Source organism: Pseudomonas quasicaspiana (genome assembly GCF_021147825.1).
GTDB lineage: Bacteria > Pseudomonadota > Gammaproteobacteria > Pseudomonadales > Pseudomonadaceae > Aquipseudomonas > Aquipseudomonas quasicaspiana.
This window is the reverse complement of the sequence record NZ_JAGTPI010000007.1, coordinates 114,497-167,728: the sequence shown is the minus strand read 5'-3', so window position 1 is coordinate 167,728 and position 53,232 is coordinate 114,497. Positions and strand designations below refer to the sequence as shown.

49 protein-coding genes, 2 rRNA genes, 1 other RNA gene and 1 pseudogene (1 of these 53 running past the window's edge) are annotated in these 53,232 nt (G+C 57.2%); 27 read left to right on the top strand and 26 right to left on the bottom strand.

Annotation, left to right across the window (positions count from 1 at the left end; all coding sequences use genetic code 11):
• Positions 1 to 194: 194 nt before the first annotated feature.
• Together rrf (KDX30_RS07490) and rrf (KDX30_RS07485) are read left to right on the top strand one after the other, a co-directional pair.
• Positions 195 to 310: ribosomal RNA gene (gene rrf / locus KDX30_RS07490) — 5S ribosomal RNA — on the top strand.
• A 108-nt stretch (positions 311 to 418) separates the two neighbouring features.
• A 5S ribosomal RNA gene (gene rrf / locus KDX30_RS07485) occupies positions 419 to 534 on the top strand.
• Between the two features lie 140 nt (positions 535 to 674).
• Here the strand turns inward: rrf (KDX30_RS07485) and KDX30_RS07480 are convergent.
• The 3 genes from KDX30_RS07480 to KDX30_RS07470 form a co-directional block, all read right to left on the bottom strand.
• Positions 675 to 1,412 (bottom strand): GntR family transcriptional regulator, encoded by a 738-nt coding sequence (locus tag KDX30_RS07480; RefSeq protein ID WP_231675397.1) that lies wholly within the window; start codon positions 1,410 to 1,412, stop codon positions 675 to 677.
• 85 nt (positions 1,413 to 1,497) lie between these two features.
• Complete coding sequence (locus KDX30_RS07475; protein ID WP_231675396.1) at positions 1,498 to 2,679, bottom strand: MFS transporter; 1,182 nt, start codon at positions 2,677 to 2,679, stop codon at positions 1,498 to 1,500.
• A gap of 232 nt (positions 2,680 to 2,911) precedes the next feature.
• Complete coding sequence (locus tag KDX30_RS07470; RefSeq protein WP_099268350.1) at positions 2,912 to 3,604, bottom strand: HAD-IA family hydrolase; 693 nt, start codon at positions 3,602 to 3,604, stop codon at positions 2,912 to 2,914.
• Between the two features lie 318 nt (positions 3,605 to 3,922).
• On the opposite strand from KDX30_RS07470, the gene KDX30_RS07465 reads away from it, so the two are divergent.
• Positions 3,923 to 5,422 (top strand): YdgA family protein, encoded by a 1,500-nt coding sequence (locus tag KDX30_RS07465; protein WP_231675395.1) that lies wholly within the window; start codon positions 3,923 to 3,925, stop codon positions 5,420 to 5,422.
• 165 nt (positions 5,423 to 5,587) lie between these two features.
• Here KDX30_RS07465 and KDX30_RS29680 read toward each other — a convergent pair whose 3' ends face one another.
• From KDX30_RS29680 to KDX30_RS07455, 3 genes and pseudogenes are all read right to left on the bottom strand, one after another.
• A complete protein-coding gene (locus KDX30_RS29680) occupies positions 5,588 to 6,037 on the bottom strand; it encodes a methyl-accepting chemotaxis protein (protein ID WP_406643780.1) in 450 nt (149 codons plus the stop codon).
• A gap of 462 nt (positions 6,038 to 6,499) precedes the next feature.
• Positions 6,500 to 7,606 (bottom strand): annotated as a pseudogene (locus KDX30_RS29675) (FIST signal transduction protein); the annotation flags it as partial.
• 258 nt (positions 7,607 to 7,864) lie between these two features.
• Positions 7,865 to 8,995, bottom strand: coding sequence for a mechanosensitive ion channel family protein (locus KDX30_RS07455; RefSeq protein ID WP_231668155.1), 1,131 nt, complete (start codon positions 8,993 to 8,995; stop codon positions 7,865 to 7,867).
• 558 nt (positions 8,996 to 9,553) lie between these two features.
• Here KDX30_RS07455 and KDX30_RS07450 point away from each other — a divergent pair.
• The 5 genes from KDX30_RS07450 (at position 9,554) to codA (ending at position 16,062) form a co-directional block, all read left to right on the top strand.
• Positions 9,554 to 11,449 (top strand): cytochrome c/FTR1 family iron permease, encoded by a 1,896-nt coding sequence (locus KDX30_RS07450; RefSeq protein ID WP_231675394.1) that lies wholly within the window; start codon positions 9,554 to 9,556, stop codon positions 11,447 to 11,449.
• Positions 11,450 to 11,670: 221 nt separating this feature from the next.
• Positions 11,671 to 12,120: a YaiI/YqxD family protein gene (locus KDX30_RS07445; RefSeq protein WP_027902767.1), complete on the top strand. Its 450-nt coding sequence runs from the start codon at positions 11,671 to 11,673 to the stop codon at positions 12,118 to 12,120.
• Between the two features lie 224 nt (positions 12,121 to 12,344).
• Entirely contained in the window at positions 12,345 to 13,610 is a 1,266-nt protein-coding gene (gene codB / locus KDX30_RS07440; protein WP_231668156.1) for a cytosine permease, read from the top strand.
• Entirely contained in the window at positions 13,607 to 14,824 is a 1,218-nt protein-coding gene (locus KDX30_RS07435) for a PucR family transcriptional regulator (RefSeq protein WP_231675393.1), read from the top strand. The genes codB and KDX30_RS07435 overlap by 4 nt, the downstream gene beginning before the upstream one ends.
• A 2-nt stretch (positions 14,825 to 14,826) precedes the next feature.
• Positions 14,827 to 16,062: a cytosine deaminase gene (codA, locus tag KDX30_RS07430; RefSeq protein WP_122706564.1), complete on the top strand. Its 1,236-nt coding sequence runs from the start codon at positions 14,827 to 14,829 to the stop codon at positions 16,060 to 16,062.
• Between the two features lie 281 nt (positions 16,063 to 16,343).
• Here codA and elbB read toward each other — a convergent pair whose 3' ends face one another.
• A complete protein-coding gene (gene elbB, locus KDX30_RS07425; protein WP_122806469.1) occupies positions 16,344 to 17,006 on the bottom strand; it encodes an isoprenoid biosynthesis glyoxalase ElbB in 663 nt (220 codons plus the stop codon).
• A 270-nt stretch (positions 17,007 to 17,276) separates the two neighbouring features.
• Entirely contained in the window at positions 17,277 to 17,957 is a 681-nt protein-coding gene (locus KDX30_RS07420) for a DedA family protein (protein WP_231675392.1), read from the bottom strand.
• Between the two features lie 220 nt (positions 17,958 to 18,177).
• On the opposite strand from KDX30_RS07420, the gene hemB reads away from it, so the two are divergent.
• The gene (gene hemB, locus KDX30_RS07415; protein WP_099268357.1) at positions 18,178 to 19,188 is read left to right on the top strand and encodes a porphobilinogen synthase; all 1,011 of its coding nucleotides are present in this window, start codon (positions 18,178 to 18,180) and stop codon (positions 19,186 to 19,188) included.
• A 16-nt stretch (positions 19,189 to 19,204) separates the two neighbouring features.
• The gene (gene ppk1, locus KDX30_RS07410; protein ID WP_027902029.1) at positions 19,205 to 21,412 is read left to right on the top strand and encodes a polyphosphate kinase 1; all 2,208 of its coding nucleotides are present in this window, start codon (positions 19,205 to 19,207) and stop codon (positions 21,410 to 21,412) included.
• Here ppk1 and ppx read toward each other — a convergent pair.
• Positions 21,399 to 22,901 carry an exopolyphosphatase gene (gene ppx, locus KDX30_RS07405; RefSeq protein WP_027902030.1) on the bottom strand — a complete coding sequence of 501 codons (1,503 nt, stop codon included), beginning with the start codon at positions 22,899 to 22,901 and terminating at the stop codon, positions 21,399 to 21,401. The two genes, ppk1 and ppx, sit on opposite strands and share 14 nt — an antisense overlap.
• Before the next feature lie 231 nt (positions 22,902 to 23,132).
• Entirely contained in the window at positions 23,133 to 23,597 is a 465-nt protein-coding gene (locus KDX30_RS07400) for an Lrp/AsnC family transcriptional regulator (RefSeq protein ID WP_027902031.1), read from the bottom strand.
• A gap of 139 nt (positions 23,598 to 23,736) precedes the next feature.
• On the opposite strand from KDX30_RS07400, the gene KDX30_RS07395 reads away from it, so the two are divergent.
• The 5 genes from KDX30_RS07395 (at position 23,737) to KDX30_RS07375 (ending at position 28,414) form a co-directional block, all read left to right on the top strand.
• The gene (locus KDX30_RS07395; protein ID WP_099268360.1) at positions 23,737 to 24,084 is read left to right on the top strand and encodes a hypothetical protein; all 348 of its coding nucleotides are present in this window, start codon (positions 23,737 to 23,739) and stop codon (positions 24,082 to 24,084) included.
• A gap of 107 nt (positions 24,085 to 24,191) precedes the next feature.
• A complete protein-coding gene (locus KDX30_RS07390) occupies positions 24,192 to 25,973 on the top strand; it encodes a GspE/PulE family protein (protein WP_027902033.1) in 1,782 nt (593 codons plus the stop codon).
• A gap of 557 nt (positions 25,974 to 26,530) precedes the next feature.
• Entirely contained in the window at positions 26,531 to 27,451 is a 921-nt protein-coding gene (locus KDX30_RS07385) for an SPFH domain-containing protein (protein WP_027901293.1), read from the top strand.
• 10 nt (positions 27,452 to 27,461) lie between these two features.
• Positions 27,462 to 27,905, top strand: coding sequence for an NfeD family protein (locus KDX30_RS07380; RefSeq protein WP_099268361.1), 444 nt, complete (start codon positions 27,462 to 27,464; stop codon positions 27,903 to 27,905).
• A gap of 185 nt (positions 27,906 to 28,090) precedes the next feature.
• Positions 28,091 to 28,414 carry a DUF2388 domain-containing protein gene (locus tag KDX30_RS07375; protein WP_027901291.1) on the top strand — a complete coding sequence of 108 codons (324 nt, stop codon included), beginning with the start codon at positions 28,091 to 28,093 and terminating at the stop codon, positions 28,412 to 28,414.
• A gap of 58 nt (positions 28,415 to 28,472) precedes the next feature.
• Here KDX30_RS07375 and gcvH read toward each other — a convergent pair whose 3' ends face one another.
• The 8 genes from gcvH to KDX30_RS07335 all read right to left on the bottom strand — a co-directional run bounded on the left by gcvH (position 28,473) and on the right by KDX30_RS07335 (position 37,590).
• Entirely contained in the window at positions 28,473 to 28,856 is a 384-nt protein-coding gene (gcvH, locus tag KDX30_RS07370) for a glycine cleavage system protein GcvH (RefSeq protein WP_231675391.1), read from the bottom strand.
• 46 nt (positions 28,857 to 28,902) lie between these two features.
• Positions 28,903 to 29,985 carry a glycine cleavage system aminomethyltransferase GcvT gene (gcvT, locus tag KDX30_RS07365; RefSeq protein WP_231675390.1) on the bottom strand — a complete coding sequence of 361 codons (1,083 nt, stop codon included), beginning with the start codon at positions 29,983 to 29,985 and terminating at the stop codon, positions 28,903 to 28,905.
• Positions 29,986 to 30,141: 156 nt separating this feature from the next.
• Entirely contained in the window at positions 30,142 to 31,758 is a 1,617-nt protein-coding gene (locus KDX30_RS07360) for an ABC transporter permease (RefSeq protein WP_231675389.1), read from the bottom strand.
• A 146-nt stretch (positions 31,759 to 31,904) separates the two neighbouring features.
• Positions 31,905 to 32,906 (bottom strand): extracellular solute-binding protein, encoded by a 1,002-nt coding sequence (locus KDX30_RS07355; RefSeq protein ID WP_099268364.1) that lies wholly within the window; start codon positions 32,904 to 32,906, stop codon positions 31,905 to 31,907.
• A gap of 249 nt (positions 32,907 to 33,155) precedes the next feature.
• A complete protein-coding gene (locus KDX30_RS07350; protein WP_161628618.1) occupies positions 33,156 to 34,370 on the bottom strand; it encodes a 2-octaprenyl-3-methyl-6-methoxy-1,4-benzoquinol hydroxylase in 1,215 nt (404 codons plus the stop codon).
• Positions 34,371 to 34,428: 58 nt separating this feature from the next.
• Positions 34,429 to 35,616, bottom strand: a complete 1,188-nt coding sequence (gene ubiH, locus KDX30_RS07345; protein ID WP_099268366.1) for a 2-octaprenyl-6-methoxyphenyl hydroxylase — start codon at positions 35,614 to 35,616, stop codon at positions 34,429 to 34,431.
• Positions 35,613 to 36,956, bottom strand: coding sequence for a Xaa-Pro aminopeptidase (pepP, locus tag KDX30_RS07340; protein ID WP_027902402.1), 1,344 nt, complete (start codon positions 36,954 to 36,956; stop codon positions 35,613 to 35,615). The genes ubiH and pepP overlap by 4 nt, the downstream gene beginning before the upstream one ends.
• A gap of 76 nt (positions 36,957 to 37,032) precedes the next feature.
• The gene (locus KDX30_RS07335; RefSeq protein WP_027902403.1) at positions 37,033 to 37,590 is read right to left on the bottom strand and encodes a YecA/YgfB family protein; all 558 of its coding nucleotides are present in this window, start codon (positions 37,588 to 37,590) and stop codon (positions 37,033 to 37,035) included.
• 160 nt (positions 37,591 to 37,750) lie between these two features.
• On the opposite strand from KDX30_RS07335, the gene KDX30_RS07330 reads away from it, so the two are divergent.
• From KDX30_RS07330 to KDX30_RS07315, 4 genes are all read left to right on the top strand, one after another.
• Positions 37,751 to 37,960, top strand: a complete 210-nt coding sequence (locus KDX30_RS07330; RefSeq protein WP_027902404.1) for a TIGR02449 family protein — start codon at positions 37,751 to 37,753, stop codon at positions 37,958 to 37,960.
• On the top strand, positions 37,957 to 38,286 hold the full coding sequence (locus tag KDX30_RS07325) for a cell division protein ZapA (protein WP_027902405.1): 330 nt from the start codon (positions 37,957 to 37,959) through the stop codon (positions 38,284 to 38,286). Before KDX30_RS07330 ends, KDX30_RS07325 begins: the two co-directional genes overlap by 4 nt.
• A 30-nt stretch (positions 38,287 to 38,316) precedes the next feature.
• Positions 38,317 to 38,495, top strand: a non-coding RNA gene (ssrS, locus tag KDX30_RS07320) — 6S RNA.
• 111 nt (positions 38,496 to 38,606) lie between these two features.
• Entirely contained in the window at positions 38,607 to 39,209 is a 603-nt protein-coding gene (locus tag KDX30_RS07315; protein ID WP_231675388.1) for a 5-formyltetrahydrofolate cyclo-ligase, read from the top strand.
• 120 nt (positions 39,210 to 39,329) lie between these two features.
• Here KDX30_RS07315 and KDX30_RS07310 read toward each other — a convergent pair whose 3' ends face one another.
• Positions 39,330 to 39,482 carry a hypothetical protein gene (locus KDX30_RS07310; RefSeq protein WP_049826714.1) on the bottom strand — a complete coding sequence of 51 codons (153 nt, stop codon included), beginning with the start codon at positions 39,480 to 39,482 and terminating at the stop codon, positions 39,330 to 39,332.
• Between the two features lie 195 nt (positions 39,483 to 39,677).
• On the opposite strand from KDX30_RS07310, the gene KDX30_RS07305 reads away from it, so the two are divergent.
• A complete protein-coding gene (locus KDX30_RS07305) occupies positions 39,678 to 40,127 on the top strand; it encodes an EVE domain-containing protein (RefSeq protein WP_231675387.1) in 450 nt (149 codons plus the stop codon).
• Between the two features lie 3 nt (positions 40,128 to 40,130).
• Here the strand turns inward: KDX30_RS07305 and KDX30_RS07300 are convergent, their stop codons facing one another.
• On the bottom strand, positions 40,131 to 40,544 hold the full coding sequence (locus tag KDX30_RS07300) for a flagellar basal body-associated protein FliL (RefSeq protein WP_027898174.1): 414 nt from the start codon (positions 40,542 to 40,544) through the stop codon (positions 40,131 to 40,133).
• A 133-nt stretch (positions 40,545 to 40,677) separates the two neighbouring features.
• Between KDX30_RS07300 and KDX30_RS07295 the strand changes: the two genes are divergently transcribed.
• Positions 40,678 to 41,655, top strand: a complete 978-nt coding sequence (locus KDX30_RS07295; RefSeq protein ID WP_231675386.1) for an NADPH:quinone oxidoreductase family protein — start codon at positions 40,678 to 40,680, stop codon at positions 41,653 to 41,655.
• A gap of 154 nt (positions 41,656 to 41,809) precedes the next feature.
• The gene (glpT, locus tag KDX30_RS07290) at positions 41,810 to 43,147 is read left to right on the top strand and encodes a glycerol-3-phosphate transporter (RefSeq protein ID WP_231675385.1); all 1,338 of its coding nucleotides are present in this window, start codon (positions 41,810 to 41,812) and stop codon (positions 43,145 to 43,147) included.
• Positions 43,148 to 43,308: 161 nt separating this feature from the next.
• Here glpT and KDX30_RS07285 read toward each other — a convergent pair whose 3' ends face one another.
• On the bottom strand, positions 43,309 to 43,983 hold the full coding sequence (locus KDX30_RS07285; RefSeq protein WP_231667615.1) for a gamma-glutamylcyclotransferase: 675 nt from the start codon (positions 43,981 to 43,983) through the stop codon (positions 43,309 to 43,311).
• Between the two features lie 355 nt (positions 43,984 to 44,338).
• Between KDX30_RS07285 and KDX30_RS07280 the strand changes: the two genes are divergently transcribed.
• Positions 44,339 to 44,833, top strand: a complete 495-nt coding sequence (locus KDX30_RS07280) for a sn-glycerol-3-phosphate transporter (RefSeq protein WP_406643778.1) — start codon at positions 44,339 to 44,341, stop codon at positions 44,831 to 44,833.
• 11 nt (positions 44,834 to 44,844) lie between these two features.
• Here KDX30_RS07280 and KDX30_RS07275 read toward each other — a convergent pair whose 3' ends face one another.
• From KDX30_RS07275 to KDX30_RS07255, 5 genes are all read right to left on the bottom strand, one after another.
• The gene (locus KDX30_RS07275) at positions 44,845 to 45,813 is read right to left on the bottom strand and encodes a CDP-6-deoxy-delta-3,4-glucoseen reductase (RefSeq protein WP_231675384.1); all 969 of its coding nucleotides are present in this window, start codon (positions 45,811 to 45,813) and stop codon (positions 44,845 to 44,847) included.
• Positions 45,813 to 47,279 carry a 4-hydroxy-3-polyprenylbenzoate decarboxylase gene (ubiD, locus tag KDX30_RS07270; RefSeq protein ID WP_027898623.1) on the bottom strand — a complete coding sequence of 489 codons (1,467 nt, stop codon included), beginning with the start codon at positions 47,277 to 47,279 and terminating at the stop codon, positions 45,813 to 45,815. The genes KDX30_RS07275 and ubiD overlap by 1 nt, the downstream gene beginning before the upstream one ends.
• A gap of 271 nt (positions 47,280 to 47,550) precedes the next feature.
• Positions 47,551 to 48,810, bottom strand: coding sequence for a transcription termination factor Rho (gene rho / locus KDX30_RS07265; protein WP_024689162.1), 1,260 nt, complete (start codon positions 48,808 to 48,810; stop codon positions 47,551 to 47,553).
• Between the two features lie 231 nt (positions 48,811 to 49,041).
• Positions 49,042 to 49,371, bottom strand: a complete 330-nt coding sequence (gene trxA / locus KDX30_RS07260; RefSeq protein WP_005792406.1) for a thioredoxin TrxA — start codon at positions 49,369 to 49,371, stop codon at positions 49,042 to 49,044.
• A gap of 277 nt (positions 49,372 to 49,648) precedes the next feature.
• Positions 49,649 to 50,353, bottom strand: a complete 705-nt coding sequence (locus tag KDX30_RS07255) for a FadR/GntR family transcriptional regulator (protein ID WP_027902692.1) — start codon at positions 50,351 to 50,353, stop codon at positions 49,649 to 49,651.
• Positions 50,354 to 50,604: 251 nt separating this feature from the next.
• Between KDX30_RS07255 and KDX30_RS07250 the strand changes: the two genes are divergently transcribed.
• The 4 genes in view from KDX30_RS07250 to KDX30_RS07235 are tightly spaced (at most 29 nt apart) and all read left to right on the top strand, a layout consistent with a single transcriptional unit that may run on beyond the window.
• A complete protein-coding gene (locus tag KDX30_RS07250; protein ID WP_099268378.1) occupies positions 50,605 to 51,390 on the top strand; it encodes a transporter substrate-binding domain-containing protein in 786 nt (261 codons plus the stop codon).
• A gap of 29 nt (positions 51,391 to 51,419) precedes the next feature.
• Positions 51,420 to 52,085 carry an amino acid ABC transporter permease gene (locus KDX30_RS07245; protein WP_095102035.1) on the top strand — a complete coding sequence of 222 codons (666 nt, stop codon included), beginning with the start codon at positions 51,420 to 51,422 and terminating at the stop codon, positions 52,083 to 52,085.
• Complete coding sequence (locus KDX30_RS07240; RefSeq protein ID WP_176560593.1) at positions 52,082 to 52,732, top strand: amino acid ABC transporter permease; 651 nt, start codon at positions 52,082 to 52,084, stop codon at positions 52,730 to 52,732. The genes KDX30_RS07245 and KDX30_RS07240 overlap by 4 nt, the downstream gene beginning before the upstream one ends.
• Positions 52,719 to 53,232: the 5' portion of an amino acid ABC transporter ATP-binding protein gene (locus tag KDX30_RS07235; RefSeq protein ID WP_027902696.1), read on the top strand. Its footprint extends 224 nt past the window's final position; the window shows 514 of its 738 coding nt (coding positions 1-514); the start codon lies at positions 52,719 to 52,721; its stop codon lies beyond the right edge, outside the window. The genes KDX30_RS07240 and KDX30_RS07235 overlap by 14 nt, the downstream gene beginning before the upstream one ends.

Genomic DNA, 53,232 nt, shown 5'->3' with positions numbered 1-53,232 from the left:
AATTGCCCGTGAGGCTTGACCATATAACACCCAAGCAATTTGCGACATGCCTTGATAAATGAAGGCAGGGCCAGATTGCGGTGACTGTGAAGACGACACGAACCGAAAGTTTGTTCGCACACTGAACCTGAGCTATCACATACCCATTCGCTGGCACGTAACCCGCAAGGGCCAACGCACCGGCAACCGAATTTCTTGACGACCATAGAGCATTGGAACCACCTGATCCCATCCCGAACTCAGTAGTGAAACGATGTATCGCCGATGGTAGTGTGGGGTTTCCCCATGTGAGAGTAGGTCATCGTCAAGATTAAATTCCAGAACCCCTGATCGCTTACGCGTTCAGGGGTTTTGTTTTAGTAGAAGCCATAGAATTTCGCTGGTGCGTTACTTCAGTAACGAACCAGCCACAGAATTTCTTGACGACCATAGAACATTGGAACCACCTGATCCCATCCCGAACTCAGTAGTGAAACGATGTATCGCCGATGGTAGTGTGGGGTTTCCCCATGTGAGAGTAGGTCATCGTCAAGATTAAATTCCGAAACCCCCGATCGCTAACGCGATCGGGGGTTTTGTTTTTAAGGCCTTTTAAAAAGCAGACTTATCAGCTGAATAGCTACGTGCATTATTCATGGCGTCGTCAGCAATCGGGTAAGGGAGGGCGAGTGTCGCTAGCTGATGCGGGTTTTTGCTTTACGTGCTGGCAATGGCTGAGCGTTTGCCTGGTTACGTAAATATTGAGTGACGGCTTTCACGCCTCGGTTGAGGTGCAGCTGCAGGGCTTGCACGGTTTCATCTACATTTCCGTCCCTGGCAAGGTTGAGTAATTCCCAGTGGTCGTCCTGAGCCAGCTTGCCTAGGCCCATGGCTTCCAGATTGAAGCGCAGAAAGCGCTCTTCCTCGTTCAATCCTTGCTCGACCGCTGCCATCAACCGCTTGTTGGAAACCTTTGCGTAGAGTGCCATATGGAACATACGGTTAAGCCTGCCGATCTCGGCGTAGTCGGTTTCGACTTCAAGCGCTTCAATACAACGCTGGGCCAAGGCCAGGTCTTCGGCGTCGAGTAGCGGGACCGAAAGGCGAATCGCTTCGGACTCAAGCAGGATTCGCAGCGCGTAAGCATCAACCGCATCTTCGCCAATCAAAGGGGCCACAACGCCTCCCTTGTGCAGCTCGACGGTTAGCAATGACTGGGCTTCGAGTTGGCGTAGTGCTTCGCGCACAGGCATTCGACTCACACCAAACAGCGTGGCGAGCTCTTGCTGACGCAGTGCGGTTCCGGCCGGTAAACGACCATCCAGAATGGCGCTTCGCAGTTTTTCCTCGATCACTGCCCTGGCTAAATGCGCAGGCGGGTGTTCATCGCCTATGATCGCGCGCAATAGGCTTTCTCTAGCGGTGTTGGGCATCGAGACTTATCTTCATGAGTGCTGTTATTGGATCCAAATGACCCTAGGTCCTGCTCTATAGGTTGTCAAACCGTCAGCATGTAAGTCAGCGATCCGTGGTGATGACTGCCGTTCTTCTGCGTGCGCTCATAAAGCATAGCGTGCCGCCAGCCATCGTCAGTCCGGCCAAGACATAAAACATCGTCGCGGGCGGTGTGTTGATCAGCAGATAGCCGCAAATTACCGGGCTCAGTGCACCGCCGAAGGCAGCCAGGTTCTGCGCGCCGTAATAACTGCCACGCAAAGCCTCGGGCGCTATTGTATCGACGAATAAATATTCGGCGGGATATATGATCATTTCCCCTAGCGTGAAAATAAACATCGCGATGCACCATGTCAGCATGTTGTTCGAGAAACTGAAACCGATCAGGCCAAACACGAACAGTCCGATACCGACACAAATCCACCCGGCGAGCTTCTCACGCTTGAGCCACCGGCCAATCTGATACTGCAGCAGGATTACGGTAACCGCGTTACAGGCCAGCACGGCAGACAGAATGTGCAACGCATCTTTCTGCGCATGAGTCACCAGCAGAAACTGTGACAGGTACAGCGTGAAGCGTCCGTGAACGATGGTGCTGAGCAGGCTGCCGCAGGTGAACAGAATCAGAGTGCGGTCGTTTTTCAGGATACGGAGCGTGTTGATGAAGCTTTGGGGTTTAACAGTGTCGGCAGGTTTTACTGGAGCAATTCCGACCATCAGAAACACGCTGCCCAAGGCAATCGCTCCGGCAATCAGAAACGGCGCAAGCGGTAAGTATCCAGCGATGAGCACTCCCAGCATCGGCCCGGTCGCATAGCCAATGTTGGTCAACGTGTAGCGCAGTGAGAACACCTTGGCGCGCAGGCCGATGGGCAGATTCTCGCTGATGATTGCTTTCGAACCGATGAGAAATAACGCCGACGCGGCTTCGGTGATCACCAATGTCAGCGTGGTCAGGTAAACGTTATGGGCAAAGGTCAGCAAGGTGAAACCGATAGCGCTTGAAAGCATCGCCACGATCAGCAGCCTGCGTTTGTCCAGACGGTCGATGATGTACCCGCCATAGAGCCCGAGCAGCGTGGCGAGAAACACTGCAATCCCCATCAGCAGACCGACATCTTGCTGATTCAGGCCTAATCGATTACTCAGAAACAGCGTCAGCAAGGGGCTGGTGATCGCACGGCTGACAACGATGGTCAGCGAGCAGATCAGCAGGCGACGGATGACAAGGGAATACGTGGCCACGCGGTGTGTAGGTCCTGAAGGAATAATGCCCGGCAAGCTTATAGCCAAACCGGGCTGGCGTCAGTGGCGGCGACTATCATGCTCGTGGGAACGGCTTTAGCCGGGAAAGCGTAGCGTGACCATCCTGAGATTCCTTTATCCGCATGCTGGTGCGACTCGATCTAAATGACCCGCGTCCAGACTCATCGTCCGTAGCGGGCAGGTTCAGCGACACTAGCTGGTAAGGTAAGCCCTAACCTTTCATCCCCGGCAGTCCCCAGTTCTGCAAGGGGAAGTCAGCCAGCGACTTCAGGATCAGGTCCGCATGCTCATACTGCTCCAGCGGCATGTGCGAATCGGGCACCGCAACCGCGTACATCCCGGCCGCTTTGGCAGCGGTCACGCCGAAAGGCGAGTCTTCGAAGACCAGGCAATCAGCAGGTGCGATGCCCAGGCGGCGAGCGGCGACCAGGAAAATATCCGGCGCGGGTTTGGCTGCGCCCACTTCCGGATCATCCGCCGTCACCACCGTCTCGAACAATTCGAACCATGCGCGGTGCATCTGGATTTTAGCTTTGAAGTAGTGGACTGATGAGCTGGTGCCCACGGCGATGGGAATATTGTTTTCCGCCAGATGCCTCACCAAGGCTTCAGCCCCATGCATCGCGGGTGCTTTCGGGAAGCGCTCATCCAGCATCGGCGCGCGAATTTCGAGGAACTCATCAACGGAAAGCGGCAGCTCCAGCGCCTCAATCACGTAACGCGCGAAATCCTGCGCGCCGCGGCCAATCGTATGCTGCTTGACGGCCCAGTCAAATGTGCGGCCATACCGGCTGGCGATCAGATGGGTGACTTCGGTGTAGACCCCTTCGGTGTCCAGCAACAAGCCGTCCATGTCGAAAATCACGGCCTTGATCGGGCCTCGCTCACTTTGCTGTTCAGTCATCGTCTCGGATCCTGTTATTTCAAACCGGGCTCCAGCCTAACGTCTGGAGCAAGACGATTGCTACCCCATAACTGAATGAAGGCAGTTTGCAACCAAACGGCCGAATCGCTGCCCAACAGCGGTAGAAAAGGATCATTCATACACACAAAAGAGCGACAACGCTGGGCCACTGGAAGGGCGCGATGATAATCTCTCGCCACTTTTCGCCCTTGCGTTGTGCTGCTTTGGTTGGCCTGGAATCAGGCTGCCGAAAAACCGGCAGAGGGTTCAGGGAAGAATTTTTCCAATTACCAGAAACGGATCTCTTCGAGTCAAAACATGAATAAATCAGTAGGCATCGCAGCTGGCGTTATCGTTGTCGTGGGAGCGCTGGCCACCGCCGGAGCTTGGTACACGGGTACCCGAATCGAAGGTGTACTGCGTGATTCGATTGAGCAGGGCAACCAGGAACTGGTGAAATCCCTCAAAGGTTCCGGCAGCGCTATCACGCTGGAAATGCTGTCGATTGATCGGCACCTGTTCAGCAGCACCGCACACTACCGTGTACGCATTCACGACGAGAACCTCACCACTGAGGATAAAAACGCCGAGTTCCTGTTCGTCGACAACATCGAACACGGTCCGCTGCCTTTTTCTCGTTTGAAGAGCTTCAAGCTGCTGCCTGTCATGGCGCAGAGCAACTTTGAAATGGAACAAAGCCCAAGTGCTGCCAAGTGGTTTGCCATGAGCAAGGGCGTGAGTCCGGTCACCGGCCACGCCAGCATCGGCTATGACCGCTCTACCAGTGGCGCGCTGCTGTTGACGCCGCTGGAACTGAAGGATACGGACGGTACGTTCACCTTCTCGGGTCTTCGACTGGATACTGAAGCCAGCGCTGACGCCGAAAAAATCAAAGTGCTTGGCAAGATGGATAACTTTCAGCTGAACGTCACCTCGCCAGAAGGTGATGTCGCGCTGGGTGCCAAAGGATTAACCCTGGACATGGGCGGCACCAAGGGCAAATCCGGCTTCTATCTGGGCCATAACACTGTGAAAGTCGATAACCTCGTGGGGCAGATTGCGGGGCTTGCACCCGTTGCGGTCAAGGACTTGACCGGTACCAGTCTGATTCAGGAAGAGGGCGGTACTCTTGCTGGGCAGGCGAGCTACAACCTCGGCATGATCAGCTACGACGGCAAGGACGTGGGCGCTTTGCAGTCGGCGTTTAAATTCAGCAACTTTGATGTTGCCGCCTCAAAAGCGATGTACGACCTGTATCAAACAAAAATCATGCCGCAACAACAGGCTGCTTACGCTGCCGGTGAGCTGTTTGTACCGCAGCTCAGCCCAGCGGATCAGCAGTTGATGGATGCGCAAATCATCAAACTGCTAGCCGCCAAGCCACACGTCGAGCTTGAAAAGCTTGCCCTCAAAACGGCCAATGGTGAAAGTCACCTGCGTGTTGCTGTGGATTTGACCGACACAGGGACCGAACAGCCATCGCCTGAGCGTTACCGTAACGCCATTGCTCAGATGGAAGCGCGACTGGTTCTATCCAAACCAATGATCGGCGACCTGGCGGCCCTGCAAGCAAATCTCGCCGGGCAAACCGATCCAGCTGCAATTGCTGAACAGGCCAAAGCCGCTGGCGATATGGTGGGTGCCATGGCAGTCATGATGCAAATGGCCAAGGTCGATGGCGATAACATCGTCTCAAACATGCAGTACGCCAATAACATCGTTGATTTCAACGGCCAGAAGATGCCCCCGGCTCAATTTATGGCTCTTATCATGAGCAAGGTAATGGGGATGGAGATGGCACAGCCTCCTACAGAGTAAGCATTTTGTAGGCGTTGCTCGCGATAGCGTCAGGCCAGAGGGTAGTTCTCAACAGGTTGACCGTCATCGCGAGCAAGCTCACTCCTTCATGGCTCTATGTTCGCTGCGATACCGCTCGGTGTAAGGCTCACCGAGACGGTTCCTGCAGTCTCCGCTTCAGTACCGCTACTGCGTCAGTCCCACCAATGTGTCCGCCAGCTTGCGGGTACGCTGTGATGTTCCTGCAGTCATCTCGCTCGAGCCCTCCAGCTCAGCCAGTAAGTCGTTCAACGTTCCCACTTCTGAAGACTGCTGTTCGATGTGCTGCGCTAACTTGCGGATCTCGTCGGCGAGGCGATCAATGTCGGTGCCTATCTCGCTGGCATTCTGCGATGTCTTTTGAGCCAGTTGACGAACTTCGTCGGCAACTACAGCAAAGCCTCTTCCCATTTCCCCTGCTCGCGCGGCCTCGATTGCTGCGTTGAGTGCTAGCAGATTGGTTTGCCCTGCGATTTGCTGAATCATCTGCACAATGGACTGAATTTTCAGGCTCGATTTGGCCAGCTCACGGGAGCTGAGTACCACTTCGTCAGCTTGACTCGTAAGGTTTTTGACGGTGTGACTGGCTCTGTCCATGGCCTTTTCCTGAGTGGAAATGGTCTGGCCCAGTTCGTCCATTGATACGTGCAACTCGCCGGAATAGTGCCGCAGCTGGGTTGAGATTTCCTCTTGGTCGTGATGCGCCTTGACCAGCACATCACCCAGGTCGCTCAAGCCATTGAACACTGGCTGTATATGTTCATCCAGGCCATTGGCATCAATTGCACTTTTGAAGTTGCGGACCTTGAACTGGTCGATCTGCTTGACGACCACCTGACTCAAGCCCGCGAGCTTCTTGATCTGTCGACGCAGGAAAAACGCCTTGAACTCACCGTAGTAGGCAATGAAGTTATCAATGTAATCGTCGCGAAAGACCTGATTGTCCGCGACCCGAAAGAAGAACACGGCGGTCAGTGTCTGGTTGAGATTCAAGCCGAGGATTTCCCCAAAGGTTGAGAAACCCACCACGGGAGTATCGCCAAACACACCAGTCATGCGGCTCAATTCGTTGCCGTTGTTCAGGCGTCGCAGGATGCAGTCGCTTAGCAGGCCAACCAATGGCTTGCCTGACTTGCCCTGCAGGAAGCGCGCAAAATCCTTGCGCGTAGCATCCACCATGGAGGTACGCCGAACCATGACCAACTCTTCGCCTGGCGCAACGTCGCAGAACAGATGCACCCGCTCGTTTGCGTAGTCGATTTGCGCGATGGAACGAACGAACAACTCTTCCCCTACACGTATGGCGAATGAGTATTGGGCAAGCTGCGCTTCCAGTTGGCCCGGTTCGCACTTGAGGATTTCGCACAGTGCCGACACCATGCTGGTGATCTGGCCGCTGGAGGTCACCACCTGGCTGATGTAACGCTCTTCCAGAGAGGCTGTCAGTACGCTCATGCTGAATGGAGTTGGCTCAAAGTTCTGGCTTTTGAATACTCCAAAACGCACGTTTTTGGCGCTTTTGAGAAACACCACCTGGGCGTGATTCACATAACTGCGTTTGCCATCATGAATGGCTGTGGTTTTGAAGTCGCCTTTGCCGCCTGCGGAGCCCCCGACGAACAGGCACGGAAAGCGGCCTGACTCATACAACGCTTCCATGAAGAACGATTCAGAAGCCGATAACCCGTCAAAGGTGACGTATGCGAGCGTGTCGCGATGGTCGATAGGCGTATTGATCGTCGTGCGCTTGATCGAGTCCGTCAGCCGCGCAATACGTTCGCGCATGGACATGCGCTTGCCAGGCGTGCGGATGTCTTCGCTGTGCAGGGGGATGTGCACTATCTCAGCTGACTGAATAACGCTCGAGTCAAACAGGGCCAGCACTACGCGATCCCACTGATCTCCGGTTGCGCAATAGAGCGCGTCATTCTTTGAAGACAACTCGCCAGAGGTGGTGCACAAGCTGATGGCCGTGTTGGGAAAGCGCGCGCTGATGCTACGGGCAATTTGATCGATATCGATATGCGGCGAAACGAATCCCGTTAGGTAAACAGGCTCGAAACTCACGGAGGCAAGTTGCTCACTCAGGCTTCTGGCCGAAGTGATCAGGTTCAGAACACCGCCGGATCTGGCAGGTGTGCCCCGGAGTCTGGAAAAAAGGCTCATGGCAGAAAACTCAAGATTTAAAGGACGAAACTGGTCTCGGGACATCGGCGCTGTATCGATTCAGCGTAGGGTTACACTGCATTGTTTTTTTGTATCGACGCGCATGGTGACGTCATGGGGCTGACGGCCGTTTCCAGACAGACACAGACATGGCGTTTTGCCTTAACGTTCCCAAGGAAACGATAGCTTGCTTCGGGGGTTCTGCTGGTTTACCCGACGAACCTCACCTGCTGGCAGACGAGGTCCGTGGCGAGGGCTCTAGACCGGTGGTTGGCGGGGAATGTCGACCGGCGTTTCGTGCACGTCGATCTCCGGTCGTACATTGCGCGACGAAATTTCCGTGCGCAGTTGCGGCAGGCTTTGTGGATATTGCTTGGCGATGAACGCAATCAGGCGTTCGCGCATGTGGCAACGGGCATCCCAACTGCGTGACGAGTCCGCCGAACTCAGCAGCACTCGCAGTTGCATGGCTTTGGCGTTGGTGTCAGCGACTTGGAGAACGCAGACGCGACCGTCCCACAAGTGCGGGATGTCTTCACAAATACGCTGCACTTCCGCACGCAACTCTTCTACCGGCAGTGAGTAATCCACCCAGACAAACACCGAACCGATCAGGCTGGAAGTCGCACGGGTCCAGTTCTGGAACGGTTTCTCGATAAAGTATTGCAGCGGCACGACCATGCGCCGCTCGTCCCAGATTTTGATGACCACGTAAGTGCCACTGATCTCCTCCACTCGGCCCCATTCGCCCTCCACAATCACCACGTCATCGAGGCGAATGGGTTGGGAGATCGCAATTTGCAGACCCGCAATCAAGTTACCCAGCACCGGCTTGGCAGCAAAACCTGCTGCCAGCCCGGCCAGACCCGCGGATGCCAGCAAGCTGGTGCCGATTTTGGCCACGGGCGGAAAGCTCATGAGGATCAGGCCGGTACCGAACAGCAACACCAGCGCATTCAGGCAGCGGACCAGCACGCGAACCTGAGTCTGTATTCGCCGCGCATGAAGGTTGTCTTCGATATCCAGCGGATTACGGATCGCTACCGTGTCGCCCACCGCTTTGACGCATCTGAGCACCAACCAGGTAAAGCCGGCGGTGACCAACAGCCCGTTGATGTGACGCACAGTGCCAATCAGCACCAGATCGTCAGGTGCAGAGGTCCACACCGTTTGCAGGGCCAACAATGGCAGCAGCCACAAAGTCGGGCTGGCTGTGCGATAAATCAGTTGTTGTGGCAACACAAACGAGTTTGCGACACGGCGCAGCACACTGAGGGCGACCCAGCGGATCAGCAGCGCCAGTAAAACCGCAACGGAGGCGGCGATCAGGGTCTTTAGCCAAGGCAGAGGCACAGCTTCCAGCCAGCTCTGGGGCAACAGATATTCCATCGACGGTATCCCTATCAGATATGACTTTAAGCCGAGCGGACCCTCTCGGATCTGGCCCGTCGGCCTCGATGGCGATAGTTGCCTGAAAAGGTGTGAACCTCACACAGGCGCAAATGTTCCCCTGCGGTTGTATGGTTGTAGTCCAGTTTCCAGGTCGTGGCCCTCGAAATAGAGAGGTCGCAGCATGACGGCGACTTTCTGACCGGCAACAAAAAACCCGCCGAGGCGGGTTTTCTTCAAGACCATTCCAACATCCTGTCGGTAAGCCCTCCGGGCCATGGTCGATCATCCTTGATCCTGTGCGCGTCCTGCGCATCAGCTGTTGGATCCAATATTACTCAGGAACCCGCAGGTGCAATAGGGCGAATTGCCTCCTCTTCGTGTAAGCCTTTCGCTATAGATGCTAGTCGTTCTCATTACGTCGAGGTTGAATGACTGTGATTTGAGGCGATGTCGAGCATTTGCGTAATATTTAGCAACAAACATCCTGCTGAGCCTTGAGTCGGAACGAAGCCAAGTGAACAATGCGATACCTAATCATTTCGCTGAGATTCACCGATGTCCATGCGTTCCCGTTTCCTGGCCTGGTTGATGCTGCCGTTGTTGGCGTTGTGCAGTTCCAGTCTGTTGGCAGACACCACTGATGGCGCGGCGCAAGCCCTGCATTTGCTTGATTACATTGGCGCGGATTACCCGTCGACCGTGGCTGAAAGCAAGGAGGTGGCAGAAGATGAATACCAGAAGCAGGTGGAAGCACTGGGCGTCTTGAAGGGGCTGGTTGCAGCGCTGCCTGCGCGAGCCGAACGCGCCGAACTTGAGAAAGGCGTGTCCAGCCTTTCGGAGGCGGTGGCCAAGAAGCAGGATGGCGCTCTGATCACCCGCCAGGCTCGCCAATTGGGGGCGCGGTTGGCGGTGGCGTATGAAGTGAGTCAGGCGCCGGTGATTACCCCGGATCCGACGCGAGGTGCGCCGCTCTATGCTCAGCATTGCTCGGTCTGCCATGGCGATGCTGGCGCGGGCGATGGCCCGGCTGGTATCGGTCTGGAGCCGCCGCCTTCTAATCTGCGCGACTCGGCCCGTCTGGATCGACTAAGCCTTTATGACCTTTACAACGCTGTAGGTCTGGGAATTGCCGGAACTGATATGCCAGCCTTCGCCGATCAACTGGATGAACGCCAGCGTTGGGATATTGCGACTTACATTGCGAGTTTCAGCGCGCAGCCAGTGGCGATACCCTTCAAAAACTACAACCTCGCGGACCTCGCGCGGCAAACACCTGCTGAAGTCAGCGCCGCCGAGGGTGAACAGGCGGCTGCCACTTTCCGCGCTCAACGTGCCCAGCCTCCTCAGGTTCAGCGCGGCCCTGCGCAGTTGCTCGATTACACCAGCGAGACGCTGGACAAAAGTCTGGCGGCTTATCGTGCGGGCTCGCACGAGCAGGCTTATGACTTGTCTGTCGCGGCCTATCTGGAAGGCTTCGAGCTGGTTGAAAGTTCGCTGGATAACGTCGACGCCAATGTTCGCAAAGACACCGAAAAGGCTTTGATGGCTTACCGTCAGTCTTTGCAGGACGGTTTGCCGCTGGAGCAGGCGGCGCAAAAACTGGATTTCGCCAAAGCCAAACTCAAGGAATCGGCGGGCCTGTTGGGCAGTGATGGCTTAAGCACGTCGCTGAGCTACATTTCTGGTCTGCTGATTCTGCTGCGCGAAGGCCTTGAGGCGATTCTGGTGTTAGCGGCGATCCTTGCGTTCCTGCGTAACACGGGGCAGGAGTCAGCGGTGCGCAGCGTCAATATTGGCTGGGCGCTGGCTTTGTTGGCGGGGCTCGGGACCTGGGCGCTGGCGGCTTACGTGATTGACGTCAGCGGCGCTCAACGCGAATTGCTTGAGGGCGCGACGGCGTTGTTCGCCAGCGTGATGGTCTTGTGGCTGGGTGTCTGGATGCACGACCGTCGCCATGCGGCGGCCTGGCAGGATTACATCAAGAGCAGCCTGGTGGGCGGCGGTGGACGATTCGGTTTTGCGATCCTGGCGTTCTTCTCGGTTTATCGCGAGTTGTTCGAAGTGATTCTGTTCTATGAAACCCTGTGGCTGCAGGCGGGCCCGGCTGGGCACAACGCGGTTCTGGCGGGCGGTGCCACGGCGTTGGTATTACTTATCGGCCTGGCGTGGATCATCCTGCGCGGCTCGGCCAAACTGCCGTTGACACTGTTCTTCAGTATCAACGCAGCACTGCTGTGTGCGTTGTCGGTGGTGTTTGCCGGGCATGGTGTAAAAGCCCTTCAGGAAGCCGGTATTTTCGGGACTCGTCCTGTGCCGTTCTTCGAGTTCGACTGGCTGGGGATACATGCCGATGCTTATTCGCTGAGTGCACAGCTGATAGCCTTGCTGGCGATTGCAGTGCTGTATGGCCGCAGTTGGCTGGCGGAAAAGCGCAGGGCGCAGGTAGTGTGATCTAGACTTCTGCTGCCATCGTGAAATAAACGCGGACCCTGTGGGAGCGAGGCTTGCCCGCGATAAGGCCGGACGCTATCCAAAGTGAACCGGGTCCAGCCTTATCGCGGGCAAGCCTCGCTCCCACAGAAATAGCGTCCCAATTCAAGTAATTTGAGTGGTGCTCAATGGGCGTGAGCTTGCTCCTCCAGAGATGTGTCCATTTTTGAACGAGGTGCACCATGCGCGTCTGGATCGATGCCGACGCTTGCCCCAAGGCAGCAAAAGAACAGGTCATCAAGTTCGCGCTCAAGCGTCAGTTTGAGGTGGTGCTGGTTGCCGGGCAGAGTCAGATCAAGCCCACGTACACCCTGGTTAAACTGATCGTGGTGCCCAGCGGCCCTGACGCTGCGGACGATTATCTGGTTGAACATGCCGTGCCCGGCGAATTGGTGATTTGCAGCGATGTGCCGCTGGCCGATCGGCTGGTCAAGAAGGGCGTTGCTGCGCTGGATCCTCGCGGTAAAGAGTTCGACACGCAAAACATGGGCGATCGGCTCGCTGTGCGCAACCTGTTCACCGACCTGCGCGATCAAGGGCAGATGGGTGGTGGTCAGCCGCCTTATGGTGACCGCGAAAAACAGGCGTTCGCCAACTCACTGGACCGGATTCTCACGCGGCTTACTCGCTAAGCAGCGCAGCCTAAAACGGTGCGTTCGTGCCTCAGAATGAATCACTCTGCACAGTCTGATGCTGCATCCTCAGCTTAAAGTGTGCAGAGTGAACATCGCTTGATATTGGCTCTGCCCGCTTTTTTTCACTTCGCAACGTTGTCCGGAAACGGCCTGGTTATTGCTCTTGCACCAGCCTGCCGTTGAATCCGAATCCCAACCTTGTCGATGTGGAGAAAAACGATATGAGTTCACCCAGCGAGTTTCCCTTGAGTGAAGCCCCGCGTGAAGGACGCAAGGGGCTGCTGTCGATTTCCATGGTGCTGTTCAGTTTCACCTTCTTCACCGGCACCATGTTTGCGGGCGGCAAGCTGGGCATGGCGTTCAACTTCGTCGACATGCTGTGGATCGCCGCCATCGGTAACAGCCTGTTGGCGATCTATGCCGCAGCGCTGGCCTTCATCGCCTCGCGCAGCGGTTTGAATACTGTATTGATGGGGCGCTTTTGTTTTGGCGAAGCGGGCAGTCGGCTTTCCGATGTGCTGCTCGGTTTTGCCGAGCTGGGCTGGTACGCATGGGGCACCGCAACCGTGGCCATTGTATTGGTAAAGATGCTCGGTCTGGCCGAAGGCTTCACCTCACCACTGATGGTCCTGTTTGGGCTGGGCTTCAGCATCACCGCGATCATCGGCTACAAAGGGCTGGACGTGCTGTCGCGGATCTCCGTGCCGCTCATGTTCGTGCTGCTGATCATCTCCATGTACATCGCCACCCGAGATGTAGGCGGTTTCCAGGGATTGGCGGCGGTTATTCCTCACGAGACCATGACGCTTTCAGCGGCCATCACCATGGTCTTCGGAACGTTTGCCAGCGGTGCGACCCAAGCCACTAACTGGACGCGCCTGTCGCGCAGCGGACGCGTTGCCGTGACTGCCAGCGTCGTCGCCTTCCTGCTGGGTAACGGTTTGATGGTCGTTGCAGGCGCGTGGTGTGCGATGGTTTATCAGCAGGCTGATATCGTTGAAGTGATGATGCTTCAGGGTCTTTCGTTCGCCGCAGTGATCATGCTTTGTTTGAATCTGTGGACCATTCAGGGACCGACCATCTACAACGTTTCAGCGGCGGCCTGCCACCTGCTGCGCAGCGAGCGACGCCGAACCATGACGTTGATTGCAGCGGCGCTCGGTATCGTGCTGGCCATCGGTGGCATGTACGAAATGCTGATTCCTTTTCTGGTGTTGCTGGGTTCTATCATCCCGCCGATTGGCGGCGTGATCATGGCTGACTTCTGGTATCGCCACCACGGCAAATACCCGGTGTTGGCCAGCGTCACGCTGCCGCGCTACAACCTGCTGGGGCTGTCGGCTTATGCCATCGGCGCCGCGCTGGCGTATTTCTCGCCCTGGATCGCGCCTCTGGTAGGCATCGCCGCTTCGGCCATCTGCTACATCGTCCTGCTTGAAGTGACGGGCAAGCGCAGCATGGTCGCCGGCTTACAGGAGGAGCTTTGAGCCTGACCGTTGAGGAAATTCTCCAGCTTCCCGGGCTGGAGGAAATGGTCGTGCGTTCAGGATCAGCCAACCTGCATCGCAGCGTGCGCTGGTCATACGTTGCCGAGAACGAAGGTATTGCCGACTGGATCATGGGCGGCGAGCTGGTTTTCATAACCGGCATCAATTGCCAGCGCGATGAAGCCAATCTGTTGCGCGTGGTGCAGGAGGGTGATGCCAGTGGCATTGCCGGGTTGGTGATTCTGACCGGCAATGCCTACATCCAGCAGATCCCCGAGTCTGTGATTGAGCTGGCGGAGCATTGCGGTTTGCCGCTGATCGAGCAGCCGTATCTGTTGAAGATGGTCATCGTCACCCACCTGATCGGCACGGCATTGGTGCAGATGGCGCAGACCAAGCGCTCGCGTCACGACATCCTCGGGCAGTTGCTCAGCGGTGATTACCCGAGCCTGAGTATTGCCCGACAAAGGGCCGCGCATTTACGGCTGCCATTGGAGGTGCCTCGGCGTCTGGTGGCGCTGCGCCTGTCGGCGGTCAGCGTGTTGTTCGACAGCCATGCCCCGGAGGCTGCGGAACGGCTGCTGCAACAAACCCGGCAAGCGGTTCTCGACCATCTCGACGCCTGGAATCGCGTATTGCCGGACGCTTTGCCGGTCATCGTCCAGGGCGACTTGTTTATTTTGCTGTTGCCCAGGCTTGAAGCGATCCGTAGTGAGCTGGCGCGGCTTTACCGCGATCTTTCGTCAGTGCTGGGCGACATGGCGTTGTTCATGGGGCTGGCCAATCCGGTCGAAGACTGCGGGCAATATCGGCAGGCGCTGAATGAGGCTCGTCAGGCGCTGGATGTCGCCGAACACTTGCGACCCGCCAGTGGCCTTTGCGATTTCAGCGAACTGGGTGTGTTGCGTCTGCTGCAAGCGGTTACTGATCGCTCGGTCATCGATAGCTTCGTCAAACAGACCCTCGGGCCGCTGATCGAGAGCAACCGCAAGCAGCCCCACAGCCTGATCGAAACACTGGACGCCTTGCTCCAGGAAAACGGTAACGGACTCAAGGCCGCCCAGCGCCTTGGTATCCATCGCAACACCATCAACCAACGTATTCAGCGTATCGAGCAGCTCAGCGGGCAATCCCTCGACGACGCTAATTTTCGAATGAACGCTTCGGTTGCGCTGCTGGTATGGCGCATGTCCGAGGCTCAGCGACAGGATTAGTCATGAACATCATTAATGCCACGTTGCGTAAAACCCAAGGGCTGCATACCGTCACCTGGGAAAACGGCTGCATCACAGCCATCACCGCTCAGACGGAAAGCGTGCAGCCTGCGTCAGATGAGATTGATGCCCTCGGCCAACTGGTCATTGCGCCATTGGTGGAGCCGCATATTCACCTGGACGCCACGCTGACCGCCGGTGACCCTGAGTGGAACATGAGCGGGACCCTGTTCGAAGGCATAGAGCGCTGGGGTCAACGCAAGGAAACCATTACCCACGAAGACACCAAGCAACGCGCTCACACCACCATCCGCATGTTGGCTGAGCACGGCATCCAGCATGTTAGAACCCATATCGACGTCACCGACCCGACACTGGGCGCGCTCAAGGCGATGCTTGAAGTGCGTGAAGAAGCCCGTCATCTGATTGATCTGCAGATCGTTGCCTTTCCTCAAGAGGGCATCGAGTCCTACGAAGGTGGGCGTGAATTGATGACGCGTGCCGTGGAAATGGGCGCGGACGTGGTGGGCGGTATCCCGCACTTCGAAAACACCCGCGAGCAGGGCGTCAGCTCGATCAGGTTCCTGATGGATCTGGCTGAGCGAACAGGTTGTCTGGTGGACGTGCATTGCGACGAAACCGATGACCCGAATTCGCGCTTTCTTGAAGTCCTTGCTGAAGAGGCGCGGGTGCGTGGCATGGGCAGCCGTGTAACGGCCAGCCACACCACCGCCATGGGGTCTTATGACAATGCTTACTGCTCAAAGCTGTTCCGGCTGCTGAAAAGGTCGGGCATCAACTTCGTCTCCTGCCCGACCGAGAGCATTCACCTGCAAGGGCGTTTCGACACCTACCCCAAGCGCCGCGGCCTGACCCGTGTCGCAGAGCTGGACCGCGCCGGGATGAACGTGTGCTTTGGTCAGGACTCGATCAAAGATCCCTGGTACCCACTGGGCAATGGCAACATCCTGCGCGTACTGGATGCGGGCTTGCACATCTGTCACATGATGGGTTTCGAAGACCTTGCACGCAGCCTGGACCTGGTCACTGACAACAGCGCCCGAACCCTCAATCTGGGCGAGCGCTATGGCATCGCAGTGGGCCGGCCGGCGAATCTGGTCATTCTGGATGCTGAAAGTGATTACGAAGCGGTGCGTCGCCAGGCAAAGGCGCGAGTGTCAATCAGAGGCGGGAAAGTATTGATGACGCGGGTGCCGGAGCGGGTTGAGTTTAGTTAAACCCTATCGCGAATGCGTTTCTGTAGGAGCTGCCGAAGGCTGCGAAAGTCGGAGTGTCTGCCTTACTGATTCGCAGCCCTCGGATTACATATAAATCATTGATCAGATTATATTTTATGTAGGAGCGAGGCTTGCCCGCGATAGGGCCCACGCGACCTAAAGTGAATCGCATCCAGCCTTATCGCGGGCAAGCCTCGCTCCCACATAGAAACTGTGTTTGCTGCGCGACAGGGCAGCGTCAAAGACGGGACGGCCACTCCTGCAAAGGATTGATCCAGAATCTACCCTTCGTGCGTCAACTCCAGCACCCGGTCCACCAGCTTGTTAATCCCGGCGGCTGCCTCGCCGATGGTTTTGGCGACCATATAAGCCGGCGTGCTGACCAGCTTGCGGGCTTGGTCTTCGACGATATCGGTCACTTCGCATTCCTGGTGTTCACCCTTCATGAGGGTGATGGCCTGTGCGGTCTCGGCGTCGTTGCCGATGGTGCAGGTTACGCCCGGGCCATAAATTTTGGCGGCCAAAGCGGGGCTGATGCAGATCAGCCCGACCGGCTTGCCAGCCTCGGCGAATGCTTCTGCCAGTGCCAGGACTTCAGCCTGCACCTTGCAATCCGCCCCAGCAGTGGCGAAGTCGGAGAGATTCTTGGCTGCACCGAAACCACCGGGAATGATCAGTGCATCAAACCGGGTAACGTCTGCTTCACGAATATCCTCGATGGCGCCGCGAGCGATCCGGGCTGATTCCACCAGCACGTTGCGGGTCTCCGGCATCTCTTCGCCCGTCAGGTGATTGATCACGTGATGCTGAGTGATGTTTGGCGCAAAACACTGGACGGCTGCGCCGCGTTGATCAAGGCGCAGCAGTGTCAGCACGCTTTCATGAATTTCCGCGCCGTCATAGACGCCACAGCCGGACAAAATCACGGCGACTTTCTTTTGCATGATCATTCTCCCTATCGAGCGCAGCGGTCTGCTCAAGACTTTTACCTGATCTTGGGACAAGCGTCTGGGGCGGGGATTCAATCCAATGCACTGCGTTCTGAAACCGCGCAGAAAACGATTTACTTGTAGGAGCTGCCGAAGGCTGCGATGGCGGTGTGTCAGGCTGAATGCTTTCGCAGCCTTTGGCAGCTACAGAAAAGCATTCCAATGGGGCATGAGGAGGGGACTTACAGGCGAGCGCAATGCCGGAGCATTGCGCTCGTGGTGGCGCTAGCGGTCGCCGTGCTTCTTGCTGTCGGCAGGGACGTCAACGGTGACCTCAGCCGGAACCGGGCTAACGACGCCGGCATCAGCTTCGGCCGCTGCTGCCATGGAGGCAGCGGCGGCTTCTTCCCGGGCGATACGCGCGTTCTTGAAACGACGACGCAGCCAGAGGGCGAACCCGAGTACCAGTAATGCGCCAAGCACCCACAATTCATACTTCTTGATATTGCCCAGCATGCCTTCTAGCACTGCGCCGAAATGGTACGCCGCATAACCCAGCGCCGCAGCCCAGACAGCCGCACCGATACCGTTGAGGATCAGATAGCGCAGTGGCGGATAGCCTGACAGACCAATGGCTACGGGCATGACTGTTCGCAAGCCGTAGACAAAGCGGAAGCTTAATACCCAGAGATCCGGGTGCCTGCGTATATGCGCCAGCGCCTTGTCGCCCATGAGCTGCCATCGCGGCTTGCGCGCCAGGATTTTGCGGCCGTGCCTGCGCCCCATGTAGTACCAGAGCTGGTCACCTGCATAGCTTCCGAAGAAAGCCACGACCACGACCAGTTTGATGTCCATGTATTCACGGAACGCCAGGAATCCAGCGAGAACCAGAATGGTCTCGCCTTCAAAGAAGGTGCCGATGAAGAGGGCGAAGTAGCCAAATTCGTGCAAGAAATTCTGGAGCATTGTCTGGATGCTGGCGAAATGAACGCGCAGCCTAACTCGGCCAAGGCATTCAGGAAAGTGTGGAAATGTGTCTCGACGTGAATCTTTCCTACAAGGACAATGGCAAATACCTCAACTGCGGCCCCGAGTCGCATGCTGGCCCACGACTGTCACACATTAGTCATAATGGCCGCTTATAACTGTCACGCTTGCCCGTGTACGCGGGCTCAGGAGTCTCGCCGTGAGCTTTACCCCCGCCAATCGCCTCTTTCCTCTTACCCGCCTGCGTCGCAATCGTCGCGATGATTTTTCTCGTCGTCTGGTCCGTGAAAACGTTTTGACTGTCGATGACCTGATCCTTCCCGTATTTGTACTCGATGGTGAAAACCGTCGTGAAGAAGTGACTTCGATGCCTGGCGTCGAGCGCCTGAGCATCGATCTGCTGCTGGAAGAGGCGCAGAAATGGGTTGCACTGGGTATTCCAGCGCTGGCGCTGTTCCCTGTGACGCCGGTCGAGAAGAAAACCCTGGATGGCGCCGAAGCCTGGAATCCGGACGGTATTGCCCAGCGTGCCACCCGCGCGCTGCGTGACCGTTTCCCGGAGTTGGGCGTCATCACTGACGTGGCACTTGATCCGTTCACGACCCATGGTCAGGACGGGATTCTCGACGAAGAAGGCTACGTGCAGAACGACATCACTGTCGATGCGCTGGTCAAACAAGCTTTGTCCCACGCCGATGCCGGTGCGCAGGTTGTGGCGCCTTCCGACATGATGGACGGTCGGATTCAGGCCATTCGCGAAGCACTGGAACTGGCCGGGCACGTCAACGTGCGGATCATGGCTTACTCAGCCAAGTATGCCAGCGCTTATTACGGGCCATTCCGCGATGCGGTCGGCTCAGCATTGAATCTGGGCAAGGCCAACAAAGCGTCCTACCAAATGGATCCGGCCAACAGCGATGAAGCGCTGCACGAAGTGGCCGCGGATCTGGCTGAAGGCGCGGACATGGTCATGGTCAAACCGGGCATGCCTTATCTGGACATCCTTCATCGGGTCAAGGATGAGTTCAAAGTGCCGACATTTGTTTATCAGGTCAGCGGCGAGTACGCGATGCACATGGCCGCCATCCAGAATGGCTGGCTGAGTGAAGGCGTCATTCTTGAATCGCTCACCGCTTTCAAACGCGCAGGGGCTGACGGCATCCTCACTTATTTCGCCGTCCGCGCTGCAGAATTGTTAAAAGGGCAATAGCCGTACAGGAACATTCATGAATACCGAAGGACTCACCGAAGCTGCTGTTGAAGTCAACGATCAGGAAGTTCTGACTGTGGTCGAGCCAAGCATTGAGGTTTTACCCGCAATCGTCGAGACGCCACCGGTTCCGGCCCTTGTCGTGCCGAATCTGGATGACAGCAGTCTGTACATCCATCGTGAACTCTCGCAGCTCAAGTTCAACATTCGCGTGTTGGAACAGGCACTGGATGAGTCCTATCCGTTGCTGGAGCGGCTCAAGTTTCTGCTGATCTTTTCCAGCAACCTCGATGAGTTCTTCGAAATTCGTGTCGCCGGTCTGAAAAAGCAGATCACGTTCGCCCGCGAACAAGCCGGTGCCGATGGTCTGCAGCCGCATCAGGCGCTGGCCCGCATCAGTGAACTGGTGCACGGCCACGTTGATCGCCAATATGCGATCCTCAATGACATTCTGCTGCCTGAGCTTGAAAAGCATCAGGTGCGCTTCATTCGTCGCCGTCACTGGACAGCCAAGCTCAAAGCCTGGGTTCGTCGTTATTTCCGTGACGAAATCGCACCGATCATCACGCCAATCGGCCTGGACCCGACTCACCCGTTCCCGCTGCTGGTTAACAAGAGCCTGAACTTCATCGTCGAACTGGAAGGCATCGATGCTTTCGGTCGTGACTCCGGTCTGGCGATCATTCCGGCTCCGCGCCTGTTGCCGCGTGTGATCAAGGTGCCGGAAGACGTCGGCGGCGCTGGGGATAACTTCGTGTTCCTGTCGTCGATGATCCATGCTCACGCGGACGATCTGTTCCAGGGCATGAAGGTCAAGGGCTGTTATCAGTTCCGTCTGACCCGTAACGCCGACCTGGCGCTGGATTCTGAAGATGTGGAAGACCTTGCCCGCGCGCTGCGTGGCGAGTTGTTCTCCCGTCGTTATGGTGATGCAGTGCGTCTGGAAGTGGCCGACACCTGTCCAAAGCACCTGTCTGACTACCTGCTCAAGCAGTTCAACCTGTCCGAGTCCGAGTTGTATCAGGTCAACGGCCCGGTCAACCTGACGCGTCTGTTCAGCATTACCGGTCTGGACAGCCATCCGGAGCTGCAATACCAGCCGTTTACCCCGGCCATTCCGAAACTGCTGCAAAACAGCGAGAACATTTTCAGCGTCATCAGCAAGCAGGACATTCTGCTGCTGCATCCCTACGAATCCTTCACGCCAGTGGTCGATCTGCTGCGTCAGGCCGCCAAGGACCCCCACGTCCTGGCCGTCCGTCAGACGCTGTATCGCAGCGGTGCCAACTCGGAAATCGTTGATGCGCTGGTAGACGCGGCCCGTAACGGTAAAGAGGTCACCGCGGTGATCGAGTTGCGTGCGCGCTTTGATGAAGAGTCCAACCTGCAACTGGCCAGCCGTCTACAAGCTGCCGGTGCGGTGGTGATCTACGGTGTGGTGGGCTTCAAGACCCACGCCAAGATGATGCTGATCCTGCGTCGCGAGGCAGGCGAGATTGTTCGCTATGCGCACTTGGGTACCGGTAACTACCACGCCGGTAACGCCCGTCTGTACACCGACTACAGCCTGCTGACCTCCGACGATGCTCTATGCGAAGACGTCGGCAAAATGTTCAGTCAGTTGATCGGCATGGGTAAAACCCTGCGCATGAAGAAACTGCTGCATGCGCCGTTCACGCTGAAGAAGGGCATGCTCGACATGATTGCCCGGGAAACCCAGTTCGCTGTGGACGGCAAGCCGGCGCATATCATTGCCAAGTTCAATTCGCTGACCGATCCGAAGATCATCCGTGCGCTGTACAAGGCCAGTCAGTCTGGCGTACGTATTGATCTGGTGGTGCGTGGCATGTGCTGTCTGCGGCCAGGTATTCCGGGCGTGTCCCACAACATCCATGTGCGCTCGATCATCGGCCGCTTCCTGGAGCACACCCGGGTGTTCTACTTCCTCAATGGCGGCGACGAGCAGATGTATCTGTCGAGTGCCGACTGGATGGAGCGCAACCTCGACAAGCGCGTCGAGACTTGCTTCCCGGTAGAGGGCAAGAAGTTAATCCTGCGCGTGAAGAAAGAGCTCGAGCTTTATCTAACCGACAACACCCACAGCTGGCTCTTGCAGCCAGATGGCACCTACGTGCGGAGCACGCCGACCGGCAATCAGAATGCTCGCAACGTTCAGGCGACCCTGTTGGAGCGCCTGAGCAACCCGGTCCTCAGCGTACGCTGAGGACGATACCGACCCGGGTCAGCCACTCCGCTTCCAGCGCGAAGTCGGCCTGGGTCAGTTGGTTGTTTTCCAGCCAGCCTTCCGGGAATACCACATCAAGATTGTTGCCGCTGGCGGTGAGCACCGGCTGTGGCATTTCCTGCACGCCGCGAATGTGGTGGAACAGGATCGCGAAGCGCAGCAGCACGCACAGACGAATCAGTTTTTCGCCCTCTGCGCCGAACTCGGCAAACTTGTCCTTGGGAATATTACGGCGGTGGCCGCGCACCAGCAGCGCAAGCATTTGCTGGTCTTCCCGGGAGAAACCCGACAGGTCGGAGTGCTCGATCAGGTAAGCGCCATGCTTGTGGTAGTGGTAGTGGGCGATGTCGAGACCGACTTCGTGGACCTTGGCTGCCCAACTGAGCAGTTCCCGGTAGCTGTCATCTTCCAGATCCCAGGCATGAGCGACCTGCTCAAGGGCGTGCAGGGCCTTTCGCTCCACACGAGCAGCCTGTTCAAGGTCAACGTGATAACGCTCCATCAGCGAGCTTAGCGTGCGCTCACGGACGTCTTCATGGTGATGACGGCCCATCAGGTCATACAACACACCTTCCCGCAGCGCGCCTTCGCAGTGATCCATGCGCTGCAGTTCCAGCGCGTCGAAGATCGCTTCAAGGATCGCCAGGCCTGCCGGGAAGATCGAGCGGCGATCAGGCTTGATGCCGTCGAAGTCAATCTTCTCTACATCGCCCAGTTTGAACAGTTTGCGCTTGAGCCATGCAAGGCCGTCGGCATTCACTTCACCCGAGCCCTGACCGTTGGCCTTGAGCGCCAGACCGATCGCACGGATGGTGCCCGACGAACCGATCGCCTCATCCCACTTCAGACGATGCAGGGCGTGTTCAATGCTCATGATCTCCAGGCGCGCGGCGGTATAGGCCTGTGCATAACGTGCCGGAGTGATCTTGCCGTCCTTGAAGTAGCGCTGGGTGAAGCTTACGCAACCCATCTGCAGGCTTTCGCGCAGCAGGGGTTCAAAGCGCTGACCGATGATGAACTCGGTACTGCCACCGCCGATGTCCGCCACCAGACGTTTGCCGGGGGTATCCGCCAGGGTATGAGACACACCGAGATAAATCAGGCGGGCTTCTTCGCGGCCCGAAATCACTTCTACCGGATGGCCGAGAATTTCCTCGGCGCGAACGATGAATTCATTACGGTTACGCGCTTCGCGCAGGGCGTTGGTACCCACGATGCGGACCGCACCCAACGGCAGACCGTTGATCAGTTGGGCAAAACGCTTGAGGCAGTCGAGCCCTCGCTGCATGGATTCTTCGTTGAGGTGTCGCTCTTCGTTGATGCCAGCCGCCAGTTGAACCTTCTCTCCGAGGCGTTCCAGGATGCGGATATCCCCGGAGTTGGCTTGAGCTACCACCATGTGGAAGCTGTTCGAGCCCAGGTCAATGGCAGCGATCAGGGAAAGATTCTTGGCTTTGGATTGCGGCATGATCAGAAAATCTCGGTCGATAACCGCGCCATCGTGCCACGATCCATGGCTGCCGCCAACGCGAAGCTTTGAAGCTGGCGCTTGGCCTGCAATATCGGTGGTCTGGATCAGTTTATTGGCAGGCCTGACGCGTACCTGTGGGAGCTGGGCTTGCCCGCGATAAGAGCACCATCATATTCGGATATTGCGGTGTTCTTATCGCGAGCAAGCTCGGCTCCCACAAACGGAGTATCAAACCGGCAAGCTGGTCGTGGACTTGATCTCCGACAGGGCAACCGTCGAATTCACTTCCTGAATGCCCGGCACCAGCGAAAGCTTTTCAAAGAAGAACCGCTCGTACGCCTCAATGTCCGGCGTCACGATACGCAGCAGGAAATCCACCGACCCCATCAGCACATAGCACTCCAGCACTTCAGGAAAGCCGCGAATGGCCTCGGTAAACTCGGTGAAGTTCGAGCGACCGTGAGCATTGAGCTTCACCTCGGCAAAGATCTGCGTATTGAGACCGATCTTCTTGCGGTCCAGCAGCGATACCTGTCGACGAATGACCCCTTCATCCTTGAGCCGCTGAATCCTGCGCCAGCACGGCGATTGGGATAACCCCACCTGCTCGGCGATTTGCGCACTGGACAGGGACGCGTCCTCCTGAAGCAGCGCAAGAATTTTGCGATCATAAGCATCCAGTTCGGTTTGCATAACTATTTCTCTCTATGGAGATATGGCGCATTAACAAGTCGGAAAGAGATTAAATCAATCAAGGATGGACCAGAAATTTCTTTTTCCGCATGCAAGAATTTCTTTCAGTCACTTAACCCTCTAAATCGCAGAGGTCAGCATGCCCAATCTCGAAGCCGTTACTTCACTGTCGCAACGTCCGGATACCTGGGCGGCTGACAATGCCCATTGCTGCGCGCGTTATAAGATTCTGGTCGAGGCTGAGGCCGATTCACTGTGCCGAGTGCTGAATCTCTTTGCGATGCAGTACCTGATCCCTCATCAGGTCAACGTGATGCAGGAGGACGACGTGTTGGGTATCGACGTTGAGATCGCTAATCTGACCTGGCACCGGGCGCAGGTGATTGCGGAAAAAATGCGCAGCCTGATCAACGTCTGCTCGGTAGAATTGGAACAACTGGCCCAGCCTTACGTCTCAAACACAACGGTTTCCCTCGCCGTCGGTTAAGCCTGGCAGAAAAAAAACGTAACTCATGTGTACGCATATGCCGAAATAACTGACACGCTGGGGGCTACGCTTGGTTCGTTTGAGCCGAATTGTCCAAAGGAATCCGCATGTCAGTTCACGCCTCATCACAGGATCGTTGGCTGGATCTGAATGATCTGCTGCGCGATCTGGTCGCTGAAGGGTTTATCGATCAGAACAGTGCCGAGATTGCACTGACCCACAGGCGCAGTGCCGCGAACCTGCAACTGCATCCGCTTGAGTTTATCGCTGCGCAACAGCTCGATGACCTCAAACGACCGGGGCGCAAGCTGGATCTGGAAACCCTGACTGCCTGGCTCGCGGCCCAAAGCGGGCAGCCTTATTTGCGGATCGACCCGCTGAAGATCAAGGTCGCTTCGGTCACGCCTTTGATGTCTTACGCCTTTGCGCAACGCCACAAGATTCTGGCGGTGGCGGTCGATCATGACTCAGTGACCATCGCCAGCGCGCAGCCCTATGTGCATGGCTGGGAAGCTGACCTGACCCACGTGCTGAAACTGCCAATACGGCGTGTGGTGGCCAATCCGGTCGATATTCAGCGGCTGGCCGTTGAGTTTTATCGGCTGGCCAAGTCCGTCAGCGGCGCTGCCGCGACGGATCAGAAAATCAGTGGCATGGGCAACTTCGAACAGTTACTCAAGCTGGGTGCCAGTGACCAGGAACCCGATGCGAACGACGCGCACATCGTCAATATCGTCGACTGGTTGTTCCAGTACGCTTTCCAGCAGCGCGCCAGTGATATCCATATCGAGCCCCGCCGTGAGCAGGGCACGGTGCGTTTTCGCATCGACGGCGTGCTGCACAACGTTTATCAATTCCCCGCGCAAGTGACCATGGCTATCGTCAGTCGCCTGAAAAGCCTTGGTCGTATGAATGTTGCCGAGAAGCGCAAGCCGCAGGACGGACGGGTTAAAACCAGCACCCCTGATGGCGGCGAGGTTGAGCTTCGTCTTTCAACACTGCCGACGGCGTTTGGGGAAAAAATGGTCATGCGGATCTTCGATCCGGATGTACTGCTGAAAAACTTCGACCAGCTCGGGTTTTCCAGCGACGACCTGCGCCGCTGGGAGGGCATGACCCGTCAGCCCAACGGCATCATTCTGGTCACCGGGCCGACCGGTTCTGGCAAGACCACCACGCTTTACACCACGCTCAAGATGCTCGCGACGTCAGAGGTCAACCTGTGCACCATCGAAGACCCTATCGAGATGGTCGAGCCCGCATTCAATCAGATGCAGGTCCAGCACAACATCGATCTGTCGTTTGCCAGCGGTGTCCGTGCGTTGATGCGGCAAGACCCGGACATCATCATGATCGGCGAGATTCGTGATCTCGAGACTGCGGAGATGGCGATCCAGGCCGCGCTTACCGGTCACTTGGTGCTCTCGACGCTGCACACCAACGACGCACCCAGTGCGATCAGCCGGATGCTGGAACTTGGCGTACCGCATTACTTGCTCAAGGCGACCATTCTTGGGGTCATGGCTCAGAGACTGGTGCGAACTCTGTGTCCGCACTGCAAGGCACCGGTGCAACTGGATGAGGGCGACTGGCAGAGCCTGACCCGACCATGGCAAGCGCCTGTGCCGGCCGGCGCGCACCGGGCAGTAGGTTGCGTGGAGTGCCGTGACACCGGCTACCGTGGCCGTGCCGGGGTGTACGAGATCATGCTGATGTCCGATGGCGTGCAAGGTTTGATCAGCGCCGACCTTGACCTTACCGCGATGCGTCGCCAGGCGTTCAAAGAGGGCATGCGCAGTTTGCGCTTGTCCGGCGCACAGAAAGTCTCGGCGGGGCTGACCACACTTGAAGAAGTGCTACGCGTGACGCCGCAGAGCGAACAGCGCTGAGGTCGTCTGGAGCGCGGCTCGCGGTGTGAGATCCGATTTAGGCTCGCAAACCCAATCCCGATGGGAGCGAATTCATTCGCGAATGCGTCATGTCAGGCGACGGAAGTGTTGAATCTGCCGGCCCTTTCCCGAATAAATTCGGTCCCACAGTTTTTGCATAAGCTTGAGATGCTACCAACCTGTGGGAGCTGAGCTTGCTCGCGATGGACGATGACGCGGTATGGCCATGAAACCGCGTCGCCAGTATCGCGGGCAAGCCCGGCTCCCACAGGGATTTGCGATCCACCTGAGATGGTTATCTCTGGGAGATCCTATGTTGGCCTGCAAGGGGTGATCCCGGTGGGAGCGAATTCATTCGCGAAGAGGGCGGTACATCCGCAGGCTATTTATCTCCTGAAATACCGCCTTCCCGAATAAATTCGGTCCCGCTGGATAGCGCCGCTCTTAAGAAATCACTCATATCCAGAACCAATATTCCTTTGAATCATTGGCTTTCTGTAGCCAAAGTCTGACTAAATAGCCCCCTGATAAACGTTCGTAACCAACAGGGAAATGTTATGCAACTAGGCAGTGTGGTTTTACTCTTCGTTGCGCTGGCGATCGCCATCGTATTCATGGGCTTCAAGGTTGTGCCGCAGGGCTACCAATGGACGGTCGAGCGCTTTGGTCGATACACCACAACCCTCAAGCCGGGTCTGAACATCATCGTGCCGGTGATGGATCGCATCGGACGCAAAATCAATGTCATGGAAAGCGTGCTCGACATCCCGCCTCAGGAAGTCATCACGGCTGACAACGCGACGGTACAGATCGACGCTGTGTGTTTCTTCCAGGTCGTGAACACCGCGCAGGCGGCCTACGAGGTGAACAACCTCGAGCATGCCATTCGCAATCTTCTGCAAACCAACATCCGTACCGTGCTCGGCTCCATGGAGCTGGACGCAATGCTCAGCCAGCGTGACAACATCAACGAGCGCCTGCTGCGTACCGTGGATGAAGCGACGGCCCCGTGGGGCATCAAGATCACCCGTATCGAAATCAAGGACATCAGCCCGCCTGACGACCTGATGGCGGCGATGAGTGGTCAGATGAAGGCCGAGCGGATCAAGCGCGCGCAAATCCTCGAAGCCGAGGGTCTGCGAGCGGCGGCGATTCTGACTGCCGAAGGCAAGAAGCAGGCGCAGATTCTTGAGGCTGAAGGTGGTCGTCAGGCCGCTTTCCTCGAATCTGAAGCGCGTGAGCGTCAGGCCGAAGCAGAAGCACGCGCCACCCAGGTGGTGTCCGAGGCCATTGCCAGCGGCAATGTCCAGGCGGTCAATTACTTCGTTGCGCAAAAGTACATCGATGCACTGGGCAAACTGGCTTCAGCCAACAACAGCAAAGTTATCCTCATGCCTCTTGAAGCCAGTCAGGTCATTGGCGCTGTGGGCGGTATCGGCGAAATCGTCAAAGCTACCTTCGACAGCAAGAAGTCCTGAGGCACGCCCTATGGAATACCTGCAAAACCTGTCGTTCTGGGACTGGCTTGGGCTGGGCACCATCTTGCTGATTCTCGAAGTATTCGGCGCGGGCGGCTATCTGCTGTGGATGGGCGTGGCGGCTGCAGCGGTAGGGGTCATGACATTCATCATTCCAGGGATGATCTGGACTTTTCAGTTCCTGCTGTTTGCGGTGACCTCGGTGCTGACCGCGTTGTATTGGTGGCGACGTCAGCGCACGGTGAACCGACCCTCGGATCAGCCCGGTCTGAACATGCGCGGCCAGGAACTGATCGGTCGCGTGTTTACCGTTCAGAACGAGATTGTCGATGGGCGGGGCAAGATCAAGGTTGGCGACAGCGTCTGGCTGGTGAACGGGCCTGATACCCCGGTCGGTAGTCAGGTACGGGTGATCGGCCAGGATGGGGCGATATTGCGGGTTGAGGCGCTTTGAATAACACCTGACCCCTGTAGGAGCGCGCTTGCCCGCGATAGCGTTGAGTCAGGCACCGGTGTGCTATCTGGAAGACTGCTATCGCGGGCAAGCGCGCTCCAGGTGTCGTCGCATCCACCACGGAACTACCGCATCACTCCCGCTATCCAAGAGTTTCAGAACAATCACTGTTGGAGTACCTCATCATGCGTCTCAAGCTCGCTGTCGCCACGTTTGCTCTGCTTTCTCTCCCGGTTGGTTCAGCAATGGCTGACGCTGGGTTCTGGCGTGATGTCATTTCTTCTGGCGCCACTACCGGCTCCACTTACCTGACCTTCAAGGATCACAAACTGATCGTTGCTGCTCAAGACGACGCAGGCAGCTTTGTTGCCAGCGACGGCGGTATCCGTGGTCCTTTCCTGGAAGCTGCCATCCAGCAGGTTCGCAGCGAGAACCCAGGCCTGAATGCTTCGGACATGGATCTGGCCAACGCCATCCTGGCCAAGAATCTGGTTGCTGAAAACCAGTAATTTAGAGATAAAAAAATGCCGCTCATTGAGCGGCATTTTTTATGGCTGGCCGTTCGGCTTACTCGCCGATAGCTGCCTTGTAGCCTTCAGCGTCCAGCAGTTTCGCCAGATCAGCATCGGCAGCACTTGGCTTGATTTTGAAAATCCATGCGCCGTAAGAGTCGTTGTTCAACGATTCTGGCGCGTCGCCCAGTGCTTCGTTGACTTCCACGACTTCGCCAGCAATCGGCGAATAGATATCGGAAGCGGCTTTCACCGATTCAACGACACCCGCAGCATCACCAGCGGCGAAGACTTTGCCGATTTCCGGCAGTTCAACGAACACCACGTCGCCCAGTGCTTCCTGAGCATGGTCAGAAATGCCCACGACAATCAGGTCACCTTCTTTCTTTGCCCATTCGTGGCTTTCAGCAAAACGCAGTTCGGCGGGGATATTGCTCATTTAGTCATCCTCAACATCGGGTCAGCGGTAAACCCGCCAGGAAAATTCAGATCAGGGCTTTGCCATGACGTACAAACGCGGGCTTCACCACGCGAACCGGGTACCATTTGCCGCGAATTTCGACTTCGGCACGGTCAGCAGTGGCCATTGGCACGCGTGCCAAGGCAATCGACTTGCTCAGCGTAGGAGAGAAACTACCACTGGTGATCTCTCCTTCGCCAATTTCTGCGATGCGCACCACTTGATGAGCGCGCAAAACGCCGCGCTCTTCCAGCACCAGACCAACCAGTTTGGAGCCAATGCCCCGTGCGCGCTCGGCTTCCAGAGCGGCACGGCCGATGAACTTGCGGGAGGCAGGCTCCCACGCAATAGTCCAGGCCATGTTAGCTACCAGAGGCGTGACTTGCTCGTCGATGTCCTGCCCATACAGGTTCATGCCTGCTTCAAGACGCAGGGTATCTCGTGCGCCCAGACCGATTGGAGAAATACCAGCGCCCACCAGATCGTTGAAGAAGCCAGGTGCCTGTTCAGACGGCAGAATGATTTCCAGGCCGTCTTCGCCGGTGTAGCCGGTACGTGCGATAAACCAGTTGGCGTCTACGCGCCCTTCAAACGGCTTGAGCTGGCGGATCAGTTCAGCACGGGAGGCGGTGACCAGCTCGGCAATTCTGGCGCGGGCGTGGGGTCCCTGAATGGCCAGCATCGACAGATCATTACGTTTGTTCAGTTGCACATCGAAGTCATTCAGATGCACAAACATCCAGGCGAGATCTTTGTCGCCGGTAGCCGCGTTGACCACCAGACGATAACCGCTGTCAGTGAGGTAAACGATCATGTCGTCAATAACCCCGCCGTCGTTGTCGAGCATCGCGCTGTATAGCGCTTGCCCCACATCCTTCAACCGGTCGACATCATTGGCGAGCAAATACTGCAGCCAGGTTTTTGCCTGACTGCCGGTTACATCGATCACATGCATGTGTGAGACGTCGAACACACCGCAATCCCGGCGCACCTGATGGTGCTCCTCGACCTGCGATCCATAATGCAACGGCATGTCCCAACCACCAAAATCGACCATCTTCGCGCCCAGGGCGAGATGCAGGTCAAAAAGCGGCGTGCGCTGTCCCATGGGTTTCTCCTTCCGGGCGTGGCGAAGGTGCGGACAGGCAAAAACGCTGACATGCCCCCTGTGTTTCGGGGTTTGGAGCAGATAGCAACATGTCGAACAGTCTGACAGACCACACCGATTGCGGCGCATTGTAGCCGCAAGGCTGTAGACCCGCACCTAACGAAATTGGCGGGCCGAGCGTCGGATCAAACCGATGACTGGCAACAGGCCAACCATGACCAGCGTCAGGGCGGGCAGGGCGGCGCGGGCCCATTCGCCCTCGCTGGTCATCTCGAAGATGCGCACCGCCAGCGTGTCCCAGCCGAACGGGCGCATCAGCAGGGTGGCGGGCATTTCCTTGAGCACATCGACGAACACCAGCAACGCTGCACTGAGTGCGCCAGGGACCAGCAGCGGTAGATACACCTTGAAAAACAATCGTGGCCCACTGACACCCAGACTGCGTGCTGCTTCCGGGAGGGAAGGGCGGATGCGTGACAGGCTGTTTTCAAGCGGCCCGTAGGCTACGGCAATGAAACGCACCAGATAAGCCAGCAGCAACGCAGCCAGACTGCCCAGTAGCAAAGGCTTGCCTGCACCGCCCAGCCAGCCGGAAACCGGAATGACCAGCACGCGATCCAGATAACTGAACGCCAGCATGATAGAAACGGCCAACACTGAACCTGGCAGTGCATAGCCCAGATTGGCCAAGCCAACCCCGGAGTTGATCGCTGGGGTCGGTGCCAGACGGCGGGCAAACGCCAACACAAGTGCCACGCTTACGGTAATCAGCGCGGCGATGCCGCCCAGATACAAGGTGTGCAGGATCAGCCCGGTATAACGCTCATCCAGATCAAAGCGCCCGCGTTGCCAGACCCAGACAGTAAGTTGCAACAGCGGGACCGCGAAGGCGCAGATGAACACCAGCCCGCACCAGCAACTGGCAGCCGCCGCTTTGAGTCCGCGAAGGTGGTAAAGCGCCTTGACCCGAGGCCTTTCGTTGGTCGCCCGGCTCGCACCTCTGGCTCGGCGTTCGCCGTAGAGCACGATCATCACCGCCAGCAGCAACAGGCTGGCCAGTTGCGCTGCGCTGGAGAGGCTGAAGAAGCCGTACCACGTTTTATAAATCGCGGTGGTGAAGGTATCGAAGTTGAACACCGACACCGCGCCGAAATCGGCGAGGGTTTCCATCAGTGCCAATGCCACACCCGCACCAATGGCCGGACGTGCCATGGGCAATGCGACGCGCCAGAACGCTTGCCAAGGTGTTTGGCCAAGCACTCTGGCGGCCTCCATCAAGCCTTTGCCCTGGGCAAGAAACGCTGTGCGCGCGAGCAGATAGACGTACGGGTAGAACACCAACACCAGCACGATGATCACGCCGCCGGTGGAGCGTACGCGTGGCAGTCGCAACCCGGTGCCGAACCACTCGCGAAGCAAAGTCTGCACGGGGCCTGCAAAATCCAGCAGCCCGACGAACACAAACGCCAGCACATAGGCGGGAATCGCAAACGGCAGCATCAACGCCCAATCCAGCCAGCGCCGACCGGGGAATTCGCACAGGCTGGTAAGCCACGCCAGACTGACGCCCAGCAGCGTGACCCCGATGCCCACTCCCAACACCAGTGTCAGCGTATTGCCCAGCAGGCGTGGCATCTGGGTTTCCCAGAGGTGGGACCAGATCTGCATGTCGATGGTTTGCCAGGAAAGCAGCAAGACGCTGAGTGGCAGTAGCACCAATGCAGCGATGGCGAAGACCAGTGGATACCAGCGGCGTTGGGCGGGATGGGCCAAGGGATGGACCTTAAAAGCATGGTTACGACATGGGCCTGTAGGAGCGCGCTTGCCCGCGATAGCTATCTTTCTGTCGAAAACTCTTCGGCTGAATAAACGCTATCGCGGGCAAGCGCGCTCCTACATCGGCAGGCGTCAGGCTGCGATCAATTCCAGCCCACCCGATCCATCATGCGGATCGCTTCGGCCTGGCGCTTGCCCGCAATTTCGACCGGAATGGTATCAGCCTTGAACTGACCCCAGCTCGCGACTTCTTCGGATGGGGCGACTTTCGGGTTGGCCGGGAATTCCTGATTGGTGCCCGCGAAGATCGCCTGTGCTTCAGGACCAGTCATCCACTCGACCATGGCCTTGGCGGCTTCCGGGTGCGGAGCATATTTGGTCAGGCCGATACCGGACAAGTTCACGTGTACGCCGCGGTCTGACTGGTTCGGCCAGAACAGCTTCACTGCCAGATCAGGATTTTCCTTGTGCAGTCGGCCATAGTAGTAAGTATTGACGATGCCGACATCGCACTGACCGGCGTTAATCGCTTCCAGCACCGCGATGTCGTCAGAGAACACGTCGGTGGACAAGTTGTTCACCCAGCCCTTGAGGATCTTCTCGGAGGCCTCGGCACCATGGGTTTCAATCAGCGTGGCAGTCAGCGACTGGTTGTAAACCTTTTTAGCTGTGCGCAGGCACAGACGACCCTCCCAGTCCTTGCCAGCCAGGGCTTCGTAGGTCGTCAGCTCTTCGGGCTTAACACGATCAGTTGAATAGGCGATGGTCCGGGCGCGCAGGCTCAGGCCGGTCCAGCTGTGGGTCGACGAGCGATACTGCGCAGGAATGTTGGCGTCGATCACCGGAGAGGTGAACGGCTGCAGAATGCCCATCTGCTCGGCTTGCCAGAGATTACCCGCATCGACGGTGAGCAGCAGGTCGGCAGTGGCGTTTTCGCCCTCGGCCTTGATGCGCTGCATCAGCGGCGCTTCCTTGTCGGTGATGAATTTGACCTTTACGCCGGTTTTGGCGGTATACGCATCAAACACCGGCTTGATCAGCTCATCAATCCGGGATGAGTAAACCACTACCTCATCGGCAGCCTGTGCGGTGCTGCCGAGCACTGTCAGTGTCAAAGCAGCCAGAAGACGCTTGCTTGCCTGCATGGAGAGGTCTCGCGTTCGCAAAATGAGGCGAAATGGTAGTGAATCCCATTTGCCAAGTCTGGATAGACGAGTAACAGAATGTTGCGAGGTAGAAGCTCAGATATTTGTGGGTGGTTCTATGTAGGCCTGCAAACACATTCCCTGTGGGAGCCGGGCTTGCCCGCGACGAACGATGACGCGATATGTCTGTTGCACCGAGGTGTTTGTATCGCGGGCAAGCCCGGCTCCCACATTACCAAGACATTGGGCTTACAACCGCGCCAAATCCGGCAAGTCCCCACTCAACCCCAGCGCCTGGCGCACAAAGGTCGCCTTGGCTTCCGGCATCTGATTAACCATTTTCAGCCCTGTATTGCGCAGCCAGCGCAGCGGCAACTGGTCGGCTTGAAACAGCCGCTCGAAACCTTCCATAGCGGCCATCAGCGCCAGATTGTGAGGCATGCGTCGCCGCTCGAAGCGGCTCAGCACGCGCACATCAGCCAGTCGCTCGCCACGCTCATTGGCATGCAACAACACTTCAGCCAGTACCGCCGCGTCAAGGAAGCCCAGATTCACCCCTTGGCCGGCCAGCGGGTGGATGGTGTGGGCGGCATCGCCGATCAAGGCCAGACCTTCAGCGACATAACGCTTGGCGTGGCGCTGACGCAGTGGCACGCACACCCGAGGGTCGACGGCCAGCACAGGACCCAGACGGCCTTCGAAGGCCTGTTCAAGCTCGCGACAGAACGCATCATCGTCCAGAGCCGTCAACCGCTCGGCTTCTTTTGGGGTGACTGACCAGACAATGGAGCACCAATGCTCGCCTTCACGCTGCAACGGCAGGAACGCCAGTGGGCCATTGTCGGTAAACCGCTGCCAGGCCGTTTTGCGATGCGGGTTGCTGGTACGCACGCTGGTCACGATAGCGTGATGCTGGTAATCCCATTCCCGGGTTTGAGTACCGGTCAGACGCCGAACCGCAGAGTTGGCACCGTCAGCGGCAATGACCAGCGGCGCACGCAGCAGACGACCGTCAGCCAGTGTCAGCAGCCAGTCATCCCCGGAGCGCCGCATTTGCTCCAGTCGCGCGTTGGCCAGCAGGCCGATATCGCAGTCGTGCAGACGGTCCAGCAGGGCGTCCTGAACAACGCGGTTTTCCACGATATGCCCGAGCACGTCGGCGTGGACGCTGGCTGCCGAGAAGTGAATCTGCCCCGTGCCGCTGCCATCCCAGACCTGCATTTCGCCGTAAGGGCTGGTGCGCCGACTGGCGATGCCTTCCCACGCGCCCAGGCGCTGCAGAATCCGTTGGCTGGCCGCGGACAACGCGCTGACCCGGGGTTCGAACATCGCCTGAGCGTCAAATGGCTTGACGCTCAGCGGACCGCCATCGACCACGATAACGTTCAAGCCGCTGCCCTGTAGAGCCAGTGCCAAAGCGCTGCCGACCATTCCGGCCCCGACAATCAGGAGATCTGCGCGGATTTCCATGCTTTAAATCGTTCCCGCTGATGGCGTAAGCCGGTGAGTGATAAAACGTAAATCAAACATTGGGACGAGTCCCCAGGCCCATGGCCTGACGCGCGAACCAGCGCTTGGCCGGAGGCAACAGATCAAGGCCCAGCAAACCGATGTTACGACCCGCTGCGATAAGAGGCTCATTACTGCCAAACAGGCGCGTGACCTGATCGGAAAATCCGACCGTGAGCTGTTGATCCAGTCGCTGCTGCTCGCGATACAGCTGCAACGTTGGCAGGTCACCCGGCAGCGTATCGCTGGCCAGTAGCGTCTGCGCCAATGCGTGTGCATCCCGCAGCGACAGATTGAAACCCTGACCGGCAATCGGGTGCAGGCTGTGCGCAGCGTTACCCAGTACGACCAGATGTGAGCGGACTTGTTCTTCCGCTTCGATGAGGTTCAGCGGATACACATGCCGCACCCCGACCTGTTGAAGCGTGCCGAGGCGATAGCCGAACACGCTCTGCAGTTCGTTGAGAAAACTGCGGTCGTCCAGTTCGAGCAAGCGTTGAGTATCCGAACCCTTACGCGTCCAGACCAGCGCACAACGGTTTTCCGGCAGCGGCAACAGCGCCATTGGCCCTTCATCGGTGAAGCGTTCGAACGCCTGACCGCAATGGGCTTCGCTCGGCGTGATGTTGGCGATCAGTGCGCTCTGATTGTAAGGGCGCTGACGAACTCCGATACCCAGTTGTTCGCGCAGGCTCGAACGGCCACCGTCGGCTAGAACCGCCAGATCACATTCCAGTTCGGTTTCGTCGTCAAGCAACAGGCGATAGCCATCCGGCAACGCCTGCATGTGTTTGACTTCGGCCGGGACGCGCCAACTGACCACGTCTTTGTCCAGGCCCTGCCAGAGGCATTGGCCCAGCCAGGCGTTTTCCACCACATAACCCAGCGCGGGTACGCCTTCTTCCATCGCCGACAGGCGCGCAGACCCGAATCGACCACGGTCAGACACTTGAATCTGCAGGATCGGCTCGGCGCGGCGGGCGATGGCTTGCCACAGGCCAAGGCGCTCGTAGATTTGTCGAGCACCGAAGGACAACGCCGAAGAACGGGCGTCGTAGCTCGGCTGATACGTGTCACCAGGGGCGAACTGTTCGATCAACACGATCTTCCAGCCGCGCTCTTTCGCACCGGCCTGTAAAGCCATCGCGAGGCTGGCACCGACCAGGCCGCCGCCAACGATTGCCAGATTGAAACGGCTCATGCAGCAAATTCCGGTTGATTGCGGGCTGCTGCCATCAATGCCTCGATTTCCGTGACGGTTTTGGGTACGTCACCGGTAAGAATTTCACAGCCTTTTTTGGTCACCACGACGTCATCCTCGATTCTTATACCGATACCGCGCCATTTCTTCGCAACCTGCTGATTGTCAGGGGCGACATAGATACCCGGCTCGACCGTCAGGGTCATGCCGACTTCCAGTACCCGCCATTCGCCGCCGACCTTGTAGTCGCCGACGTCATGTACATCCATCCCCAGCCAATGCCCTGCGCGGTGCATGTAAAAAGCCTTGTAGGCTTCGTTGGCGATCAGCTCATCCACATCGCCTTGCAACAAGCCCAGTTCCACCAGACCTTCGGTAATGACCTGGACAGTTGCTTCGTGTGCCTGATTCCAGTGTTTATCCGGGCCAATGGCCGCAAACGCAGCTTCCTGAGATTTGAGCACCAGCTCATAAATTGCTTTCTGCTCAGGAGAAAACTTGCCGCTGACCGGGAAGGTCCGGGAGATATCGCTGGCGTAACAGTCAATCTCGCAACCCGCGTCGATCATCACCAGATCGCCATCCTTGAGCAGCGCATCGTTTTCCTGGTAATGCAGGATGCAGGCGTTGCGGCCCGAAGCAACGATAGAGCCGTAGGCAGGCATCTTCGCGCCGCCTTTACGGAATTCATAATCCAGCTCGGCTTCGAGGCTGAACTCATGCAACCCGGGGCGACAGGCTTGCATCGCACGAACGTGAGCGCGGGCAGAAATCCTCGCAGCTTCACGCATCACTTTGATTTCTGCCGCCGATTTATACAGACGCATGTCGTGGAGCAGGTGATCCAGGGCAACGAATTCGTTTGGCGGCTGAGCGCCCAGATGGGCTTTGGAGCGGATCGCATTGATCCACTCCATCAGGTGCCGATCAAACTCCGCGTTGCTGCCCATGGCCGAGTAAACCCGGTCACGGCCTTCGATGAGGCCGGGAAGGATATCGTCGATATCGTTGATCGGAAACGCGTCGTCAGCGCCGAAGTCGCGGATGGCTCCCTCCTGCCCGGCGCGTAGCCCGTCCCACAGTTCACGCTGAGGATTGCGCTCGCGACAGAACAGCACGTACTCGCCATGTTCACGGCCGGGTATCAACACCACCACCGCTTCAGGTTCCGGGAAGCCGCTCAGGTACTGGAAGTCGCTGTCCTGACGATACACATGTTCGACGTCGCGATTACGTATCGCCACGGCGGCAGCGGGCAGAATAGCGATGCTGTTGGGTTCCATCTGCGCCATCAAAGCCTTGCGTCGACGAGCGTATTCCGACTTTGGGATGTGGATCATAGGCAGGCAGGTTCCCTTTTTAAGCGCCGCGACCATCGTCCGGATGGGCGATGGTCGCGAAAGCGGCGATGAAGGATCAATGCAACGAAGGTTTTGGCTCGGCAGGCTTAGTGGCTTTGTTCAGCTCGGTAAACAACAGCAGCGGTGCGACGCGCAGGTATTCCATGACCTCCATGTAATCGCTTTCGCCGTCGTCGGACTCTTCCAGCGCGTCCTGCACCTGAGCGATGGCCGCCAGATCCTGCAATACTTCCATGGCTTCGGCACTCAAGGCAGTGTCTCCGGCAGTCAGACCAAAACCGGTGAGGAAGCCCTGACACCACTGGCCCAGCGCGATGGCGCGCTCGGCAAGCGGCTCGTCGTCACTCGGGAGCAGTAGAACAACGGTCATGTCGTCACTGGTGAGTTCGCCTTTGACCATTTCCTGCAAGCCGATAAGGGCCTGGCGAACATTGTCTTCGGGGACGGACTCAAGCAACTCTGCCGCGTCGTTCAACCAGTCACCGGAATCGAAGCCGGAACCGGCGCAACTGCGGCCCAGCAACAAGCCGTGCAGTTCAGCGGGAGAGACAGGATGACCGCTGCTGCTGAGCAGGGTGGCGAATGCTTTGTACGGGGAATTCTGAATGGGCATGGGTAGCTAGTCGCCAATCGGCTCAGTGTCTAGAATGAAGGCTTGTATCCTAGACTATCCGGGCCACAAGATCATCTACACGGCCGTACGCGGCGCTTCAGAGGCCGTGGCGTAAAGCCAGCTCCTGTGCCACTCATCAGAAAGTATTCAGTGGGAACCAATGGAAGACACCGACCTGCAAGCGCTGATGGCCCGACTGGAATTACTGATCACTCGAGTCGAGCAACTAAAACGCCAAAACGGACTCCTATTAGCTCAGGAAAAGTCGTGGCGCGAAGAACGCGCTCATTTGATTGAAAAAAACGAAATCGCCCGGCAGAAGGTCGAGACAATGATTTCGCGCCTCAAGGCCCTGGAGCAAGACTCATGAGCAATGGCAACAGCGTCACCGTACAGATCCTCGACAAAGAATATTCGATCATCTGCCCTCAGGAAGAGCGCACCAATCTGGTCAGCGCCGCGCGTTATCTGGATGGCAAGATGCGTGAAATCCGTAGCAGCGGCAAAGTAATCGGTGCCGACCGGATCGCAGTGATGGCCGCGTTGAACATTACTCACGATTTGCTGCATAAGCAGGATTTGCCCGACCTGCAGGCCAGTGGCTCAACTCGCGAACAGGTCCGCGACCTGCTGGATCGCGTTGATCTGGTGCTTGCCACAGACTCCGATTTGCCTCCGGATGCGCCTCGGGGCTGAAATTTCTCACAAGTTTCGGTATACTTGCGCCGCTCCCTGGAGTGCTTGCCAGTCGGTCATGTCCCTGAGCCGATACGCACAACCACGGGGGTTGCACGTTGGGGTTGGTGTGCATGTCCGCTCGACGGAAAGCCTTAAAACCTCCTGCAATCTCCACCTTGAACTTTCGGGTTCAAGGGCTACACCGACAGCGGTTCGTCGGGGAGTCTCAATTCTGAGTGTTGCCGGTTTCATTCGACAACACTGTCCACGAGGTCGTCGCCCTGGCGTCCTCGATCCTGGTTCAACCGTGATGGATCAGTCTGCATGTCCCGCCGCTCATGACCAGTGACGCACCGCTCACACGCCAGCAATTGCGCCGACAATTACGTCAGGCTCGCCGCGCCTTGAGCGCCAGTGAACAGCGCGAAGCGGCACGCGGCATTTATCGGCAACTGGCTCAACATCCCCTGTTTCGTCGCGCCAGGCACATCTCGCTTTACCTGCCCATGGATGGCGAGATTGATCCGCGGCTATTACTGCGCGCCGCACAGAAACGCGGCAAAGCCACTTATCTTCCTGTGCTCAGCGCCTGGCCTAGAACCAAGATGGTGTTCCAGCGGGTCAAGCCCGGGGAGAAACTCAAACCCAACCGCTTCCGCATTCCAGAGCCGCGTATCAATCCGGCGAAACAGCGCAAAATCTGGGCGCTGGATTTGATCCTGATGCCGTTGGTAGGTTTTGATGATGAAGGCGGGCGCTTGGGTATGGGCGGCGGCTTCTACGATCGCAGTCTGGCGTATCGCTCACGCATAAAAGCCTGGCAAAAGCCTGTATTGCTTGGGCTTGCCCATGAGTGTCAGAAGGTTGAGCGTCTGGCGCAAGCCAGTTGGGATGTGCCGTTGGATGGCACAGTGTCGGATAAGCGCTGGTATCTGGTTTGAGATCCGGGCTTTCGAACTGTAGGAGCGCGCTTGCCCGCGATAGCGTCAGGTCAGGCAATGAATATTTTGTTTGGAAATACGCATCGCGGGCAAGCGCGCTCCTATGGGGATCACGGCAAGTTAGTGTCGCGAAGGATACTTCTGCTGCTGTTGAGTGATCTCGACCGGTGCATCAGTCTTGCTGGCCCATAAACTTTGCGCATAACCCGTAGTGACGACACCCAAGCCGAACAAAATAACCAAAATCCAAAGTAAATCCGGCTTGCGTTTCATTGACTGCCCTCCTTAGGCAAATCAATACGATGTCAGCATCGGTTTTTTGTATAGGCCGTGCAGCAGCGTGGAGCTTAAAATCCCGGCATTTTGCGACAACACGTGCTCACACGCAAACGTTGACGCCAGCCGACTGTCGGTTTGTCATGAAACTGTCTGACAACTTGTCCGCGGCACATTTCAGGAGCAACAAATATGGCCTACTGGCTGATGAAATCAGAGCCCGATGAGCTCTCTATCACTGACCTTAAAAAGCTTGGCACCGCGCGCTGGGACGGTATTCGCAACTATCAGGCGCGTAATTTTCTACGTGACATGGCGGTTGGCGACGAATTTTTCTTTTACCACTCCAGTTGCCCGGAGCCCGGTATTGCCGGGATTGCGCGCATCACCCAGGCAGCGTATCCGGATCCGACTGCGCTGGATCCGAAGAGTCACTATTTCGATGCCAAGGCCACTGCTGACAAAAATCAGTGGAGCGCAGTCGATGTGGCTTTCGTTGAAGCCTTCCCGAATGTGCTCAGCCTGGGTTATTTGAAGCAGCAAAGCGCGCTGGAGGAGTTACCACTGGTGCAGAAGGGCACTCGCCTGTCCGTCATGCCAGTGACCGCCGAACAGTGGGCGGCGATCCTGGCATTGCGTTAACCGTTACTGAACGATGAAGTTGTTGAACAACAAATCTTCAACGATCGGCTTGCCTTCTTCGTCATTCATGACTTGCTGAACCTGCTTGAGCGCTTCCTGACGCAGCTTCTCTTTGGCTTCGGCACTGGTCATGGTGTCGACGGTCTGCTGAGTAAACAGCGCCACCAACTGGTTGCGGATCAACGGATCGTTACGCTTTACCGCAGCCTGTGCTTCCGGACCGGTCACTCGCAGAGCGATATCGGCCTTGAAGACGCGTAGCTTCGGGCCGCCATCCAGTGCGTAATTGCCCACGAAAGGTGGTGTCAGGGATACATAGGCAACCTTGGGCGCCTCACCTTCTTTGGCCGCTTCTTCATTCGCCAGCGCCATGGTTGGCAACGACAAGGCCAACAACATCAAGATCCACGCTTTCACAGTCCACTCCTTTATCCGGTTTGCCGCCTAGCTTACTTGAGCTTATGCATGAGTATCAGGGCGGATCATGCTCATTGACCCGAAAATCTACATACCTGAACGTATCGGCCACAAATCCAAAAGGAATAGTCTGATGAAAGCCTTGCTGTGCAAAGCGTTCGGCCCCGCCGAAACCCTCGTCCTTGAAGACATCGCCAGCCCGCAAATCAAGAAGAACGAAATCCTGCTGGATGTGCATGCCGCCGGGGTCAACTTTCCCGATACGTTGATCATCGAAGGCAAGTACCAATTCAAACCGCCATTTCCCTTTTCCCCAGGTGGAGAGGCGGCAGGTGTTGTCGCTGCGGTTGGCGAAAAAGTCAGCCATCTCAAAGTCGGCGACCGAGTGATGGCTCTCACCGGCTGGGGCGGCTTTGCCGAGCAAGTCGCCGTACCCGCATACAACGTATTACCCATGCCGCCCGCCATGGACTTCAATACCGCCGCCGCTTTCAGCATGACCTACGGCACCTCCATGCACGCGCTTAAACAACGCGCCAACCTGCAAGCCGGCGAAACCTTGCTAGTGCTCGGGGCTTCGGGGGGCGTCGGTCTGGCCGCTGTTGAAATCGGCAAAGCCATGGGCGCCCACGTTATCGCCGCCGCCAGCTCTGCGGAAAAACTCGCCGTTGCCAAACAGGCTGGCGCAGACGAACTGATCAACTACAGCGAAGCCAATCTGAAAGAGGAAATCAAACGCCTCACCAACGGCCACGGTGTCGATGTCATCTACGATCCGGTCGGCGGCGACCTCTTCGACCAGGCCATCCGCTCCATCGCCTGGAACGGCCGCCTGCTGGTCGTCGGCTTCGCCAGCGGCCGCATTCCCGAACTGCCGGTCAACCTCGCACTGTTGAAAGGTGCTGCCGTGATCGGCGTGTTCTGGGGATCATTTGCGCAACGTCAGCCGGAAGATAACGTCGCGAACTTTCAGCAATTGTTTGGTTGGTATGCGCAGGGCAAGTTGAAGCCGTTGGTATCGAAGGTTTATCCGCTGGAAGAGGCGGGGCTGGCGATTAATTCGTTGGGGGAGAGGCGGGCAGTTGGGAAGGTGGTTGTTGGTATTAGGTGAAACGATTCTGCTTGGTAATTTAGCGGCATGTTCGTAAAGCAACACGCGACGCTCCATGTTTCCTGCAAATTCTTGCGTAATAAGCAGTGCTTTTTTCTGTAATGAAAATGTAATATTCGCTTTCGCGCAGAAAAATAAAAAATGGAGTGTCTCGATGTTTGGTTTCTTCCGTCCCGCCGCACATCAGGCGCCCCTGCCTGAAGAAAAGGTCGACAGTACCTACCGACGTCTGCGCTGGCAGATTTTCGCGGGTATCTTTATCGGCTACGCCGGTTACTACCTGCTTCGTAAAAACTTCTCGTTGGCGATGCCTTATCTGATAGATGAGGGCTACACCCGTGGACAGCTGGGCGTGGCCATGTCGGCCATTGCAATTGCCTACGGCTTGTCCAAGTTCCTGATGGGCATCGTTTCCGACCGTTCCAACCCTCGATATTTCCTGCCTTTCGGTTTGCTGGTGTCGGCGGGCGTGATGTTCATATTCGGCTTCGCGCCCTGGGCGACGTCCAGCGTGACGATCATGTTCATTCTGTTGTTCATCAACGGCTGGGCGCAGGGCATGGGCTGGCCGCCAAGCGGACGGACCATGGTGCACTGGTGGTCGCAGAAAGAGCGCGGCGGTGTGGTGTCGGTGTGGAACGTGGCGCACAACGTGGGGGGTGGTCTGATTGGTCCGCTGTTCCTGTTGGGCCTAGGCTGGACCAACGACTGGCACGCAGCATTCTACGTGCCTGCCGCGGTGGCGTTGCTGGTTGCAGTGTTTGCTTTCGCGACCATGCGTGACACTCCGCAATCGGTTGGTTTGCCACCCATCGAGCATTACAAGAACGACTATCCGGAAGGCTACGATGCCAGCCACGAAGAAGAATTTTCGGCCAAGGAAATCTTCGTCAAATACGTGCTGCGCAACAAAATGCTGTGGTACATCGCCTTGGCTAACGTGTTCGTTTATCTGCTGCGCTATGGGGTGCTGGACTGGGCGCCGACCTACCTGAAAGAAGCCAAGCACTTTACGGTCGACAAGACTTCCTGGGCTTACTTCCTTTATGAGTGGGCGGGTATTCCGGGCACGCTGCTGTGCGGCTGGATGTCGGACAAGATCTTCAAAGGCAACCGCGGCCTGACGGGCGTGGTATTCATGGTTCTGGTGACCGTTGCGACACTGGTTTACTGGCTGAATCCGCCGGGTAATCCGACCGTCGATATGATCGCGCTGGTCTCCATCGGCTTCCTGATCTACGGCCCGGTCATGTTGATCGGCTTGCAGGCACTGGAGCTGGTACCAAAAAAAGCAGCGGGTACAGCGGCAGGCTTTACGGGTCTGTTCGGTTACCTGGGTGGCTCGGTCGCCGCCAGTGCTGCGATGGGCTATACCGTTGACCACTTCGGTTGGGATGGCGGGTTTGTCTTGCTGATCGGTGCTTGCGTGCTGTCTATCGTCTTCTTGCTGCCGACGTTGTGGCATAAGCAGGTGGCGAGTACGAGTCGCTAAGGCGACGGCTGGATATCGCCCGTAGGATCCACTGAATGTAGTGGAACCTGTGGGAGCAGGGCTTGCCCGCGATAGAGGCGACGCGATCTAAAGTGAACCGCGTCCAACCTTATCGCGGGCAAGCCCGGCTCCCACATTCCCCACGGCAGGTTCGGTGTTTGTCACACCCCCTGCTCCTCAACCCAGCACCGCTTCAACCGGGCCTCCAGATTCAGATCCGGCATGGCGTGGCTGCGCAGCGCATTGGCGGTTTGTTCGACGTAGTCGCGCGTGGTGCCGTAGCGGCCGCTAGCGCTGGCCAGCACCTGACTGAGTACGCTGTCCGGCAAATTGCCTGCGTAACTGGGTAGATGTCGCTCTAGCACAAATCCGAGCGCTTGAACCCGTCGGCCGTCAGCAAGGCGGCAACTGAGCCAATGTGGGCGGTAGGAAGGGAAGGGCATTTCTCGCTGCCACAGGGCAAGCAGCGATTCTTCAAGATTGTCTTCCGGCAAGCGGTAAGCAAAGCCGCTGCATGAGCCGCCGCGATCCAGGCCAAACACCAGGCCGGGCATTTCCGGTGTTCCCCGATGCTCGTGCGACCACAGGTACAAACCGCGATGGTAACCATGAATACGCCCGCGTTGGCGCTCCACAGCTGTGCACTCGGGCCGCCAGATTAATGACCCGTATGCGAACAGCCACACGGGTCCACCTTCATGGCGCTGCATGGTTTTTTTCATCGAAAGCATCAATTGCTCGCGGGTCAGTTGCGGACCCAGATCGATGATGGGTGGATACGTCAGCCCCAGACCGTCGTGAACGGCCGCTGACAAGCTGTTGATTTGATTCTCCATTCGGGCTCCCCTGGCCTGTACGCTGCCAGTTGTAGCGGATCTGAGTGAGTGACGCGCTGCAACGCGAGCTTGGATAAATCGATGACGTGAGCCCCGGCTTGATGACCAAGCCGACGGGCGATCACGTTTCACGGCTGAAACAGTTGCATCTATTTAATTAAAAAAACAATGCAATTAGCAATCCATGCAAGTTAACCCCTAACGGATTTGCGGAATCTTCCCGATGAACGACGTGTAATGGTCACGTTTAATTTAAGGATGATTCCTACATGACATTGGGATCATTCCGCTTACAGAGTCAACCACCCGAGTCGTATAACGCCCAGCCTCAAAGTCATAAGCAGTACATCCGGCCATGAAAGTAGATGCGGTTATAAAGGTGATGTGGCTTTTAACGCTGGGCGCTGGGGCCCTGCAAGCAAAGGCTGATGTACAGGCAGAGTCGGACAGGGAAGGTTTTTGGGTCGTGCAGACCAGTGTGTACACGAGGCATTTCTCGCCCTCGCCGGAGCATAACAACCGCCAAAACCTTATCGGCCTTGAGCACAACGAGCCATCAGGGCTGGTCTATGGCGGCGCCACTTTTCGCAACTCATTCGCGCAGCGTTCCGTTTACGGCTATGTGGGTAAACGCTTTAACAGCAGCCGGTTTCCCGCGGTGTACCTGAAAATCACGGGTGGGCTGTTGCATGGCTATCGGGGCGAATACCGAGACAAGATTCCGCTGAATCGATACGGCGTAGCGCCCGTGATCATTCCCGGAGTGGGAGTCAATCTGGGGCCTGTCGTCGCGGAAGCCGTCCTGTTGGGGGCTTCCGCTGCGATGCTTAACGTCGGTTTTCGTTTTTGACGGTGGCCTGATCAGGGCCGTGGCGCGTAGGCGAAGACGTCAGCGCGCATTTGGTGTGCGTCCATTCCGGCGCTGACGAGGGCGTCGAGGGTCGCGTAGATCATGGCCGGTGAGCCGCTGGCGTAGACGTGTACTGCCGAGAGATCGTAAATGTCTTCGCAGACGGCTTCATGGAGCATGCCGCAGCGTCCTTCCCAACCACACAGGTCGCTGACCACTTTGTGCAGAAACAGGTTAGGCAGCTTCTTCCACTCTTCCCAATGCTTGATCTCGTAGAAGTCATCCGGACGACGCGCGCCCCAGTACAGGTGCACCGGGTGAGCGAAGCCTTTGGCGCGGCAGTGTTCGATCAGGCTGTGCATCTGCGCCATGCCGGTACCGGCGGCGATCAATACCAGCGGGCCATCAGGCAGATCGGCCAGGTGTGTGTCACCAAACGGTAGTTCGACGCGAGCCATCTGATCGCGTTGCAGTTGTTCGATCAGGCTTTGCGCGCTGGCTTCGCGGACCAGTACATGCATTTCCAGATCGCGACCGCTGTGGGGAGCGGACGCCAGAGAGAACGCCGATTTCTCGCCGCTGTCCTTGTGGATCATCAAGTACTGACCGGCGTGATAACGCGGCGGCTTGCCAGCCGGGGCGCGCAAGCCTACCCGCCAGACATCGCCACCGACTTCAACACACTCGCTTAACTGGCAGGCGAATGTACGAACGGGCAGCTCACCGAGAGCGAGCACGCCGTCCCATAGCACTTCGCAGTCTTCCAGCGGTTCTGCGAGGCAGGTATAGATCTCGCCGTGGGTCAGCTCGTCGTCGGCCTGTCTCACGCGGCCTTGGACCAGCAGCGCCGAGCACACATGGCAGTTGCCGTTGCGACAGCTTTGCGGGCATTCGTAACCCAAACGTTGCGCGGCATCGAGAATCCGCTCACCGGGCAAGGTTTCCAGCACTGCACCCGAAGGCTGCAAAGTCACGCGCATCAATCTATTCCCAACTGATTCCAGATTTCGTCGACCCGGCGAGTCGTGGCTTCGTCCTTGACGATCACCCGACCCCACTCACGTGTAGTTTCGCCTGGCCATTTATGCGTTGCATCCAGCCCCATTTTCGAACCCAGTCCGGAAACCGGTGAGGCGAAATCCAGATAATCAATCGGCGTGTTTTCGATCATTACCGTGTCGCGCTTGGGGTCCATGCGCGTGGTAATGGCCCAGATCACGTCGTTCCAGTCCCGAGCATTGATATCGTCGTCGGTGACGATAACGAACTTGGTGTACATGAACTGTCGCAAAAACGACCACACGCCGAGCATTACGCGCTTTGCGTGGCCAGGGTACTGCTTCTTCATGGTCACCACCGCCATACGGTACGAGCAGCCTTCGGGCGGCAAATAGAAGTCGGTGATTTCCGGGAACTGCTTTTGGAGGATCGGCACGAACACTTCGTTCAATGCAACGCCAAGAATCGCCGGCTCATCAGGTGGACGGCCGGTGTAAGTGCTGTGATAAATCGGCTTGATACGATGAGTGATGCGCTCGACGGTGAACACTGGGAAGCTATCGACTTCGTTGTAATAGCCGGTGTGGTCGCCGTACGGGCCTTCATCGGCCATTTCGCCGGGATGAATCACGCCTTCCAGAACGATTTCCGCGCTGGCGGGCACTTGCAGGTTATTGCCACGGCACTTGATCAGCTCTGTGCGATTGCCCCGCAGCAAGCCTGCGAAGGCATATTCGGAGAGGCTGTCCGGCACCGGCGTCACAGCGCCGAGAATCGTCGCCGGATCTGCACCCAGCGCAACGGACACCGGGAATGGCTCGCCAGGATGCTTGAGACACCATTCCTTGAAGTCCAGCGCGCCGCCACGATGGCTCAACCAGCGCATGATGACTTTGTTGCGGCCGATGACCTGTTGGCGATAAATGCCCAGATTCTGCCGTTCTTTATTCGGACCGCGAGTCACGGTCAGGCCCCAGGTGATCAGCGGGCCAACGTCGCCAGGCCAGCAGGTCTGAACGGGTAGCATGCCCAGATCCACATCGTCGCCTTCAATGACGATCTCCTGGCAAGGGGCGTCTTTGACAACCTTGGGGGCCATGGAGATGACTTTTTTGAAGATCGGCAGCTTGGACCAAGCGTCTTTCAAACCCTTGGGAGGCTCGGGCTCTTTGAGGAATGCCAGCAGTTTGCCGATCTCCCGCAGTTCGCTGACTTCTTCAGCGCCCATGCCCATGGCGACGCGTTCTGGCGTGCCGAACAGGTTGCCCAGCACCGGGATGTCAAAGCCCACTGGCTTTTCGAACAGCAGAGCCGGGCCCTTGGCGCGCAAGGTCCGATCGCAGATTTCGGTCATTTCCAACACTGGGGAAATCGGCATCTGAATGCGTTTCAACTCTCCGCGCTGCTCAAGCTGCTGCACGAAATCCCGTAGATCCTTGAATTTCATTAACCCGGCCACCGATAAAATAGGTTCGTATCGTACCTGCTCTTAGAGTTCGTGGCAGCTTTGAAGTATCGGGATTGGGTCGCTAATACCAATTCTGGTAATGCATTCCTGTGGGAGCGAGGCTTGCCCGCGATGAGGCTGGACTCGATTCCAGGTAAAAACCGCGGCACTCTCATCGCGGGCAAGCCTCGCTCCCACAGGGATTTCGCGCTATTTCAGAATAAAAAATGGCGCCGGTGAGGGCGCCATTTTTTGTGCTGCGTTCTGCCTGTTACTTGCGTTTCATCGACAGGAAGAACTCGTCGTTGGTCTTGGTCTGCTTCAGCTTGTCGATCAGGAACTCGATAGCAGCGACTTCGTCCATCGGGTGCAGCAGTTTGCGCAGGATCCACATACGTTGCAGCTCGTCATCGGCGGTCAGCAACTCTTCGCGGCGGGTGCCGGAGCGGTTGATGTTGATGGCCGGGAACACACGCTTCTCAGCGATCTTGCGATCCAGAGGCAGCTCCATGTTGCCGGTGCCTTTGAATTCTTCGTAGATCACTTCGTCCATCTTCGAGCCGGTTTCAACCAGCGCGGTGGCGATGATGGTCAGCGAGCCGCCTTCTTCGATGTTCCGTGCTGCGCCGAAGAAACGTTTCGGTTTCTCCAGAGCGTGGGCATCGACACCACCGGTCAGTACCTTGCCGGAGCTAGGAATCACGGTGTTGTAAGCACGAGCCAGACGGGTGATGGAGTCGAGCAGGATCACCACGTCTTTTTTGTGTTCGACAAGGCGCTTGGCCTTCTCGATCACCATTTCAGCAACCTGTACGTGACGGGTTGGTGGTTCGTCGAACGTCGAGGCAACCACTTCGCCGCGCACGGTGCGCTGCATTTCGGTTACTTCTTCCGGACGTTCATCGATCAGCAAAACGATCAGATGCACTTCCGGGTTGTTACGCGTGATGTTCGACGCGATGTTCTGCAGCATGATGGTCTTGCCCGCTTTTGGCGGAGCAACGATCAGGCCGCGCTGGCCTTTACCGATCGGTGCGCACAAGTCGATCACACGGCCAGTCAGATCTTCAGTGGAACCGTTACCGGCTTCCATCTTCATGCGCACGTTCGGGAACAACGGCGTCAGGTTTTCGAAGAGGATTTTGTTCTTCGCGTTTTCCGGACGGTCGTAGTTGATCGTGTCGACCTTGAGCAGTGCGAAGTAACGTTCGCCTTCTTTCGGTGGACGGATCTTGCCGACGATGGTGTCGCCAGTGCGAAGGTTGAAGCGGCGGATCTGGCTCGGCGAGACATAGATATCGTCCGGGCCGGCGAGATAGGAAGCGTCTGCAGAGCGCAGGAAACCGAAGCCGTCCTGGAGGATCTCCAGCACGCCATCACCGGAAATTTCCTCGCCGCTTTTGGCGTGCTTTTTCAGCAGGGAGAAAATCACATCCTGCTTGCGCGAACGGGCCATATTTTCTATGCCCATCTGTTCGGCCATTTCGAGCAGATCGGTAATCGGCTTTTGCTTGAGTTCAGTCAGATTCATAGGGGAATGACGTAATCATGTAGGGAGGGGAAAAATTAAGCTTTTGGGCTTAATGAGGCCGCGCCGCAGAGAAGGCGACAGGATCGCGTACTAAATCGAAAGGAGAGCGTCGGCGACGGCTAGCAGGGGGCAACGGAGAAGCCGTTGCGGGGCCGAATGTACCACTTGATTTTCGAGACGTCTAGTATGACGCCAGAAAAAAAGCCCCGCAATTTGCAGGGCTTTGATACATCAGATGTTAGCGTCGAGGAACGCTGCCAACTGAGACTTCGACAGCGCACCCACTTTGGTGGCTTCGACGTTGCCATTCTTGAACAGCATCAGCGTCGGGATACCACGCACGCCATGCTTGGCCGGGGTTTCCTGATTTTCGTCAATGTTCAGCTTGGCGATAGTCAGCTTGCCTTTGTAGGTTTCGGCGATTTCGTCCAGAACCGGGGCAATCATTTTGCACGGGCCACACCACTCAGCCCAGTAATCAACTAGTACAGCACCGTCAGCCTTGAGGACGTCGGCTTCAAAGCTGGCGTCGCTGACATGCTTGATAAGGTCGCTACTCATGGAGTTCTCCGAGTTAGTAGGCTAAAAATCGTGGCCCATCATAGCGGGCCTTGCCCCGTTCAGGAAGTCGGCTTTGATTGAGTCTGGCTATAGACGTCCATGAATCTGGTTATAGGGGGGAGGTTTTTAGTGAGGCCGATCTTCAATCAACGTGAAACTTCAGCCTCAATGCAATTTGTAGGAGCTGCCGAAGGCTGCGATGGCGATGTATCAGAATGAACGCTTCGCAGCCTTCGGCAGCTCCTACAGATACGTGTGTTGGCTGCGGATTGACGCCCTAGCTCGCTGGCGAAACAAACACGATCCCGGTTCGTAGCGCCGCATTACGAATGTGCTCGTGCATGGCCTTTTGCGCGGGGCCTGAGGAGTGGCGGACGAGGGCGCGGAGGATCTTGCGGTGCTCCTGCCAGGTTTCCATGGCTCTTGAGGGGCGGATGAAAGGCATCTTCTGGCTCTCAAGGAAGATATCGGCTCCCGCCGTGATAATGCCGAGCATGGCCTGGTTGCCGCTGGCGATCAGTATGTGTCGATGAAACTCGAAATCCAGTCGCGAGGCGGCTTCGAAATCCCCGGCGCGCAGTTCCAGTCGCATGGCTTCGACGTTGTCTTCCAGGACGTCACGCTCATCGGCGGTTAGGGTCACCGCGGCCAGCCCTGCAGCAAAGCCTTCCAGCGCATAACGCAACTGAAACGTATCGGCCGGTGAAACGTGTTTATCGAAAGGCCAGGAAAAACCACCTGTGCGCTTTTCTGGTTCAGAAATAGCCTGAACAAAGACGCCTTTGCCTGGCTGCACGCTGATCACGCCAAGTGCGCTGAGCGACGACAACGCTTCGCGCAAGGATGCACGACTGACGCCCAGCAACGCGGCGAGATCACGCTGCGAGGGCAGGCTGTCACCCGGCATATAGCCTTGCTCGACGATCAATTTGCGGATCGCTCTCAGGGCTGATTCGGGTACGGCAAGTGGGCTATGGGGCATCACTGTTCAGGCCAGTCAGTCCGCGAAAAGTCCCTTTTATAACCATCCGTGCATTCCGGCAAGCGACGCCCAAGCCTAGGGCGGTCGGGCTTATCGGCGCTCCAAAGCGGGGCGTGACAAGGTCTTACTGGTCAGACCAGTCAGGCCGAAAAAAGCCGCGACGCCTTGGTTTATGGCTCCGAATCAACGGATGGCATGGGCTGTGCACTGAGGATCGGACAAACACCTTTCGTCCTTCACGGAGTCTTCCTATGACCAAGCGTTACAGCGCTCTGCTTACTGCCCTGTTTGCCAGCCTCATGCTCAGCCAGGCACCAGCCCACGCCGATGGTCTGGACGACGTCGTGAAACGCGGCACGTTGAAAGTTGCGGTTCCACAGGACTTCCCGCCGTTTGGCTCGGTGGGCCCGGACATGAAACCGCGTGGTCTGGACATCGACACCGCGAAGCTGATCGCTGACCAGCTCAAGGTCAAGCTGGAACTGACACCGGTCAACAGCACCAACCGTATTCCGTACCTGACCACTGGCAAAGTGGATCTGGTGATCTCCAGTCTTGGCAAGAACCCTGACCGCGAAAAAGTCATCGACTTCTCCAAGGCCTACGCGCCTTTCTACCTGGCCGTATTCGGTCCACCTGAAGCGTCGATCAAAGGCCTGGACGATCTGAAAGGAAAAACCATCAGCGTGACCCGTGGCGCTATCGAAGACATCGAGCTGACTGCTGTTGCACCGAAAGAAGCGACCATTAAGCGCTTCGAAGACAACAACTCCACGATTGCGGCCTATCTGGCTGGTCAGACTGACCTCATCGCCAGCGGCAACGTGGTGATGGTTGCGATCAGCGAGAAGAACCCGAAGCGCATCCCTGAGCTGAAAGTGAAACTCAAGGATTCGCCGGTCTACGTCGGCGTGAACAAAGGTGAGGCGACGTTGCTGGCGAAGGTCAACGAAATCATTGATGCCGCCAAAAAAGACGGCGCACTGGAGAAGAACTCCCAGACCTGGCTCAAGCAGCCTCTGCCCGCTGACCTCTGATAGCTGCTCACTGATTTCGGAGGCTGCCAATGGCTTACAACTTTGACTTTGTACCGGTCATGCAGAACGCCGATCTGCTACTGCGCGGGGCGCTGTTCACCCTGGAGTTGACTGCCATTGGCACTGTGCTCGGGGTGGGTCTGGGTATCATCGGCGCCATCGTGCGGGCCTGGAAGATTCAGCCGTTCTCTGCGATTTTCGGGGTCTACGTTGAGCTGATACGCAACACGCCATTCCTGGTGCAATTGTTCTTTATCTTCTTCGGGCTGCCGTCTCTGGGCCTGCAGATTTCCGAATGGCAGGCCGCGATTCTGGCCATGGTGATCAATCTGGGTGCTTACTCGACGGAGATTATCCGCGCAGGCATCCAGGCGATTCCCAAAGGTCAGCTTGAAGCCGCCGCCGCGTTGGCGATGACTCGCTTCGAGGCGTTCCGCTACGTCGTATTGATTCCAGCGCTGGGGAAGGTCTGGCCGGCACTGAGCAGCCAGATCATTATCGTGATGCTCGGTTCGGCAGTCTGTTCGCAGATTGCCACCGAGGAGTTGAGCTTCTTCGCCAACTTCATTCAGTCACGTAATTTCCGCGCCTTCGAGACGTACATCGTCACGACGCTGATTTACCTCTTTATGGCGCTGATGGTTCGCCAGCTTCTGGCCTGGATCGGTCGTCGCTACATTTCGAGGAAAGGCTGATGGATTTCACCCTTTGGGATGTTGTGCGCAACCTGCTCACCGGTTTGCAGTGGACGCTGGCCCTTTCGCTGGTGGCATTCATTGGTGGCGGTGCGATTGGGCTACTGGTCATGTGCATGCGCATTGCCAAACTTAATGCGCCAAGAGTTATTGCCAAGGTCTACATCGAGCTGTTCCAAGGCACACCGCTGCTGATGCAGCTATTCCTGGTTTTTTTCGGTGTGGCTTTAATGGGGTTGGATATTTCGCCTTGGGCCGCTGCTGCGCTGGCTTTGACACTGTTTACCAGCGCTTACCTGGCTGAGATCTGGCGCGGTTGCGTCGAGTCGATTGCCAATGGCCAGTGGGAGGCGTCTGCCAGTCTCGCGATGACCCCGCTGGAGCAACTGCGTTACGTGATTCTCCCTCAGGCGCTGCGTATTGCCGTCGCGCCTACGGTCGGGTTCTCGGTGCAAGTCGTCAAAGGCACTGCGGTGACTTCAATCATTGGTTTTACCGAATTGACCAAAACCGGCGGCATGCTCGCCAACGCTACGTTCCAGCCCTTCATGGTGTATGGCTTCGTCGCTCTGGGCTACTTCATGCTCTGCTATCCCCTGTCCCTCAGTGCCCGTTACCTGGAAAGGAGACTGCATGCCTCTGCTTAGAATTTCCGCGCTGCATAAATATTACGGCGACCACCACGTCCTCAAAGGCATCGATCTGACGGTTGAAGAAGGTCAGGTCGTGGCGATCATCGGCCGTAGCGGCTCGGGTAAAAGTACGCTGCTGCGTACGTTGAACGGGTTGGAGTCGATCAACGACGGCGTTATCGAAGTCGATGGCGAGTACCTGGACGCAGCCCGCGCAGACCTGCGCTCGTTGCGGCAGAAAGTCGGCATGGTCTTCCAGCAGTTCAACCTGTTCCCGCATTTGAGTGTTGGCGAGAATGTGATGCTGGCGCCTCAGGTAGTGAAGAAGGTTTCGAAAGCTGAAGCCAGAAAGATTGCCAAAGAGATGCTGGAACGTGTCGGGCTGGGTGAGAAGTTCGACGCTTTCCCTGATCGTCTGTCAGGTGGTCAGCAGCAGCGCGTGGCGATTGCTCGTGCGCTGGCGATGTCGCCGAAGGTCTTGCTCTGCGATGAAATCACCTCGGCGCTGGACCCTG

What these genes read in the sequence shown, in the direction of transcription:
- KDX30_RS07450 (WP_231675394.1), top strand. Translation starts at nt 9,554, where the DNA reads ATGTCCATGCGTTCCCGTTTCCTGGCCTGGTTGATGCTGCCGTTGTTG.
- KDX30_RS07470 (WP_099268350.1), bottom strand. Translation starts at nt 3,604, where the DNA reads ATGACTGAACAGCAAAGTGAGCGAGGCCCGATCAAGGCCGTGATTTTC.
- KDX30_RS07445 (WP_027902767.1), top strand. Translation starts at nt 11,671, where the DNA reads ATGCGCGTCTGGATCGATGCCGACGCTTGCCCCAAGGCAGCAAAAGAA.
- ubiH (WP_099268366.1), bottom strand. Translation starts at nt 35,616, where the DNA reads ATGAGCCGTTTCAATCTGGCAATCGTTGGCGGCGGCCTGGTCGGTGCC.
- ubiD (WP_027898623.1), bottom strand. Translation starts at nt 47,279, where the DNA reads ATGAAATTCAAGGATCTACGGGATTTCGTGCAGCAGCTTGAGCAGCGC.
- KDX30_RS07285 (WP_231667615.1), bottom strand. Translation starts at nt 43,983, where the DNA reads ATGGAGAATCAAATCAACAGCTTGTCAGCGGCCGTTCACGACGGTCTG.
- KDX30_RS07315 (WP_231675388.1), top strand. Translation starts at nt 38,607, where the DNA reads ATGACCAGTGACGCACCGCTCACACGCCAGCAATTGCGCCGACAATTA.
- codA (WP_122706564.1), top strand. Translation starts at nt 14,827, where the DNA reads ATGAACATCATTAATGCCACGTTGCGTAAAACCCAAGGGCTGCATACC.
- KDX30_RS07465 (WP_231675395.1), top strand. Translation starts at nt 3,923, where the DNA reads ATGAATAAATCAGTAGGCATCGCAGCTGGCGTTATCGTTGTCGTGGGA.
- KDX30_RS07400 (WP_027902031.1), bottom strand. Translation starts at nt 23,597, where the DNA reads ATGCAAACCGAACTGGATGCTTATGATCGCAAAATTCTTGCGCTGCTT.
- ppk1 (WP_027902029.1), top strand. Translation starts at nt 19,205, where the DNA reads ATGAATACCGAAGGACTCACCGAAGCTGCTGTTGAAGTCAACGATCAG.
- pepP (WP_027902402.1), bottom strand. Translation starts at nt 36,956, where the DNA reads ATGATCCACATCCCAAAGTCGGAATACGCTCGTCGACGCAAGGCTTTG.
- KDX30_RS07375 (WP_027901291.1), top strand. Translation starts at nt 28,091, where the DNA reads ATGCGTCTCAAGCTCGCTGTCGCCACGTTTGCTCTGCTTTCTCTCCCG.
- KDX30_RS07305 (WP_231675387.1), top strand. Translation starts at nt 39,678, where the DNA reads ATGGCCTACTGGCTGATGAAATCAGAGCCCGATGAGCTCTCTATCACT.
- gcvT (WP_231675390.1), bottom strand. Translation starts at nt 29,985, where the DNA reads ATGGGACAGCGCACGCCGCTTTTTGACCTGCATCTCGCCCTGGGCGCG.
- KDX30_RS07385 (WP_027901293.1), top strand. Translation starts at nt 26,531, where the DNA reads ATGCAACTAGGCAGTGTGGTTTTACTCTTCGTTGCGCTGGCGATCGCC.
- KDX30_RS07325 (WP_027902405.1), top strand. Translation starts at nt 37,957, where the DNA reads ATGAGCAATGGCAACAGCGTCACCGTACAGATCCTCGACAAAGAATAT.
- glpT (WP_231675385.1), top strand. Translation starts at nt 41,810, where the DNA reads ATGTTTGGTTTCTTCCGTCCCGCCGCACATCAGGCGCCCCTGCCTGAA.
- KDX30_RS07480 (WP_231675397.1), bottom strand. Translation starts at nt 1,412, where the DNA reads ATGCCCAACACCGCTAGAGAAAGCCTATTGCGCGCGATCATAGGCGAT.
- trxA (WP_005792406.1), bottom strand. Translation starts at nt 49,371, where the DNA reads ATGAGTAGCGACCTTATCAAGCATGTCAGCGACGCCAGCTTTGAAGCC.
- gcvH (WP_231675391.1), bottom strand. Translation starts at nt 28,856, where the DNA reads ATGAGCAATATCCCCGCCGAACTGCGTTTTGCTGAAAGCCACGAATGG.
- KDX30_RS07245 (WP_095102035.1), top strand. Translation starts at nt 51,420, where the DNA reads ATGGCTTACAACTTTGACTTTGTACCGGTCATGCAGAACGCCGATCTG.
- KDX30_RS07275 (WP_231675384.1), bottom strand. Translation starts at nt 45,813, where the DNA reads ATGCGCGTGACTTTGCAGCCTTCGGGTGCAGTGCTGGAAACCTTGCCC.
- KDX30_RS07330 (WP_027902404.1), top strand. Translation starts at nt 37,751, where the DNA reads ATGGAAGACACCGACCTGCAAGCGCTGATGGCCCGACTGGAATTACTG.
- KDX30_RS07295 (WP_231675386.1), top strand. Translation starts at nt 40,678, where the DNA reads ATGAAAGCCTTGCTGTGCAAAGCGTTCGGCCCCGCCGAAACCCTCGTC.
- KDX30_RS07250 (WP_099268378.1), top strand. Translation starts at nt 50,605, where the DNA reads ATGACCAAGCGTTACAGCGCTCTGCTTACTGCCCTGTTTGCCAGCCTC.
- elbB (WP_122806469.1), bottom strand. Translation starts at nt 17,006, where the DNA reads ATGCAAAAGAAAGTCGCCGTGATTTTGTCCGGCTGTGGCGTCTATGAC.
- ppx (WP_027902030.1), bottom strand. Translation starts at nt 22,901, where the DNA reads ATGCCGCAATCCAAAGCCAAGAATCTTTCCCTGATCGCTGCCATTGAC.
- KDX30_RS07395 (WP_099268360.1), top strand. Translation starts at nt 23,737, where the DNA reads ATGCCCAATCTCGAAGCCGTTACTTCACTGTCGCAACGTCCGGATACC.
- KDX30_RS07255 (WP_027902692.1), bottom strand. Translation starts at nt 50,353, where the DNA reads ATGCCCCATAGCCCACTTGCCGTACCCGAATCAGCCCTGAGAGCGATC.
- codB (WP_231668156.1), top strand. Translation starts at nt 12,345, where the DNA reads ATGAGTTCACCCAGCGAGTTTCCCTTGAGTGAAGCCCCGCGTGAAGGA.
- KDX30_RS07390 (WP_027902033.1), top strand. Translation starts at nt 24,192, where the DNA reads ATGTCAGTTCACGCCTCATCACAGGATCGTTGGCTGGATCTGAATGAT.
- KDX30_RS07335 (WP_027902403.1), bottom strand. Translation starts at nt 37,590, where the DNA reads ATGCCCATTCAGAATTCCCCGTACAAAGCATTCGCCACCCTGCTCAGC.
- KDX30_RS07420 (WP_231675392.1), bottom strand. Translation starts at nt 17,957, where the DNA reads ATGCTCCAGAATTTCTTGCACGAATTTGGCTACTTCGCCCTCTTCATC.
- KDX30_RS29680 (WP_406643780.1), bottom strand. Translation starts at nt 6,037, where the DNA reads ATGGACAGAGCCAGTCACACCGTCAAAAACCTTACGAGTCAAGCTGAC.
- KDX30_RS07455 (WP_231668155.1), bottom strand. Translation starts at nt 8,995, where the DNA reads ATGGAATATCTGTTGCCCCAGAGCTGGCTGGAAGCTGTGCCTCTGCCT.
- KDX30_RS07280 (WP_406643778.1), top strand. Translation starts at nt 44,339, where the DNA reads ATGAAAGTAGATGCGGTTATAAAGGTGATGTGGCTTTTAACGCTGGGC.
- KDX30_RS07355 (WP_099268364.1), bottom strand. Translation starts at nt 32,906, where the DNA reads ATGCAGGCAAGCAAGCGTCTTCTGGCTGCTTTGACACTGACAGTGCTC.
- KDX30_RS07380 (WP_099268361.1), top strand. Translation starts at nt 27,462, where the DNA reads ATGGAATACCTGCAAAACCTGTCGTTCTGGGACTGGCTTGGGCTGGGC.
- rho (WP_024689162.1), bottom strand. Translation starts at nt 48,810, where the DNA reads ATGAATCTGACTGAACTCAAGCAAAAGCCGATTACCGATCTGCTCGAA.
- KDX30_RS07310 (WP_049826714.1), bottom strand. Translation starts at nt 39,482, where the DNA reads ATGAAACGCAAGCCGGATTTACTTTGGATTTTGGTTATTTTGTTCGGC.